Source organism: Flavobacterium sp. MFBS3-15, assembly GCF_026107645.2.
In the GTDB taxonomy this organism is placed as follows: Bacteria; Bacteroidota; Bacteroidia; order Flavobacteriales; family Flavobacteriaceae; genus Flavobacterium.
On the sequence record NZ_JAPCHV010000015.1, the window covers coordinates 1 to 57,671 of the forward strand.

General features: G+C 46.0%; 48 protein-coding genes and 1 tRNA gene (1 of these 49 running past the window's edge). 23 read left to right on the forward strand and 26 right to left on the reverse strand.

Going from position 1 to position 57,671, the window contains the following annotated elements:
- The coding region (locus OGH69_RS13280; RefSeq protein WP_265174971.1) for a choice-of-anchor L domain-containing protein at window positions 1–6,122 on the reverse strand (6,122 nt) is incomplete at its 3' end.
- A gap of 412 nt (window positions 6,123–6,534) precedes the next feature.
- Between OGH69_RS13280 and OGH69_RS13285 the strand changes: the two genes are divergently transcribed.
- The 3 genes from OGH69_RS13285 (at window position 6,535) to OGH69_RS13295 (ending at window position 9,277) form a co-directional block, all read left to right on the forward strand.
- Window positions 6,535–7,794, forward strand: coding sequence for a putative DNA modification/repair radical SAM protein (locus OGH69_RS13285; protein WP_265174972.1), 1,260 nt, complete (start codon window positions 6,535–6,537; stop codon window positions 7,792–7,794).
- 10 nt (window positions 7,795–7,804) lie between these two features.
- Window positions 7,805–8,581 carry a TIGR03915 family putative DNA repair protein gene (locus OGH69_RS13290; protein ID WP_265174973.1) on the forward strand — a complete coding sequence of 259 codons (777 nt, stop codon included), beginning with the start codon at window positions 7,805–7,807 and terminating at the stop codon, window positions 8,579–8,581.
- A 114-nt stretch (window positions 8,582–8,695) separates the two neighbouring features.
- Window positions 8,696–9,277: a MiaE family protein gene (locus OGH69_RS13295; protein WP_265174974.1), complete on the forward strand. Its 582-nt coding sequence runs from the start codon at window positions 8,696–8,698 to the stop codon at window positions 9,275–9,277.
- A gap of 68 nt (window positions 9,278–9,345) precedes the next feature.
- Here the strand turns inward: OGH69_RS13295 and OGH69_RS13300 are convergent, their stop codons facing one another.
- Window positions 9,346–11,802, reverse strand: a complete 2,457-nt coding sequence (locus tag OGH69_RS13300) for an AsmA family protein (protein ID WP_265174975.1) — start codon at window positions 11,800–11,802, stop codon at window positions 9,346–9,348.
- A 232-nt stretch (window positions 11,803–12,034) separates the two neighbouring features.
- On the opposite strand from OGH69_RS13300, the gene OGH69_RS13305 reads away from it, so the two are divergent.
- Window positions 12,035–12,376, forward strand: coding sequence for a hypothetical protein (locus OGH69_RS13305; RefSeq protein ID WP_265174976.1), 342 nt, complete (start codon window positions 12,035–12,037; stop codon window positions 12,374–12,376).
- A 127-nt stretch (window positions 12,377–12,503) separates the two neighbouring features.
- Here OGH69_RS13305 and OGH69_RS13310 read toward each other — a convergent pair whose 3' ends face one another.
- Both OGH69_RS13310 and OGH69_RS13315 read right to left on the reverse strand, forming a co-directional pair.
- Window positions 12,504–13,478 carry a cytochrome c gene (locus tag OGH69_RS13310; protein ID WP_265174977.1) on the reverse strand — a complete coding sequence of 325 codons (975 nt, stop codon included), beginning with the start codon at window positions 13,476–13,478 and terminating at the stop codon, window positions 12,504–12,506.
- A gap of 403 nt (window positions 13,479–13,881) precedes the next feature.
- Entirely contained in the window at window positions 13,882–14,727 is an 846-nt protein-coding gene (locus OGH69_RS13315) for a helix-turn-helix domain-containing protein (RefSeq protein WP_265174978.1), read from the reverse strand.
- A gap of 164 nt (window positions 14,728–14,891) precedes the next feature.
- On the opposite strand from OGH69_RS13315, the gene OGH69_RS13320 reads away from it, so the two are divergent.
- From OGH69_RS13320 to OGH69_RS13335, 4 genes are all read left to right on the forward strand, one after another.
- Window positions 14,892–15,446, forward strand: a complete 555-nt coding sequence (locus tag OGH69_RS13320) for a 2'-5' RNA ligase family protein (protein WP_265174979.1) — start codon at window positions 14,892–14,894, stop codon at window positions 15,444–15,446.
- 135 nt (window positions 15,447–15,581) lie between these two features.
- Window positions 15,582–16,196 carry a 2'-5' RNA ligase family protein gene (locus OGH69_RS13325; RefSeq protein WP_265174980.1) on the forward strand — a complete coding sequence of 205 codons (615 nt, stop codon included), beginning with the start codon at window positions 15,582–15,584 and terminating at the stop codon, window positions 16,194–16,196.
- A gap of 74 nt (window positions 16,197–16,270) precedes the next feature.
- Window positions 16,271–16,855, forward strand: coding sequence for a hypothetical protein (locus OGH69_RS13330; protein WP_265174981.1), 585 nt, complete (start codon window positions 16,271–16,273; stop codon window positions 16,853–16,855).
- 58 nt (window positions 16,856–16,913) lie between these two features.
- Window positions 16,914–16,987, forward strand: a tRNA-Ile gene (locus tag OGH69_RS13335).
- Between the two features lie 173 nt (window positions 16,988–17,160).
- Here the strand turns inward: OGH69_RS13335 and OGH69_RS13340 are convergent.
- Window positions 17,161–18,381: a hypothetical protein gene (locus OGH69_RS13340; protein WP_265174982.1), complete on the reverse strand. Its 1,221-nt coding sequence runs from the start codon at window positions 18,379–18,381 to the stop codon at window positions 17,161–17,163.
- A 138-nt stretch (window positions 18,382–18,519) separates the two neighbouring features.
- On the opposite strand from OGH69_RS13340, the gene mce reads away from it, so the two are divergent.
- The 4 genes from mce to OGH69_RS13360 all read left to right on the forward strand — a co-directional run bounded on the left by mce (window position 18,520) and on the right by OGH69_RS13360 (window position 22,242).
- The gene (gene mce, locus OGH69_RS13345; RefSeq protein WP_265174983.1) at window positions 18,520–18,921 is read left to right on the forward strand and encodes a methylmalonyl-CoA epimerase; all 402 of its coding nucleotides are present in this window, start codon (window positions 18,520–18,522) and stop codon (window positions 18,919–18,921) included.
- A gap of 113 nt (window positions 18,922–19,034) precedes the next feature.
- Complete coding sequence (rbfA, locus tag OGH69_RS13350) at window positions 19,035–19,427, forward strand: 30S ribosome-binding factor RbfA (protein WP_265174984.1); 393 nt, start codon at window positions 19,035–19,037, stop codon at window positions 19,425–19,427.
- A gap of 1 nt (window position 19,428) precedes the next feature.
- Window positions 19,429–20,634 (forward strand): ABC transporter permease, encoded by a 1,206-nt coding sequence (locus tag OGH69_RS13355; protein WP_265174985.1) that lies wholly within the window; start codon window positions 19,429–19,431, stop codon window positions 20,632–20,634.
- A 183-nt stretch (window positions 20,635–20,817) separates the two neighbouring features.
- A complete protein-coding gene (locus OGH69_RS13360) occupies window positions 20,818–22,242 on the forward strand; it encodes an MATE family efflux transporter (protein ID WP_265174986.1) in 1,425 nt (474 codons plus the stop codon).
- An 88-nt stretch (window positions 22,243–22,330) separates the two neighbouring features.
- Here OGH69_RS13360 and dusB read toward each other — a convergent pair whose 3' ends face one another.
- Window positions 22,331–23,329, reverse strand: coding sequence for a tRNA dihydrouridine synthase DusB (gene dusB / locus OGH69_RS13365; protein ID WP_265175076.1), 999 nt, complete (start codon window positions 23,327–23,329; stop codon window positions 22,331–22,333).
- Window positions 23,330–23,596: 267 nt separating this feature from the next.
- On the opposite strand from dusB, the gene OGH69_RS13370 reads away from it, so the two are divergent.
- Both OGH69_RS13370 and OGH69_RS13375 read left to right on the forward strand, forming a co-directional pair.
- Entirely contained in the window at window positions 23,597–25,615 is a 2,019-nt protein-coding gene (locus OGH69_RS13370) for a T9SS type A sorting domain-containing protein (protein WP_265174987.1), read from the forward strand.
- 6 nt (window positions 25,616–25,621) lie between these two features.
- On the forward strand, window positions 25,622–25,849 hold the full coding sequence (locus OGH69_RS13375; RefSeq protein WP_265174988.1) for a hypothetical protein: 228 nt from the start codon (window positions 25,622–25,624) through the stop codon (window positions 25,847–25,849).
- 63 nt (window positions 25,850–25,912) lie between these two features.
- On the opposite strand, the gene OGH69_RS13380 is transcribed toward OGH69_RS13375, so the two are convergent.
- The 5 genes from OGH69_RS13380 to OGH69_RS13400 all read right to left on the reverse strand — a co-directional run bounded on the left by OGH69_RS13380 (window position 25,913) and on the right by OGH69_RS13400 (window position 29,590).
- Window positions 25,913–26,647 (reverse strand): hypothetical protein, encoded by a 735-nt coding sequence (locus OGH69_RS13380; protein WP_265174989.1) that lies wholly within the window; start codon window positions 26,645–26,647, stop codon window positions 25,913–25,915.
- A gap of 129 nt (window positions 26,648–26,776) precedes the next feature.
- The gene (locus OGH69_RS13385) at window positions 26,777–27,169 is read right to left on the reverse strand and encodes a DUF5071 domain-containing protein (RefSeq protein WP_265174990.1); all 393 of its coding nucleotides are present in this window, start codon (window positions 27,167–27,169) and stop codon (window positions 26,777–26,779) included.
- Between the two features lie 41 nt (window positions 27,170–27,210).
- Window positions 27,211–28,755 (reverse strand): glycine--tRNA ligase, encoded by a 1,545-nt coding sequence (locus tag OGH69_RS13390; protein WP_265174991.1) that lies wholly within the window; start codon window positions 28,753–28,755, stop codon window positions 27,211–27,213.
- A gap of 95 nt (window positions 28,756–28,850) precedes the next feature.
- The gene (locus tag OGH69_RS13395; RefSeq protein ID WP_265174992.1) at window positions 28,851–29,441 is read right to left on the reverse strand and encodes a hypothetical protein; all 591 of its coding nucleotides are present in this window, start codon (window positions 29,439–29,441) and stop codon (window positions 28,851–28,853) included.
- Window positions 29,417–29,590 (reverse strand): hypothetical protein, encoded by a 174-nt coding sequence (locus OGH69_RS13400; protein WP_265174993.1) that lies wholly within the window; start codon window positions 29,588–29,590, stop codon window positions 29,417–29,419. The genes OGH69_RS13395 and OGH69_RS13400 overlap by 25 nt, the downstream gene beginning before the upstream one ends.
- A 122-nt stretch (window positions 29,591–29,712) precedes the next feature.
- Between OGH69_RS13400 and OGH69_RS13405 the strand changes: the two genes are divergently transcribed.
- Both OGH69_RS13405 and OGH69_RS13410 read left to right on the forward strand, forming a co-directional pair.
- Window positions 29,713–30,393: a ComF family protein gene (locus OGH69_RS13405; RefSeq protein ID WP_265174994.1), complete on the forward strand. Its 681-nt coding sequence runs from the start codon at window positions 29,713–29,715 to the stop codon at window positions 30,391–30,393.
- Between the two features lie 69 nt (window positions 30,394–30,462).
- A complete protein-coding gene (locus OGH69_RS13410; RefSeq protein ID WP_265174995.1) occupies window positions 30,463–32,094 on the forward strand; it encodes an Ig-like domain-containing domain in 1,632 nt (543 codons plus the stop codon).
- On the opposite strand, the gene OGH69_RS13415 is transcribed toward OGH69_RS13410, so the two are convergent.
- From OGH69_RS13415 to OGH69_RS13440, 6 genes are all read right to left on the reverse strand, one after another.
- Window positions 32,078–32,842, reverse strand: coding sequence for an amidohydrolase (locus OGH69_RS13415; protein ID WP_265174996.1), 765 nt, complete (start codon window positions 32,840–32,842; stop codon window positions 32,078–32,080). The two genes, OGH69_RS13410 and OGH69_RS13415, sit on opposite strands and share 17 nt — an antisense overlap.
- Window positions 32,843–32,904: 62 nt before the next feature.
- Complete coding sequence (locus tag OGH69_RS13420) at window positions 32,905–33,417, reverse strand: hypothetical protein (protein WP_265174997.1); 513 nt, start codon at window positions 33,415–33,417, stop codon at window positions 32,905–32,907.
- Window positions 33,418–33,474: 57 nt separating this feature from the next.
- Window positions 33,475–34,890 carry a glycoside hydrolase family 30 protein gene (locus tag OGH69_RS13425; protein WP_265174998.1) on the reverse strand — a complete coding sequence of 472 codons (1,416 nt, stop codon included), beginning with the start codon at window positions 34,888–34,890 and terminating at the stop codon, window positions 33,475–33,477.
- 276 nt (window positions 34,891–35,166) lie between these two features.
- Window positions 35,167–35,928 carry a succinate dehydrogenase/fumarate reductase iron-sulfur subunit gene (locus OGH69_RS13430; protein ID WP_265174999.1) on the reverse strand — a complete coding sequence of 254 codons (762 nt, stop codon included), beginning with the start codon at window positions 35,926–35,928 and terminating at the stop codon, window positions 35,167–35,169.
- Between the two features lie 11 nt (window positions 35,929–35,939).
- Window positions 35,940–37,946, reverse strand: a complete 2,007-nt coding sequence (locus tag OGH69_RS13435) for a fumarate reductase/succinate dehydrogenase flavoprotein subunit (RefSeq protein WP_265175000.1) — start codon at window positions 37,944–37,946, stop codon at window positions 35,940–35,942.
- Window positions 37,947–37,961: 15 nt separating this feature from the next.
- Complete coding sequence (locus OGH69_RS13440; protein WP_265175001.1) at window positions 37,962–38,822, reverse strand: succinate dehydrogenase cytochrome b subunit; 861 nt, start codon at window positions 38,820–38,822, stop codon at window positions 37,962–37,964.
- A gap of 284 nt (window positions 38,823–39,106) precedes the next feature.
- Here OGH69_RS13440 and OGH69_RS13445 point away from each other — a divergent pair, with 284 nt between their 5' ends.
- Window positions 39,107–39,931 carry a hypothetical protein gene (locus tag OGH69_RS13445; protein WP_265175002.1) on the forward strand — a complete coding sequence of 275 codons (825 nt, stop codon included), beginning with the start codon at window positions 39,107–39,109 and terminating at the stop codon, window positions 39,929–39,931.
- Complete coding sequence (locus tag OGH69_RS13450; protein ID WP_265175003.1) at window positions 39,928–40,410, forward strand: hypothetical protein; 483 nt, start codon at window positions 39,928–39,930, stop codon at window positions 40,408–40,410. The genes OGH69_RS13445 and OGH69_RS13450 overlap by 4 nt, the downstream gene beginning before the upstream one ends.
- A gap of 70 nt (window positions 40,411–40,480) precedes the next feature.
- Here OGH69_RS13450 and lepA read toward each other — a convergent pair whose 3' ends face one another.
- The 4 genes from lepA to OGH69_RS13470 all read right to left on the reverse strand — a co-directional run bounded on the left by lepA (window position 40,481) and on the right by OGH69_RS13470 (window position 45,171).
- Complete coding sequence (gene lepA, locus OGH69_RS13455) at window positions 40,481–42,277, reverse strand: translation elongation factor 4 (protein WP_265175004.1); 1,797 nt, start codon at window positions 42,275–42,277, stop codon at window positions 40,481–40,483.
- Window positions 42,278–42,684: 407 nt separating this feature from the next.
- Entirely contained in the window at window positions 42,685–43,737 is a 1,053-nt protein-coding gene (thiL, locus tag OGH69_RS13460; protein WP_265175005.1) for a thiamine-phosphate kinase, read from the reverse strand.
- A 130-nt stretch (window positions 43,738–43,867) separates the two neighbouring features.
- Entirely contained in the window at window positions 43,868–44,284 is a 417-nt protein-coding gene (locus tag OGH69_RS13465; protein ID WP_265175006.1) for a response regulator, read from the reverse strand.
- A gap of 35 nt (window positions 44,285–44,319) precedes the next feature.
- Window positions 44,320–45,171: a ChaN family lipoprotein gene (locus OGH69_RS13470; protein ID WP_265175007.1), complete on the reverse strand. Its 852-nt coding sequence runs from the start codon at window positions 45,169–45,171 to the stop codon at window positions 44,320–44,322.
- Between the two features lie 210 nt (window positions 45,172–45,381).
- On the opposite strand from OGH69_RS13470, the gene OGH69_RS13475 reads away from it, so the two are divergent.
- Window positions 45,382–46,743: a hydroxymethylglutaryl-CoA synthase family protein gene (locus tag OGH69_RS13475; RefSeq protein ID WP_265175008.1), complete on the forward strand. Its 1,362-nt coding sequence runs from the start codon at window positions 45,382–45,384 to the stop codon at window positions 46,741–46,743.
- Here the strand turns inward: OGH69_RS13475 and OGH69_RS13480 are convergent.
- Entirely contained in the window at window positions 46,661–47,113 is a 453-nt protein-coding gene (locus tag OGH69_RS13480) for a hypothetical protein (RefSeq protein WP_265175009.1), read from the reverse strand. The two genes, OGH69_RS13475 and OGH69_RS13480, sit on opposite strands and share 83 nt — an antisense overlap.
- Before the next feature lie 238 nt (window positions 47,114–47,351).
- Between OGH69_RS13480 and OGH69_RS13485 the strand changes: the two genes are divergently transcribed.
- The 4 genes from OGH69_RS13485 to OGH69_RS13500 all read left to right on the forward strand — a co-directional run bounded on the left by OGH69_RS13485 (window position 47,352) and on the right by OGH69_RS13500 (window position 50,942).
- The gene (locus OGH69_RS13485) at window positions 47,352–48,644 is read left to right on the forward strand and encodes an aminopeptidase P family protein (RefSeq protein ID WP_265175010.1); all 1,293 of its coding nucleotides are present in this window, start codon (window positions 47,352–47,354) and stop codon (window positions 48,642–48,644) included.
- A 281-nt stretch (window positions 48,645–48,925) separates the two neighbouring features.
- A complete protein-coding gene (locus tag OGH69_RS13490) occupies window positions 48,926–49,474 on the forward strand; it encodes a hypothetical protein (protein ID WP_265175011.1) in 549 nt (182 codons plus the stop codon).
- An 11-nt stretch (window positions 49,475–49,485) separates the two neighbouring features.
- Window positions 49,486–50,013 carry a hypothetical protein gene (locus OGH69_RS13495; protein ID WP_265175012.1) on the forward strand — a complete coding sequence of 176 codons (528 nt, stop codon included), beginning with the start codon at window positions 49,486–49,488 and terminating at the stop codon, window positions 50,011–50,013.
- 146 nt (window positions 50,014–50,159) lie between these two features.
- A complete protein-coding gene (locus OGH69_RS13500) occupies window positions 50,160–50,942 on the forward strand; it encodes an alpha/beta fold hydrolase (protein WP_265175013.1) in 783 nt (260 codons plus the stop codon).
- Window positions 50,943–51,083: 141 nt separating this feature from the next.
- Here OGH69_RS13500 and OGH69_RS13505 read toward each other — a convergent pair whose 3' ends face one another.
- From OGH69_RS13505 to OGH69_RS13520, 4 genes are all read right to left on the reverse strand, one after another.
- Window positions 51,084–53,855 (reverse strand): PD-(D/E)XK nuclease family protein, encoded by a 2,772-nt coding sequence (locus tag OGH69_RS13505; RefSeq protein ID WP_265175014.1) that lies wholly within the window; start codon window positions 53,853–53,855, stop codon window positions 51,084–51,086.
- A 66-nt stretch (window positions 53,856–53,921) separates the two neighbouring features.
- Window positions 53,922–55,307: an OmpA family protein gene (locus tag OGH69_RS13510; protein WP_265175015.1), complete on the reverse strand. Its 1,386-nt coding sequence runs from the start codon at window positions 55,305–55,307 to the stop codon at window positions 53,922–53,924.
- Window positions 55,308–55,416: 109 nt separating this feature from the next.
- Window positions 55,417–56,610 (reverse strand): glycine C-acetyltransferase, encoded by a 1,194-nt coding sequence (gene kbl, locus OGH69_RS13515; RefSeq protein ID WP_265175016.1) that lies wholly within the window; start codon window positions 56,608–56,610, stop codon window positions 55,417–55,419.
- A gap of 71 nt (window positions 56,611–56,681) precedes the next feature.
- Window positions 56,682–57,671 carry the 3' end of a UvrD-helicase domain-containing protein gene (locus tag OGH69_RS13520; RefSeq protein ID WP_265175017.1) on the reverse strand. Its footprint extends 2,154 nt past the window's final position, so the window shows 990 of its 3,144 coding nt (coding positions 2,155–3,144); its start codon lies beyond the right edge, outside the window — the gene reads right to left on this strand; the stop codon is at window positions 56,682–56,684.

Sequence of the window (57,671 nt, forward strand, 5' to 3'; positions counted from 1 at the left end):
TCCTTAAAGAAGGTCACCAAAAGCCCGTCCTGCGTGCCTATGATCTCGTCTATTTTCGTGTTAAGGTCAAATTCCTCCACCTCGTCGCCCGGGTTGTTCAAATCGCAAAGCGTATACGGTGCCGGAGGGGCAGCCTGCGGAAGCGGGTTCACGATCAGCTCCACATCCACCTCGTCATAACAGCCTGTAGCGGTGTTGGTCACCCTGCCGATGATCACCTGGCTGGCGCTGGCGTAGCTCGCAGGGGTGGGTATCAATCCGTCCGCATCGTAGAACGAAACGGCAAACTGTGCCGGGTTCAGCGTACCCAGTATCTCCGCCTCAAGGGTCGTAAGGTCAAATACCGCAATGCCGTCCGTATCGTTGCTGCCGTTGTCGCAAAGCGCATAAGCCTCCGGCTCGGTAGCGATAGGGCGCGGGTTGACGATGAGCTGCACTGTTCCTACATTATAACAGGCTGTGAGTGTCGACTCCAACCTTATATAAAGTGTTTGGTTGTAAGCGGTTACATTCCTATATTCACCAACATTAACTTCATCAGCAGGGTCGTCTGAAATTGGCTCATTATCAAACTGTGCATCCGCCAGTGTTTCGTGAATAGTCACGTTGGCAAACGGTTGTCCGCCCAGAGCCTGTTCCATTGCAGGAACAAGATTAAAAATACCGTGTCCAAAATCATCTATGCCACACACTACAAGCGGATCAGTAGGCATTGGCACCGGCGCTTCGATGATGTTTACTTCAAAACTTGATTCAGCATCACAAATAATTGTAGTACCTGCCTGCTTATAAATATAGATGGTATTAATTCCTACTGTATTGATCACATCACCAGGACTCAGCATAGTACCGGTACCATTAGGACCTGTGAAGTAATTGCCCTGCGAAGGTGCAAGGGCAGGAAGTATGTATTGGCCACATGCAACCTGATCCTGATATTCAGGTACCGTCACAATGTTCACATCTACAAAGAAGCTGTGCTCATCCGAACATAGGTTTGGATTTGTAACAGGGCCCACAGACGCATAAACATATATTGTCATCGGAGATGTTACAAGATAGCCCACAGGAAGTACGGTACCCGTACCACCCTGGCCTGTACGGTACGTTCCTACAGTCAGTGCAGGAAGCGCATAGGCTTCACATTGAGCCACATCAGCTGGCTCGTCAACTACAGGGGTTTCATATACATTAACCTGGAATGAATTTTCATCATTACAGTTGATCCTGTTACCTCCCGTTTGCGAATAAACAAACAGCGTTCCCTGATATGGAGCTGTTAGTACTGTACCGGCAGGAATTTCCGGGTTTGCCGAAGGGTCTGCAAGATTTGGCCCTCCTGAGTTCGCATAATATGACCCCTCAGTAAGCGCAGGAAGCGTATAGGTATCACACGCATTTACATCTGCAGGATCGTCGGCATTCGCATGGAACACTTCTACAAGGAAGCTGTTCTCGCCTACACAGTTCGGATTGGTATTCGACTGCGAGAAGATATAGATAGTCTGAGTAGTTGTAATTTCATCACCTTCAAACAATGGGGTACCCTGTCCGTTGGGCTCTGTAAAATAGTTACCCACAATAAGGTGGTCAAGTGTATAGCTTTCACAAGCCAACGCGTCAGAACGTGCATCGACCATTGGCGTGTTGTAAATTGTTACAGTAAACATCTCCTGGCTGATACACTCTCCATTAAATGCATAAACATAGACAGGTTGTGTAGAGGTGATAAAGCTGCCAGGCTGCAATACGTTTCCGGTTCCGTTAGGTGCGGTATAGTACGTCCCCACTGCCAATGCAGGCAATTCATAATTATCACAAATAAACACATCCTCAACAGGAGCAAGAACAGGATAAGGTGTAACAGTTACGGTAAAGAAATTGTTATCGGTACAGTTAGGTCCGGTTCCCAAATCCACATACACATAAATATCCTGTGTAGTAGTAATCATTTCACCCGGGAAAAGCTGGGTGCCCTGTCCTGCAGGCTGAGTGAAATAACCTCCTACTTCAAGTGGAGGAAGTTCATACTCACCACATACCGCCACATCATCAGGGGCTTCAGGATTAATTACCACAAGGAATGGATTTTCAGAAGTACAGTTTGGTGTACCGCCTGTAGCCGCAAAAATATACAACTGCGTAGTTTCTGTAATTACCTGCCCGGCAAAATACTGTGTTCCTGTACCACCAGGGCCTGAAAAATATCCTCCACCGATGAGGGCCGGAAGTGTATAAGGGCCACATGCACCTGCATTGCCCGGATTATCAATAACCGGTGCCGGCTTGATTACTACCTCAAATGATTCTTCATCACTACATGGAGGCGTGGTAGTCGTTTGCGCATATATATATATAGTCTGGTCAGAATCTATCAGCTCTCCTGCATTGAGCTGCTGGCCTGTACCGCCCGGACCGGTATAGTAATTTCCAACTGGCAACTCAGGCAATACATACCCGCCGCACACCAATTGATCCGGCATATCGTTAACATCTATTATCTCAATAGTTACATCAAAGCTATTTTGTGCAGTACAGTTTGCGGTATTTGGCACCGAATTGTATACATATAATGTCTGGCTGTCAGTTATTACAGTCCCTACAGGAAGCTGCGTTCCGGTACCGTTAGGCCCTGTAAAGTAATTACCGTTTGTGAGTGCCGGCAACTGATAAGGCGTACATGAAACTACATCGCTTGGGTTATCGGCAGTAATAAGAGGGTTAATTGTTACCGTAAAACTGTCATCACCTGTACAGTTAGGGCCGCTTGTTGTGGCCACATAAGTATATATGGTTTGGTTAGTATTTATTACAGTGCCAGCATTGATCTGGGAACCCCCACCATTAGGTGCCGTACGATAATTTCCAAGCGGTAATGCCGGTAGCGTATAAGGTCCACATGAAACTACGTTAGGAGGAGCTATCGAATTGTTTTGAATAATAGTAACAGAAAATAAGTTTTGCCTAAAACAATTTGGTGTACCACCAGTTTGTGCGTATGCAAATATATTCTGACTCGTATTTATTACTGTGCCCGCCGGCAACATTGTTCCAGTACCATTAGGGCCTGTATAATATCCGCCGGTACCTCCTGAAACTGTAAGTGCAGGCAAGGTATAGCTTCCGCAAGTGATTACCGGTTGTGGTTGTGGGAAATTGGGCCTCGGGGTAATGGTTACATCGAAACTCCCCTCCGTAATACATACGGGAGTCGTTTGTGTTACAACACGAACATAGATGGTTTGAGAAGTACTGATTACAGTTCCCGCACTTAATACTGTACCTCCGCCATTGGGTTGTGTCCTGTATTCACCCATGGCCAATGCAGGCAGGGTATAATTATAACAAACATTCTGATCAGCAGGAGTTATAGCCTCAACGCTTATAATTGTTACAGTAAACTGGCGCTGTCTTCTGCATCCAAATTCATTCGGATCACTTAATACATAAACTACCTGCGTATTAGTTATTACCGTGCCCTGTGCCAAAACAGAACCTGTCCCGTTAGGTCCGGAAAAATATTGTCCATTACTCGGTGGGGCAGGTAGAACATAGCTATTACATGCCGTAACATTCGGTTGGCTCTGCAAAAAAGGAAGAGGATGTATTGTTACAGTAAAGCTGTCCTCATCTGTACAGGCAGGGTTAGAAACACCTTGTTTGTACACATAAAGTGTCATTGAAGTATTTATACTTTGCCCTGGGTTATACTGTGTACCCGTACCGTTTGGCCCGCTATAAAAAAACAATCCCGGAAAATTTGGCAGGTTATAGCTGTTACAAGCTTCTACATCATCAACATTCGGAACAGTTACAATTTCAATGTTAACAATAAATTCACTCTGCGCTGTACATGCAGGGTTATTTGGATTGCTTGCATATATATAGATGGTCTGAGGAGTCGATATTGATGTACCTGCAGGTATTACCGTACCTGTATTGTTAGGGCCTGTCCTATAACGTTGCCCGTTTGGCAATACAGGAAGAATATAAGGTGTACATTGAGTAATATCAGGATGTTCAACTACTGTTGGCGCATTGGTAATTGTAACCACGAAACTATTGTTTGCTGTACAGGCAGCAGCAGCAGGAATATAAAAATAAACAGTTTGGGTAGCAGTAATTTCATGACCTGCCGGATAAGTTATCCCGCCACCGTTTGGAGCAGAATGGTATTCCTCACCCGGATTCAGAGCAGGAAGTATGTAGCTTAAACACGCCGTTACATTGCTCGGCGCTGTAGAAGCGGTAATAATGTTAATCACAAGTTCTGACTGGTTGGAACAGTTTGGCGAACCACCTGACTGCGCATACGCGTAAAGCGTTTGCGATGTAGTAATAACTGTACCTGCAGGTCGTTCCGTTCCTGTACCACCTATACCTGTAAAATAGCTACCCCCCGCTATTGCAGGAAGTGTATAACTATTACATGCATTAACCGTAGTTGGGGCAGGAAGCACCGGAAGCGGATTAACAACAAGGTTGAAACTGGTAACCGAAAAACACTGTGAATCAAATGCTTTTTCTATCCTTGCGTAAATTGTCTGGTTTGTACCTGTAAAACTTGCCGGTGTACTAATTGCCGGTGTTCCGGCGTTGGCAGCATCGGCAGAAGTATAATAACTTATAACGTTCTCTGCAATAGGCTGGGCACCAAGAATTACAGAGTCTTGCTGATTAAGATTAAATACTGCGCTATTTGAGCCTTGTGTTGTTTCACAAAGCACCAGGTCAGTTGGCTGTGTCGCCGTAGGAGGTGGCGATGTTAGCAACTGGAATGACCTTAACGTATAACAGCCATTATCAGGGTTTTCTACCCTTGCCCAAATTGTAGCACCTGTTGCGCTTAGGTAATTAAGAGGCAGTGGATTTGTATCATCGCTTGCATTATCCTGGTCGGCATGATACGTTATGATCGTATTGGGATTAAGACCCTGTTTTAGCACAGGAGTATTAATAGACAGATCATATGTATACAAGCCTGTTGGATTCTCACATTTAAACAGGTTATTTGCTTGTTGTGCCGGAATCTCGGGCGCATACTGAACTACTATAGATTGCGTTGTAACACATCCTAAAGAAGGACGGTTCAGGGTTACTGAATAGGTTCCGGGCTCATCTATTGTTAGCGCAGGGCCTGTTTCAGCTAAAACTGTTGAGCCCTGCATCCACTGAAAGTTATATATTGCCGGATCCAGTTCGGTATCAAGCACATATTCCTGCCCATAACAAAGTGGATTGCCATTGGCAAATGTAAAATCCTGCTCAAAAATCTGATGGCCAAGGTTAAGGCTACCTGCCGGTATAAATACTGCAGAGTCATAATCGCCATCTGTACCATCAGTGCCCGCATCGTCAGCTATGATGAATTTAATACGGTAATGAGCATTGGGAACAAGAGTACCACTTACATGCATAAGCTTGGTTTGTCCATTATAATTTATCGCTGCACCTGCTGCATTGGAGCCGCCATTAAATTGACCGAACCAGTTAGCATTGAGTGACGTACAATCTGAATTATAAAGTTGGTTTCTGATGTTAGCAACTGTTACCGGATCCGTAGTAGATGGTATAAGCGCAACATTTACTGGTGCAGTAGGGTCATCTAAATTATCAAGGAGTACTATAAAAGCATCATTTGTAGTACACTGGAATGCTCCATATTCCTCAGAGGCAAAAAGAAAATCAAAGCCGAAATTGGAAGAGTTAGGAATAAAGTCAAATTGGAACAATGTAGCATTTTTAGATTGCATCGTTATTCCTGCTGCTGCAAGTGTTGCCTGAAGTTCGGCATTACCCAGCCATGTTGCAGACGCTCCTCCATTACTTAATACAGAATTGTTTGGACCTGGTGACAGTGATGCCTGCCCTGTTGTAAGCAACAATCCCGAAGACGTAACAGGAAATGACGGGTTGGTATTTTGATAAGACCCAATACCATTTGATGACCCAAAGTTAGAACCTGTGCTGGTGACAATATTTGAAATTTGTACCAAACAGGAGTTATCAACCAATACGTTGTTCACCAATTGGGTTGGTGTTTGAGTAGTGTTGACCGTAATTACCTGTCCAAATCCCAGCAGGGATGATAACAGTGATCCAAAAAATAAAATTTTCTTCATAAACTTCCAGCTTAAGAGCATTTCGGGGTCATTATTCAGTTTTAATAACTTCGTATACAGAATCTTAATTCTGCGGGCAAATATAAACTTAATAATTGTTCAAACTTTACACGCATATAAGAATTTACAAGGTGTTTACCACTTTTTAATATTGTTCAAGATAAAATGAAAAATCCCTCAAGTTATGGCAAATACCATATCTTATTTGTTAAATTCCAAATAACGTATATTGCTTTCTTACTAAAGGGGTGTCTTACTGCCTCCAATGTTAGCAAAAATTTGGCAATCTGTTACTTATTCTTTTGTAATTTGTTATATTAATAACAGATATTGGTAATTAAACCCTAGCTATATCACAGTTAAATTTGGGTATAATACTTTTTTCTTGTATTTTTGATGAAAATATTCATCTATGCAAAATCGGATAAGGGAAAAGGTTGAAATTTTGGCTGATGCGGCAAAGTATGATGTTTCATGTGCTTCCAGCGGAGGAAATAGGAAAAATGATAATAAAGGCATAGGGAACAGCAGTAATGGAATATGTCACACCTATACCGAGGATGGCCGCTGTGTATCGTTGCTAAAAATCTTATTGACAAACCATTGCATTTTCGATTGCGCCTTTTGCGTATCCCGAAAAAGCAATGATGTAAAGCGCGCTGCTTTTACCGTAGATGAAGTAGTATCTTTAACAATGAGCTTTTACCGCCGCAATTATATCGAAGGCCTGTTCCTGAGTTCCGGGATATTTAAAAATGCCGACTATACAATGGAACGTCTCGTACGGATTGCAAAAAAACTACGAATTGAGGAACGTTTCAATGGATACATACATCTCAAAACTATTCCCGGGGCCAGCCCGGAATTACTAACTGAGGCAGGCCTTTATGCCGACCGCATGAGTATTAACCTCGAAATGCCGACCGAAGCCGGACTGAAACTTCTGGCGCCCGAAAAGTCACATGAAGAAGTAAAACGCCCACTTGGATTCATAAAAGATACCATCACCCAATTTAAGGACGAGAAAAAGACCGGACTGATCAAACATGTGCCAAAATTTGTCCCTGCAGGTCAAAGTACCCAAATGGTCATAGGGGCAACACCCGAAACAGATATGGAAATTATGTACAGTGCCGACCAATACTATAAGAATTTTAGCCTAAAGCGTGTGTATTATTCCGGTTACATTCCCATAAGCTATGATAACCGTATGCCTGTGATAGGCAGCCAGCCCCCGCTGCTCCGTGAAAACCGGCTCTACCAAACAGATTGGCTCATGCGGTTTTACGGGTTTGGCATAAAAGAATTGCTTAATCCGAAAAACCCGCACCTGGATACCGATATCGACCCAAAACTCAGCTGGGCACTGCGCAACCTGGAACAATTCCCGATTGATATCAATACTGCCGATTACCGGATGATATTGCGGGTGCCCGGCATTGGCGTCACATCAGCTCAAAAAATCGTGCAGGCGCGCAGGTTCGGCAAACTGCGGAGCGACCAGCTCCAAAAAATAGGTATTGCCTATAGCCGTGCAAAGCATTTTATCCGTTGTGCAGATAGTACGTATATCCTAAATGAACCCGATGCGCCACACCTGAAGAGCCTCATTCTGGCTGAAAGTTCCAGCAAGTACCTCAAGGTTCCGCAAAACCAGTTGAGTTTATTTTAAACCCATCAGCATGACCATCTATATCTTCGACGGCTCTTTTGAAGGACTCCTTTCATCAATCTTTGAATTTTATGACCGCAAGCCGGGAAAGGTACAGCTTGTATGGCAAAAATACTATGTCCCCGGCCTTATGCAGGATACGCTGGAAATTGTAACTGATGAAGCCCGTGCAAAACGGGTTTGGGCAGGGCTGCAAAAAAAGCTCCCGCCTGAATGGCAGAAGAGATTTTATTGGGCCTACCTATCCGAAAACCCTAAAACTTTTCAGGACCTTTTTGGCTTTGCTTGTTATATTTTTGACAATACACAGGGTGCGTACAGCAATTTTGGCAATGCATATGTAATGGCGGTCTCTAAAATGGAACGGAGCGTGAGCCGCGAGCGACACCGTATGAAAGCCTTTATCCGGTTCCAGCAGACAGCCGACGGTATCTATTATTGCCCTGTTGAACCCGACTTTAATGTACTGCCGCTCATCGCGAAATTTTTCCGTGAACGATATGCCGACCAGCGTTGGATCATTTATGATGTAAAAAGAAAATATGGCTTGTATTACGACCTGCAAACGGTTCAGGAAATTACTTATGAGTTTGTTGCTAATGTAGATACGCGCAAAGTACAGCTCCCTTCCGAACTCATCGATGAAAAGGAACAACTGGCCTCACTCCTTTGGAAAGACTACTTTAACAGCACCAACATACCCGCGCGCAAAAACATGAAATTGCACATACAACACGTGCCCAAACGATATTGGAAATACCTGAATGAGAAAGAGGGGAAAAATTGAATAAAACCAATGGTTTTTGATAATATACAGCAATGTTTTTACCAAATAACCCAATCCACAAATAAAAGCATTTCCGATAGAATTTGTAATTTCGCCCCCATAATATTCATTACTATGCTCGGACTTAAACTCCTTACCGACCCCCGCTGGGCCAATATTGCCGAATCGAACCTGGAAGAGATCCTCACCGATCATGCCTGGTGCGAGCAAAAAGCCGCGTCCAATGCCATATTCCTGATTACCAACAACTCAGAACATACCGACCTTGTAATCAAGATGGCCGAGATCGCCAGGGAAGAAATGGAACACTTCCAGCAAGTAGTGGAAATCATTGAGCAGCGCGGCTATACACTGGGACGCGAACGACGCGATGATTACGTTAACCAACTCATGAAGTTTGCGCGAAAAGATGGCAGCCGCAACACCTCATTCATTGACCGCCTGTTGTTTGCAGCAATGATCGAGGCCCGCAGCTGCGAGCGTTTCAGGGTGTTATCAAAGAATATCAAGGATCAGGAACTGGCAAAATTTTACCATGACCTGATGGTTTCCGAAGCTACCCACTATACCACATTTTTAGGTTTTGCCCGGAAATATGCCGTAGATGTTGATGTAGAAAAGCGATGGTCCGAATGGCTGGAATATGAGGGTAATCTTATACAAAGCTATGGTAATTCGGAGGCGATACATGGGTAATTTTGAGGATGGCCGATAGGATTTCAGGGAAATGCCATGATGATTTTTGAGTAGCGTTACTTTCCAAATCAATCTTTTTTGCCGCCCAGCTTCACTTTAACCTTTCCATCTTTGTCATCCACAGCTTTGAGGTGGAGCACTATGCCCCTGTTTCGGCGTTTGGCCAATTCTGCTTTATCGGTAATCCCCTCATCCCTTTTTGGGTTGCGGAGCGGCACATCTACATAGATCTCTGTGCCTTTGCCAAAAGAGTATACCCCCTCTACATCCATGTTGATGGCGCTCGAGCTGATTTTCATTGGGTGAATGCTTACCTTTTCGCCCTTTACATCAAACCGTCCCCCAAGATTATAAAATTCGATATTTTCCATGTTGCGGTACGGAAACGCAAACTTGCCTATGTTGCGCAGTGGCTCAAAATCCAGCAGCCTGCCTTTGTTGACCACAAAAGACAAATTGCCGTTCATCGATTTGGGCACAATGCCCCCTGCATCGGTTATGCTGCCGCTAATTTTGGCCTTAGAGGAAAAATAGCCCCTGAGGTTATTTGAACTGAGCGTTTCCATCCCGAAATTATGGAAAGCATAAAAGAATTTGCTGATATCTACATTGCTTATCACTGCATCCAGGTTATAGCGGTTCGTCTTTCCGCTTTGGGCAAGGTAACCGTTTACCACAATACTGCCCCCTCCGTGCCTGAGACCGGCATTTTTTATATGCACGCCCTCATCGGTAAGCAATATGTCAGCCCTGGCGTCTGAGGCGTGAAAACGGTTGTAATACAGTTCATCGACCCGCAATTTCATATCCACATTGCTTTTTTCGAAAAGGATATCCAGGTCTTCGGTCATATTGCCTTTACGATTCTTTACCGGCGCATGCTTTTTCCTGCTTCCTAAAAATCCTGCGAACTCGCCCAGGTTGAGCCTGGGGCTGTACACATCCCAGGTAATCACGATTTTTTCCGGATCGGTATAGTAAAGATTCAGGAAGTTTTTGATGCTGCCTTCCATGTTGACAATGCTTTTGCCCGTCTTCAGGACAATCTTACTGATGAACAGGTCTTCGCTGGTGAAATTAAGCGCTACCGATACGCCCCTGAAGTCGAGTTTCCTCGGCACATAGCTTACATCGGCATCCCTGACCTCAACAAGACCTTTTACGTAGGGCTTCGACAGGCGGAAGTCAACGATATCCGCACGGAAGCCGAGTTTTACGTTAGCTGTCCCTTTGGAGAATTTGAGTAAATCATCGTCTACGACCGACCTTAGTTTCTGCATTTCGAACGTAGAGGAAAAATCGCCCACGGCTACAGGCTTTTCGAGGTCGAGGATGAAAACCCTGTTCATGGAAATGAGCATCCCCGCATATTCACCCCTGAAATTGAAAAGCTTTATGGCCGAGTTGGCATCGGTATACCCACCCCCTTTACGGTATTCATTGGTAAATACACCAAAAAAACTGCATTTCTCCACTATTCCGCCGGGAGTGTGCAGCACATTGTCCTTCACCTCGGCATTTACACGGATCAGGGGGTCACCCTCGACATTGAAACCGCCTATAATGTCGCACTTTACCGCAATTGGCCTCTTCATGTCAAACATCTCAAGCTTACCCGTTATGTTGGGCGAAAGCAGGTTGCCGGCATCTTTCCACAAAATGCTCTTGTTCTCAATGTTTATGGCAAAATCAGCATCGGGGCTGGCTGTTTTTATCGAGGCTCCAATATAAAATTTTTCATCTCCTATGTCCAGGCGGTTCTTATCGAAAACAAGCACGCCTGTTTCTTCATTAAAGGTGATGTCAAAGTCGCCGGCTACCTCCTTCCCTTTCACAAAGCTCCCTCTTTGGGTATTAAAGGCCATGCTGTTCACAAGGGCATTGAGGCTTACCCCGGCTTTCCAGCCCACAGGCGTATCGTTGAGCGACCCTTTGAGCTTCCGTACGGAAAAGCTGTACAGCTTACCTTTTTTTTGATTGTCGATGGTAAAAGCCACATCTTCCAGGTCGAGGCCGCGAAGCTCGGGGAAGCTGCCACCGCCACCGCCCGAGCTTTTCCCTTTTTTAAACACCGACGAATTGCTGTACCCTGACGCATCGGTATACAGCTGTACCGAGGCATCCCTGATGGTGATCTTCTTTATTTCGATGGTACCCCGCATCAGTGCCAGCGCATTCACCGATATATCAAGGCTTCCGGCATTGAGGAGTGTTTTCCCATGGCGCCCGGAGAGGCTGTCTTTCAAAACCACCTGTTCAAGCCTGAGCGAAACACCGGGAAAACCGCCAAGAAAAGTGGTTTCCATGCCCTCTATCTCAAGGGAGCCTGTAATATCTTCGTTGAGCTTTTCTGTAACCGATGCCAGCACTTCGTCGCGATGCGAATTGATATACCATGCCAGTGATACGTAAGCTACAATCATGAAGAGGAAAATGGCGAGCACGCCACGAAATGCCCACCGTGCCCAGCGGGGCATTTTGAGGCTTGCAATGAATTTTCTGAATACCGTAATTTTTTCCTTCATACGTCCTTACGCACCATAACTATGGATAGCTAATAAAGATACGCATGAGAAATTTCCAAATAGCCTAAACTATGTTAAAATACAAATCGCTGCTAAACAACCATATAGATATTTATAAACATAGACAAATTATAGACAAACGGTATTTTACCCCCCTACTTACAGCTGCATAGAGTAATTTAGCAACGCCAACTAAATCTGGCCCTTCGGCCAAAAAACTACTAAAACACTTATGAATGCCTTACTTGACAAAGTATTGCTGCGCGCAAAAATTTTACGGCGGGCTTTAAGGATCCTGCCAAAAAAAAGAAAGAGAATACGACTGATCTATTTTAACCATGTGCCGGATACCGATAGCAGCGACACACTGATTATAAGGTACAGGTTTACCAATGCCATTTATTTTGATATCGATGGCAAAAAAACGTTCGAGAACAGGTATGTCTTTGCACGTCCTGATTCCAAAAAAGACATTTTGATCACGGTACACGGTTTCCTGAGAAAGGCCTATTATACCATAACGGTAGACAGGGACAATGTTTTTATCACCAAAAAACTGCATATACCTACCTAAACCTTATTTCTATTTCTATTTTTAAACCTGAAAGGGGCGCCCATGTGGTGCCCCTTTCTCCCTAAACTAAATGAATAACCAATAACCTAAAACCTATTATTCACTACTACTATCGTAAATGCTTCAATTATCTTTTTTGGTAGCGCTCTACCCTGTTCTTTATCGGCTTTAGCGATTTCAGGTAGGCATATATGGCCTCAAGGTCCTGCTCCTTCATACCCGCATACATTCCCCATGGCATGGGTGTGTTCAGGTCGCCTTTGCCCATTTGCGCAGGCACATATCCTGCCGCTGTATATATTTTAAACCTCGAAACGAAAGCCTCGCTTGTCCAGGCGCCAATGCCGGTCTCTGCATCAAAGGTGATGTTGGGCGAGCGCACTATGCCGGCTGGCTGTACAAACTCCATTCCGCCCCCAAATTCGGTCCCGGGAATGATGGCCCCCTTATCGGTCCTGCTGTGGCAATCGATACAGCCTGTAGCGTTTACCAGGTAAGCACCATACTTTACCTTGTCAGACGCATCGGGTATCTTTTGGTAATCGGCCTTCACCGGCATGGTATTGATGAGCAGGCTCACCGGAAAATCAGGCTCCGACGCTGCCACATCCTTTGCCACCGGGTCCAGCGTACGGATGTAGGCTATGATGCTGTATACATCTTCCCTGTCCATTTTGCCAAAACGGTGGTAGCCCATTACAGGGAAGAGTGCATTCCCTTCCTTATCTACCCCCGCCGTAATGGCACGCAGCAATTCGCCATCGGTCCATTTTCCCAGCGCATAGGGCGTTATGTTCGGGGCATAAAATTTGCCCGGGAAACCCATGTCCTGGTTAAACACCTCGCCTCCTGCCCCAATGCCTTCAGCTGCCATCGGGCCTGCATATTTATCCCATTCGCGCTTACTGTGGCAGTCCATGCATACCGCTACGTGATGGGCCAGGTATTTGCCGCGCTCAATGCGTTGCGGAGTGCGCTCTACAGTAATAACTTCCGGTTCGCCCACATCGGGCAATGCAATTTTAATGTATGCCGCAGCACCCAAAAGGAGCACTGTAATTACTCCCAGGACGATGCCGGCAACTTTGAAAAATTTTTTCATCCTGCTTTTGTTTTATCCGGTGCAAAGATGACGTTGAAAAATTAGATGCTATTGTATAAATGCGACAAAATGAAGTGATTGAAACTTTTTTATTAAGACAATTTAACAACGATTGATTTTAACCACATAGATACATATCTTTTAGATGACTACACAGTCAACAAAACTTCTATGGACCATACTTTGTGGTTAGAAAAAATTTCACCACAAAGTACACGAGGTTTTTCACCAGGAACACTAAGCAGAAATGATAAAATCTTTACGCTGAAAGGACACAAAGCTTTGTGAACTCCCGCCTTTGGCGGCGTTCACTGTGCACCTTGTGTAAATCTTCGTGCCCCTTGTGGTTAGAATAACATTTTTCCCCTTCCAAACAAGTGTGTTAGAAAAACCATGCCGGCAGTTAAACCGCTTCGTTAAAAAATATCTGGTCGGTCAGGGCAAGCGGTTTTTTCAGGAAGCATTCGGCATGGCGTATCACCCCGTTGGGCGCCTCTCCGGAAAACTCTTTAAACTCCCTTATAAAGTGCGCCTGGTCGGCATAGCCCAAAGCATAAGTAATGTCGGCCCACCGGTGCACGTCTTCCAATGCGGTAAGCGCATTCCGGAACCGGATGATGCGCAGGTAGCCCTTGGGGCTGGTGCCCATGCTTTCCTTAAAGCCGCGCTGAAGCTGCCGCATGCTCACGGCTATGGAATTGCTTACTTCCCCGATGCTAATGTTGCCCTTGCTCCGGCGGATCATGTCGGCAGCGCGGGTTATGTAGTGGTGCCTGAATTTCATCTGTTCCAGCCTTCCTGAGAGGAACAGGTTGCAATGCTCTACGATGCCCTCATTGTCCATGCCGTACAGCGGCAGGTGCAGGTCCTGAATCTCTTTGCCGAAAAACGCTTCGAGCGCTACAAAATTGCAATAGAAGGATGCGGCGGGCACATTGAACAGCATGGAAAACGTTTCGGGCTTGAAACGTATGCCAAAAATGCGCGCCTTTCCTTTCATCTTATAATATACGGGCTTGCTGTAAATGCCGTGAAAAAAAGCGCGCGGAAGCGGTTCCCAGGCATCGTCGAGAAGGATATCGCATATATTCGTGTCGGGGTGGATGAGCACTTCGAGCATGCCCAGGGGCACGCAACGCTGTACAGGCGACTCTTCTGCCGGTTCGCCGTCAAACTCCTGCACCCAGTAGCACTCTACATGGGGTGCCAGGTGGGGTGCCGGCGGAAATTCGTAATAATGGATGTTCATTGGTTGATGATTTGGATTGATGATTTCTTTATAGACGTATAAAATCTTAAAAGGTAACAGTGAGCCATTAAATTTTAACATAAAAAACCTTCCCAATATGTTTTAACAACTCATTACAACAGTGATGGTTATTGCCATTTGCACAGGATTATTATATTTGTAATATGCCACAGCAAAACCTGTATTTCATAGCGCTCCTGCCGCACGATGCCGTATCGGACGACATTACCGCATTCCGGGAAGACTTCGCCCAAAACTACGACAGCAGCCGTGCATTGCGCAACATGCCGCACATCACCCTCAAGGCACCTTTTAAGCTGGACAGCCGCGAACATGGCACCCTGCTCAGCTGGTTTGACGGCATCCGCCCGAATACCGGCGCATTTACGGTGGAGCTGGAAGATTTTGGGAGCTTCGACAACAAGAACAACCCGGTTATTTATGTAAAGCCTGTCATGACTCCCCAGCTGGAAGCATTGCAGCATTCGGTAATCAATGCCTTCGAGAACAATTATCCCGAAATTGGCATCCACTATGTTGAGCGCAGCTTCCACCCGCACATGACCATTGCCTACCGCGACCTGACACCCGAACAATATGAGCGCGCCATGGATGTGTACCGGCACAAAAAGTACAGCGCCTCCTTCAGGGCCGACCGCTTTTTCCTGCTGCAGCACAACGGGGAGCAGTGGAATGTTGTCAAAGAGAAAAGTTTATAGGCCCGGGTTTGGTACCCGGGGATGCTTACCTGCCTTTGGTTAAATTAATCACTTCAAAATTTACACATTATAAGCTAAAATGCATAGTGTCCCAATTCAGTTGAATATCTTATTTTTGCACATCAAGACCCCGGAATGGCCAAAAAGAATACCGCACAATTAAGCCTGTTTGCAGTGACCGTATATGAGTACCTCATATTGCTGTCGCCTTCTGACCCTATAAAGGAAGAGGTAGACCGCATGAAGGAGCTGCTGCACGACATGATAGGCCTGGAGCCGTATAACCTTAACTCGGTGGCGCACGTATCCTTATTCAAAACCGAAGCCGCCGAGAATGGCCCTGTGGTGCGCCAGGTGAAAAAGATAGCAGCGGGGGCCGTGCCTTTTACCATTACCCTTGCCGGGCATGAGGTACTGAAGCATGGTGGCGTATCGCGCACGCTGTGCCTGAAGATTGAAAACCCCGAACCCATAAATGCCCTGGTAGCGCTGCTGAACCCTGCACCCGAAACCAGGCGCAGCTACCGCCAGACCAGCATACTGGACAAGCGCACCCGTGCCAAAAAAGTAATACACCCACACGTAACCATAGCCCGCAACATTGCCACAGCCGATTTTGAACGCATTGAAGATTTTTCGGCTTTCGATTTCTCCGGCGAATGGCTGTGCGACCGCATTACTATCCTGCGGCGCATTGCAGGGACTACCGGGCATTTTTCGCCGGTAAGCGAGGTGGTTTTCGGGGGGTAACAAAAATCTTTTTTGGGGATTGAATAAAAACCGAAAAATTGTATTTTTATAGCACCAATAAAAAACAAACTGCAATGAAAATGAAACTCATAGCCCTGGCATGCCTGCTGTTTTGCGGCATTGCGGCACAGGCACAAACGCTGCTGGTAAACAATACCGACAGTGCTGCCGGTACCCGTATAATTAAAACCAACAACCACAAGGGTGGCGAACTTAGCCTGGATGACAGTGTTGTAAAAGGCGGTGCCGTGTTCTTTTCGGCAGGCTACCAGTCGGCCACCACATCCGGCAAGCTTGTGGAAACCTATTTCATCGACCTCAACATCGTGCACAACGACAACCGCCTGGGGTGCCTGCAGGAGCTTGACAGCCGCATAGTGCTGACCCTTGCCGACGGCACTAAAATAGAATGCTTCCAGATTTCGGAGTCCGATTGCGACAAAGTGGCGTACCACGCGACTTTTGCGCTGATGCCCAGAGGCGGGAAACTGGATACCATGAAGGAAAATTTTGAAAAACTATTGGGCGCCGACATTGCAGAAATAGCAATAATTACTACCGAAGGCAAGCTGGAGTACAAAATTAAAAAAAGCAGCAGGGACTACCTGAAACAGCATTTTGCGCTGATTGACAAGACCGTGAAGGCAGCAACGAAATAATCAGCAGAAATAATTTGGATGCAATGAAAAATAGTAGTAATATTGCAACCTCAAAACCGGTCCTATAGCTCAGTTGGTTAGAGCACCTGACTCATAATCAGGTGGTCCCTGGTTCGAGCCCAGGTGGGACCACTGGTTTTTACAAAAGCCTTCACTACGTAGTGAGGGCTTTTTTGTTAGCAATTTGTCTCATATAGCCCAACCTGTTGCAAACCATTAAGGTTTTGTATGCCATAAAAAAACAGCGGTAACTCTCATTACCGCTGTTCAGGATTTCTCCCTAACTAACCCAAGTAACACATATTTTAATTGTGGTTATATGTCCAGTGTGTCGATTCGCCACTGCTGAGTGAACCGGTTTTGGTCATCACCACATTATTGTTATTCATAACCCTTATGGTAAAGTTGGACGAGGTGCTGCCGCTGCCGCAATCGCCAAAATAATCTACCCAGAAGGTATAGGTGCCTGATGGCCCGTTTTCCCAAAATACATTCTCCTGACTGCAGTTGTCGCCGCAGGCGCAGTCTACATCCAGGGTACCGCCCTGAACCGAAGTATTGTTATAACTTATTATCTGCCCATTTGGTGTCTGCACATAGAGGTCAAGGTCTACATTGCCGCTGTTGGTAAACTGCAGGTTGAACCTTGGGTTGCCGTTTTCGCCTGAAAGCCCGCCGCCGCCTTCGCATGCCGGGCCATCTTTTTCAAGGCATACCGGGGTAACAAACCCTCCGTCAGGGGTAGTGACTGAGCCGGTCTCCGTCGTGCCGTCTTCCCAAACCACAGTGTAATCGTATTCCGTATTTTCTTCAAGTATGAACTGGATCACCGAACAGTCCGTAAATGTTTCATATTGCCCGTTAAGCATGAGTAGCGTAATGTCATGGCAGAAAATCTGCGATACCTTATCATCCAGGTTAAAACGGATCTGGTGGTGTGCAAAATAGTAGTCCGAGCAGCGACCCTCAGTTTGGTAGTACTTGTTCAGACCGCTGAAAGTAACGCCATTGATGGTAACCGAGGCAAGGCATGACTCATCATGCGTAAAGGTTACACCCGACTTAGTAAGGGCGTCCCAGCCGCCATCATACATGATGTTGGGATTTTGGGCTTCACCGCCAACAGTCATGGGAGAACCATCAGCATTTGTGCCGCTCAGGTATATCGTACGCGTATTCACATCGATAGACCCTGTGATGTCTTCAACGCCCTGAAAAGCGCCCGAAGCTTCATCTACCGTAATATTATAGCTGTCGCCTACCTTTACAGACGTACCGCTCATGCTGCCTGTCAACAGGTTCAGCTTTGTCTCACCATCATCTTCAATAGTAACGTACCCTTCCAGTTCGGATATCTGCCCGTTGTTGTTTAGCGTACCCGTAAAAATCCCTGCAAACTCATACTCGGTAAGCGGCTTACCTGATAATCCATCGCCGGATGAGTCATCCTTGCTGCACGCTACGATCACCAGCAGGCATACAACAGAAAGTGCCAGTAGTTTTTTAAGTGTTTTTGTTGGTCTCATTTTGTGTTAGGTATTTAATTATAATTGAGTTAGGGACAAAAATACCCTTTAACAAAACGCAAAAACATACCTATTAGGGGGTATTTTCTTACTTTGCCGGACGGAAAATGTTTTAAGAATATTGAATATCTTTGGGCTATGAGAAAAATAGAACACATCGGCATAGCGGTCAGGGACCTGCAGACATCCAACCTGCTTTTTGAAAAACTATTCGGCGCACCGGCCTATAAAGAAGAAGAAGTGGCCAGCGAGGGCGTAAAAACTTCCTTTTTCATGAATGGGCCCAACAAGATCGAGCTGCTGGAAGCAACAAACCCCGACAGCCCCATTGCCAAATTCCTTGAAAAGAAAGGCGAAGGCATACACCACATCGCTTTTGACGTGGAAGACATTGTTGCAGAAATAGAACGCCTCAAATCGGAAGGCTTTACCGTACTGAACGAAACACCCAAGCGTGGTGCCGACAACAAGCTGGTGGCCTTCCTGCACCCTAAAGGCACTAATGGGGTATTGGTAGAGCTGTGCCAGGAGATCGGTTAATTATTCAATTCCACAATTTACTAATGTAACAATTACCTTATTAACCGCATTGGGAAAATTGGTACATTAAATAATTGGTACATTGGCACATTAATAATTGCTACATTTGCACTATGGAAACAAACAGGCAAAAAAAGATAGGCGCACTCCTCCAGAACGATCTGGTGGACATATTACAGGGTGAGATAAGGAAAAACGGCATCTCCAACCTGGTTATTTCGGTATCCAAGGTTGTGGTAACTTCCGACCTGTCCATCGCAAAAGTGTACCTCAGCGTATTCCCTTCGGAAAAAGGGGGCGAGATACTGAACGCCATCAAATCGAACGCCCCGCTTATCAAGCACGACCTTTCGCAACGCGTAAAGCTGCAGCTGCGCAAAGTGCCCAACCTGGTATTTTACATAGACGACACACTGGACCAGATCGAAAAGATAGACCGCGAGCTAAGCGGCGAAAACAACCCGATTAAAAATCCTGAACTTTTAGAACGACGCAAGAGATCATAATTTGGGCTTCCCTTTTTACATAGCAAGGCGCTACACCATAAGCCGAAGCAAAAGCACTGCCGTAAACATCATTACCGCAATTGCCGCTTTGGGCATACTGGCCAGTACCGCTGCGCTGTTCATCATCATGTCGGCCTTTAGCGGGCTGCGCGATTTCAGCCTCTCGTTTACCGATGCTACAGACCCCGACCTCAAGCTTTCGCCGGAGTCGGGAAAAACACTCCTTTTATCACCACAGCAGGAGCAGCAGCTAAAAAACCTGAAAGGCATTGCCGTATACAGCAAAGTGGCCGAGGAACGTGTGCTCTTCTATTTTGACGGCAAGGAGCAGGTGGCCATGCTTAAGGGTGTCGACAGCCTTTTTTCGCAGGTAAGCACAATGCCCGAAAAGCTGGCCGGCGGACAATGGCCCCTTACCGAAACCACACAGGCAGTGGCAGGCGCCGGAATTTTCAATAAATTATCGCTGGGACTGTTCGACTACAACCGTGTGCTTGAGGTGTATGTGCCAACACCGGGCAAGGGCCCTATCGATAATCCCGAAGAAGCCTTCAATAAAGGCGGGTTATCTGTTGTAGGCGTATATAATATCAATGACGACATCGACAGCAAATACGTTTTCTGCAACCTCGACCTGGCACAGGACCTGCTTTCTTTTGAGCCCAACAGGGTTACTTCGCTCGAGCTGAAGATGGCTGCCGGCGCCAATGAAGGCCAGGTGCGCCAACAGCTGGAAGGCATTTTCAACAACAAGGTTATCATCAAAAACAGGGCACAGCTGAACGACTCGCTCTACAAAATGCTTAACGCCGAAAACCTGGTAACCTACCTTTTCTGCTCTCTGGTAGTGGTGCTCACGCTTTTCTGTCTTGCCGGTGCGCTCATCATGCTCATACTCGACAAAAAAGAGAACATCCGGACACTGTACTGCCTGGGGACGGAAGTGAAGAGCCTGCGCAAAATATTCCTGTACCAGGGCATTTTCATTACGGCTTTGGGTACGTTTTTTGGCATGGCCATAGCCTCCGCGCTCATACTAGTCCAGCAGCATTACCAACTGTTCATGATTACTGACCAAATGGCCTACCCGGTTGCTTTCCGGTTAGAAAATGTAGCGATCGTACTCGCAACCATTTTCATTCTTGGCATTCTCGCCTCATTCATCGCCGCAGGCAGAGTGAATAAGAAACTGCTTGAAAATTCGTAAAATTTTTAGCATTCCCATAAAAAATTACTTTTATATTTGCGCTTTACTTCAAATCATATGATAGTATTTGCATTTGTCCGCACACGCCAAGCGTAACGACATAACCACCTTATCGCAAATATTTTTTGGCATTCGCGCCTCGCAATGCCGCTATCCTATTATCAATCTTATTCATAAAATACCATGACACAAAAAGGTAACTCCTCAAGTGCATTATCCCGCTTTTTTGCATTACTGAAGCAATCCCTAAAAGGCGAAAACCTTGACTTTACACAAGGCAGCATTCGCCGCGCGGTGCTATTGCTTGCCATACCCATGATGCTGGAAATGGCCATGGAGTCGGTATTCGCGCTGGTCGACCTGTATTTTGTAGGCCATCTTGAAAACAGCAGCTTTGCCGTACAAACGGTGGGCCTTACCGAATCGGTGCTCGCCGTGGTCTATTCCATAGCCATAGGTATGAGCATGGCTGCCACTGCTGTCGTAGCCCGGCGCATTGGCGAAAAAGATCCCGTGGCTGCGGCCAAAGCAGGCATGCAGGCCATCATCATTGCCGTGGCCGTAAATGTTGTTATTGCTGTATTTGGGTTCATTTATGCTACCGACATACTGGTTATCATGGGTTCGTCTCAGGAGTCGGCCGAGTTCGGCACCAACTTCGTGCGCATCATGATGGGCGGCAGCTTTGTCATCATGCTGCTGTTCCTGTTCAACGGTATCTTCCGCGGGGCAGGCAATGCCGCAATAGCCATGAAAAGCCTTTGGATAGCAAACATCTGCAATATCGTCCTCTGCCCCCTATTCATCAACGGGTGGGGGCCTGTACCTGCATTCGGGCTTACCGGCGCGGCCATTGCCACTACCATAGGGCGTAGTGTGGGTGTACTGTACCAACTGTATAATCTGTTTAACGGAAAGGGAATGCTCAAGGTTGTGGTATCCTACTTCAAACCGAACTTTGACCAGATAAAAGAACTGGTTAAGATTGCCGCTCCGGGTGTACTGCAGTTCATCATTGCATCGTGCAGCTGGATCTTCCTGGCACGTGTGGTGGCCCAGACAGGAGGCGACGAAGGTTCGGCAGGGTACCAGAGCGCACTGCGCATCATGATGTTCTTCATGTTGCCGGCATGGGGGCTTAGCGGCGCGGCGGCAACGCTCGTGGGCCAGAACCTGGGAGCTAAAGACGTGGGTCGAGCAGAATGCTCGGTATTTGTTACTGCTAAGTTCAATGCCATCTACATGGCCGCCATCATGGTCATAACGCTATTGGCGGCCGAGCCGATGATCACCTTTTTTACGGTTGATAAAGAAGTACATGATATTGGCGTGGAGGCCATCCGCATACTAAGTGCCGGATATGTATTTTACGGCATCGGGATGGTGCTCATCAACGCCTTCAATGGTGCGGGTGATACCAAAACGCCTACGTGGGTCAACCTTTTTGGATTTTGGGTATTGCAAATACCTTTGGCCTACCTATTGGCAAAACATTTTAAAATGGGGCCAACAGGCGTGTTCCTTGCGATACCGATAGCAGAGACCGCGATGACCATAATCAGCGTGATCCTTTTCAAAAAAGGGAGGTGGAAGCAGGTGCAAGTGTAAAACAGTTTTCAGTCGCAGTTTTCAGTACTGCTGATACATACAAAAAATGCCCGGCAATGTTGTCTGGCATTTTATATTTTAATGAAAACTAAACTGAAAACTGCGACTGAGGACTAAACTTCTCCCTTACCTCATCGAGCACCGCATATACGTCGGCAGCGGCATCGTGGGTTACCATGCGTTGGCGGTATTCCTTAAAGTTCGGAATGCCTTTAAAATAATTAGTATAGTGTCTTCTCGTTTCAAATACCCCTACCCTTTCGCCTTTCCAGTCGATGGCCCACTGCAGGTGGTTGCGGGCGGCCTCTACCCTGTCCTCGAGAGTTGGTGCGGCCAGGTGTTCGCCTGTAGCCAGGTAATGCTTTATCTCGTTGAATATCCACGGATAGCCAATGGCGGCACGGCCTATCATGATACCGTCTATCCCATAGCGGTTCTTATATTCTAATGCTTTTTCGGGGCTGTCGATGTCTCCGTTGCCAAAGATGGGTATGTTGATGCGCGGGTTGTTCTTAACGCGGGCAATGTGGCTCCAGTCGGCTTCACCTTTATACATCTGTGCGCGGGTACGGCCATGGATGCTCAGCGCCTTAATGCCCACATCCTGCAAACGCTCGGCCACCTCATCGATGTTGATGGAATCTTCGTCCCATCCGAGGCGGGTTTTTACGGTAACAGGCAGGTGTGTGCTGTCTACCACGGCTTTGGTAAGGCGCACCATCAGGTCGATATCCTTAAGCACTGCGGCACCGGCACCTTTGCAAACCACCTTTTTTACGGGGCAGCCAAAGTTAATGTCAACGATATCCGGGTTCACGGTTTCGACAATCTTTGCCGAAAGCGCCATAGCCTCCTCATCGCCGCCAAATATCTGTATTCCTACGGGACGCTCATAATCGAATATGTCGAGCTTTTGCCTGCTTTTCATCGCATCGCGAATGAGCCCTTCCGACGAGATGAACTCACTGAACATAAGGTCGGCACCGTGCGTTTTGCACAGCCTGCGAAACGGCGGGTCGCTCACGTCCTCCATCGGCGCGAGCAAAAGTGGGAATTCCGGCAGCTCTATGTTTCCTATCTTAACCATCGTTTTCATTTTGTGCAAAATTACGTTTTTTTCATGGAATGAGTACACTTGGATAGCTTCAGCGCTACCTTCATATTCTGTAGTAAATTCTTAGTTAAACCTGATTAACATAATTTTTTTCACATTAAACCCCTTCTTAAATAGCCCAATTATTACAAGATTAACAATGTTGGGTTCTTTATTAACAAAGGGTAAAGACATTTTGCCTGTTTAAATAGCTTCATTTGTAGTTAGAATTTAACTAATCAATTACTTTAATCTTATTATATGGCTAAAATTTTTACCCTTACAAAATTATGCGTGCTATTTATCCTTATCGTGGGCGGGTTTTCCTCGAATGCCCAAAGTATATGGACAGGTGCCGTAAATTCCAACTGGAATACATCAGGCAACTGGCTTCCTTCGGCAATACCTAACTCTGCAACGAATGTTATAATTCCGGGAAATGTTACCACTTATCCTATTATAACCGGCTCCGGCGGAATTGCTGATTGCGCTGATATAACTATAGATGCAGGAGCAACCTTGTTAGTGAATAGCGATGGCAATGGTAAGCTTCGCATTTACGGCAATATAACAAACAATGGGATATTGGATATAACCGACGGCACGCTCATTATGGCCGGCACAATGCCGCAAACAATCCCCGGGGATGCTTTGATGGACAATACGATACGCAATCTCACGATATATCACACAGGAACTTTAGGCAGCACTACACTGGGTGGGCCACTTAATATTACCGGAATACTTGACATCAATGGCGGCAGTTTAAATACAGGCGGTTTCCTGACACTGAAAAGCACCCCCGGAGCCACTGCAATGGTGGGCGAAGTAGACGGTATGCTTGCGGCAATCAATGGTGAAGTAACCGTTGAGAGATACCTGCCCGGCAAAAGGGCCTTCCGCCTTATCAGCCCTTCTACAACAGGAGGTACTATAAACAGCAACTGGCAGGAAGGCGGGTCTGCCGATCCGGGTTTCGGGACACACATAACAGGAACGGGAGGCGCTGCCAATGGCTTTGATACTACCGCTACAAACAATGCTTCATTGTTTACCCACACTAATGCCAATGCCACATGGCAAGCCGTTACAAACACTACCTCAGGAACCCTGACAGCAGGCACTCCCTACAGGCTGCTTGTGCGTGGTGACAGGACGGTAAATCTTGCCTCAAACACTTCTCCCGCTACGCCAACCATACTGCGCACCACCGGAACACTGGCAACAGGAGATGTTGTACTTACAGATTTTGGACCTGAAGGCGGTGATTTCAGCATGATTGGCAATCCGTACCAGGCCGTAGTGGATATGGGGGCCGTACTGGAAGATGCCAATAACCTGAACGCCGATTTTTATTATGTATGGGATCCAACCCTTAATACCCGGGGTGCCTATACAACAGTCACTATTGCACTGAATTCTAACACTACACCCGGTTCTGAAGCCAATCGCTACCTGCAGCCCAACCAGGCTGTGTTTGTACAAACCGATATGTCCTTAATGCCAACGTCACTGACATTTACCGAAGCGCACAAATTCGTCTTTTCTAACGCATCCCCAAATCTGTACCGTGAAGCAACAGACACACCCGAACCGAAAATAAGGCTGGCAATGTATGCCGGCGGAGCTGCCGTAGAGGCTGCCCTGGACGGTTTGCTCATCCGGTTTGATGATGCCTACAGCAACCAGCCAGACAATAAGGATGCAGTAAAGCCAACCAATCAGGATGAGGGCGTGGGAATTATGAATTCGGGAAAAATCCTTAGTGTGGAAAGCAGGCAAATGCCAACACCTGAAGATGTATTGCCGCTTGTTAACACTGCGTACAGAGGAACGGCATATACCTATAAGGTTACCGTGAACGACTTAGAGAACGTAACCGCCTACCTACAGGATAATTATATGGGTATTGCAACAGAGCTCCCCAACAATACTGAAACAGCGTATGATTTCGATGTCGATCCGGCAGTGGAAGCGAGCACGGCCCAAAACCGTTTCAGCATCATTTTCGCAGAAACCCTCGGTACAGGAAGCACTAACGGCACCGGGTTCAGCATGTATCCCAATCCCGTTTCATCAGGGACATTTACCATACAGCTGGCAACTGCAGGAAGTCCTTCGGTGGAAATCTACAACCAGCTTGGGCAAAAGGTCGCCTGCAACGTAACAGCACAGGGAACTGTTATTAACGTTACAGTGCCGGAGGCGGCAACAGGAATCTATATGGTGCGGGTAACCAATAGCGGGAAAACTACTGTACAAAAACTAATCGTAAAATAAATTACTATGAAATATACGCGTATTAAAGATCTGATGACAATAATCTTACTCAACTTTGTTTTTATATGCCCTGCTTTGGCACAAACCGGATTCGATGAGGACGTGGAAGATGTGCCCGACGAAGTTGAAGAACCGGAGGCCCCGATAAACAGCTACACAGGCCTGCTCCTTGTTGCAGGATGCACCATGGGCTATGTCCTGTTGAGGCGGGATGCAAAAAAAATAGAAGCATAGATCAAAAAAAAATGGGGCCGAATCGTACGATTCGGCCCTATGTTTTTTGGTTCTTTACAGCAATTAATCCCTGTATGTGTATGTAGCGGCATAAATATAAGTACCATCTTCACCGGTCTCGGTAAATGTAGCCGTTACAGGATAGTTTTCAGCATATACATAGTCGGCAACTACCTGTTTTACCACTTCGTTAGCCTCATTTTTAATAACCACTTTCTTAGGGTTGTTTACAGGAAGCAGCATCTTGGCCTTAATAAGCTCTTCTGCCTGTGGCGTAGCGCTGAAGTTAAGGTCTACATCGGCAAGTACATCGATGATGCCTGCTGCCTCAAGCGTAGCGTAGAATGGGTTCGGCTTTTGGTCGTAGGTAACGGTCGCCGTGTACTCGGCAATGATCATGCCGTCCCAGTCCCTTTCAAAAAGGCGTATTTCTACCGGATTGCCGTTGCTGTCATAATCCAGCACTTCGCCAAACTCATAGCCATCATATGGATCTACCATAAGATCGCTTACAGCAAGCACATTGTCGTCGCCGCTTATGTTGGCAAGATCTCCGTTTTGGTAAGCAAAAATACTGGTGTCCTCACCGTCAGAAGCGCTGGTTACCCTTCCGTTGGCATCATAGGTTACAGTAAGGTGCTCGTCATCCATGTCATCGTCTGCCCCCATAAGGGTAACGTGCGTGATGTACTTTTTGTCGCTGTCGCCAGGGCCGTTAGTGCTGTCTGAATCGTCGCTGCAGCTTGTAAAGGCAAGCATTGAAGCCACGGCAAGCATAGATAAGAATTTGTTTTTCATTGATTAAATTAGTTATTGTTTTGCTGGCGCTAATTAATGACAATATTTTGACACAAAAAAGGATTTTTACGCAATGTTTTTATGAAATTTTGCAGGGATTTTTAGTAGGATTTTGGTTCAAAAGATCTATTAAACATTTTTGCTATTCAATTGATCAATTATTTCTAAAGCTGTTTCGTGTAATCCTTCAACAATTTCTATTTCAGTAGGATTTTTGGCTATACGATGAATTTCTGACATTACACTTCCACCAGAAAACGAACCAGAAGCATTAATCATCAGTAAAACCCAATATTTCCATATAACATCATTACTTGTCAATATATTCATGAGCTCAATTTCAATTTCATTGAGATAATGCATAAAATATTCTGAAATATTATATGCAACGGGCCAATTTCCATCCTGCAACCATTCGAGCAAATATGGAATTTCTTCTTTTATTTCTTCAATTTTGTATTGCTTAAGATTGTCAGTTGCTTCAAAATCAAATTTATGCTTCGGAATGATTTGGGTTTTCATATTAATGCTAAAAAAACGCCCCCTTACGGAGGCGTTGTATATTACTTCATCTTCATCAGCCAGTTCCTTACCGAAACCTCTTCGTTGATGATGCTTCTCAATTCTGATATCTTTACCCTGTCCTGTGCCATGGTATCGCGGTGGCGTATGGTCACGGTTTGGTCTTCCAGGGTCTGGTGGTCTACCGTGATGCAGAAAGGCGTACCCAACGCATCCTGTCTCCTGTACCTCCTTCCAACAGCATCCTTCTCATCGTATGCTACATTGAAGTCCCACTTCAGGTCTTCGATGATCTCCCTTGCCACTTCCGGAAGTCCGTCTTTTTTTACCAATGGAAGTACGGCGGCTTTGGTCGGTGCCAGTACGGCCGGAAGGCTCAATACCGTACGTGTAGAGCCGTCTTCCAATGTTTCTTCTTTCAGGGCTGTTGAGAATACCGCCAGGAACATCCTGTCAAGGCCGACAGACGTTTCCACTACATACGGTACGTAGTTCTCGTTAAGTTCGTTGTCAAAATACTGCAACTTCTTACCTGAATGCTGCTCATGCGCCTTGAGGTCGAAGTCAGTACGCGAGTGGATACCTTCCAGCTCCTTGAAGCCGAACGGGAAATTGAACTCGATATCGGCAGCGGCATTGGCATAGTGCGCCAGCTTTTCATGGTCGTGGAAGCGGTAGTTTTCCTTACCAAGACCCAATGACAAGTGCCATTTCAGCCTGGTTTCCTTCCAGTACTCATAGTATTTCATCTCCTCGCCGGGGCGGACGAAAAACTGCATTTCCATTTGTTCGAATTCGCGCATACGGAAGATGAACTGCCTTGCCACAATCTCGTTACGAAAAGCCTTACCTGTTTGTGCGATACCGAAGGGCACTTTCATGCGGCCGGTCTTCTGCACATTCAGGAAGTTCACGAAAATACCCTGCGCCGTTTCCGGGCGAAGGTACAGGTCCATCGCGTTGGCAGCCTCTGCGCCCAGCTTGGTACCAAACATCAGGTTGAACTGCCTTACTTCCGTCCAGTTTTTAGAGCCGGTTTCCGGGTCGGCAATTTCCAGCTCCTCAATAAGGGCTTTTACATCGGCCAGGTTTTCGCTGCCCAATGATGCTGCCATGCGCTCCAGTATCTGGCGCTGTTTGGCTTTATATTCTACCACACGGGCATTAGTGGTAACGAACTCCTCCTCATTGAAGGCCTCGCCATAGCGTGCGCGTGCTTTTTCTATTTCCTTTTGGGCCTTCTGGTTCAGCTTCTCGGCATAGTCCTCGATAAGCACATCGGCCCTGTATCGTTTTTTGGAATCCTTATTGTCGATGAGCGGGTCGTTGAACGCATCCACGTGCCCCGAAGCCTTCCATGTGGTAGGGTGCATGAATATCGCGGCATCAATGCCCACGATGTTTTCATGCATCTGTACCATCGATTTCCACCAGTATTCCCTGATGTTTTTCTTTAATTCTGCCCCGTTCTGGCCGTAGTCATATACAGCGCTTAACCCGTCGTATATCTCGCTGGACTGGAAAATAAACCCATACTCCTTTGCGTGCGAGATAACATTCTTAAATTGATCGTCTTGTTTTGCCATAGTGGTGCAAAAATAGGAAAGTACCGTTTAAATATGTTGAAAAATTAAAAGATTTAAGGCTAAAAATATGCTTTTGGATGAAGTGGCAGGACAAGTCAATTTTCAACCCGCTGAAGCGGTAAAAAATATCCCTTAATACAGTTGATATCCCTTACACAGATTTGGATATGGTCTTTTTCTAAAAATCCGGCGTTTGGATAAAATTCTTTACCTTCCCAAAATACGCCTCTTGAGGTTGAAAAGGGTAACTGTCCTGCCTGTTCCAGAATTTCATGGAGGGTTTCTATAACTGCACAATCAAGTTCCCTGCGTAACAGGTCTGTTTTATTGCCTTTATTCTGTGGCATGGGTGTGTTCGCCATTTCAAAACGGTCTTTCAGAAACTCATAGCCTCGTTTGACTAATGCCAAATTTTTATAGTCCAGCAAATCCAGACAATATCCCAAATCTATTATCGCGCCAATAACTGCCGGATTTTTAATGTCACTGTTGGGGCGTTTGCTAAGTTCTTCCGCCCACGATAACGCCCTGCTTGGACTGTTATCCCAAAAATAAACCCCATAACCAAGCCAGTCATAGGGATTGTTTTTTGGTATCAGATCCTGTTTACCTTTCAGTACAGCATCGACAACCGATTGATCGGTACCGTGAAAGCCTAATATCAAACCTGTCCTTGAGGTATACATAGATCCTTAAAGTTCTCTTCCAATTCTCCGTTTTGTTTTACAATACCGGCTTTGCGCAAAAATTCCCTCGAACTTTTGCCGTCAATTAAATTCTCTTTCTCAAACTTATCAATCAGATTGATTAGTTCATCTACTTTCCTGTCTTCCATGATAATCTCATTAGCCGTAATTGCAATGTCGCAATTATTACACCAAAAATACTACAAAAAACAATTGGAATCACTTCTGTATCAGTCATTGAAAAAAACTATATTTACCCAAATCAAAATACATGCTTCGTGCCCTCTTCAACCTCCTCTTCCCTAAAACCTGCAACGGCTGCGACGGCCTTTTGCTGGAAAGCGAGGACGTAGTATGCACTGCCTGCCGCCACGACATGCCCTTTACCCTGCACCACCTGAACCCGGAGAATGAGGCGTACAAAAAGTTCTATGGCAGGCTGCCGGTGGAGCACGTTTCGGCATTTGTCTATTTCCATAAAGAAGGCATTGTACAGCAGATGATCCATAACCTGAAATATCGAAAACAGCAGGAAGTAGCACGTTTTTTAGGCGAATGGTATGTACATGACCTGAAAACTTTGGAGACATTACAATCGGTCACCGACATCATTCCCGTACCCATGCACCCGAAGAAACTGCGGCAGCGGGGCTACAACCAGGTCACTCAATTCGGCAAGGCGCTGGCAACCGGTTTAGGCAAGAACTACAACGAAGGCATTTTGGTAAAGACCGTGCATACCAAAACACAAACGAAGAAAAACCTTGCGGCAAGGGCTGCAATAGCCACGGCATTTGGGGTAAATTATACGGAAGCCGACCACAACAAACACTTTTTGCTCATCGACGACGTTATAACCACGGGTTCAACCCTGGAGGCCTGCGGAAGGGAACTGCTGAAGGTACCCGGAGCACGGGTAAGCATCGTAACAATGGCCTACGCGCATTCATAAAGATTTTCCAAAAAAACATTTTAATTACACTGAATATAATCGTTATTTTGTGCAGTCAAAGAATACAACATGCTGAAAAGTAGATTTTTCCTCTATATATTCCTTATTTCGATAGCGTTAACCGGATGCGCCAAGCGGGGCAGCATCACCGGCGGGCCAAAAGACACCATCCCTCCCATATTGGTGGGCAGTTCCCCACGCAACATGAGCACCGAATTTAAGGGTAAAGAAATACGCATTGACTTCAATGAATACATTAAGGTGAAGGACATCAACAAGCAGCTCATCATTTCGCCGCCGATGAAGTACCAGCCCGAGATCATCCCCATGGGCAGCGCCAGCAAATTCATCAGCATTAAGATAAAAGATACCCTGCAGGAAAATACCACCTACAGCTTTAACTTTGGGCAGAGCATTACCGACAACAACGAGGGCAACCCCTATTCGCAATTCAAGTTCATTTTTTCAACAGGCCCTTATATCGACTCGCTTTCCCTCAGGGGAAGCATTAAAGATGCTTTTTCCCGTGAGACGGACAATTTCGTCACCGTGATGCTGTATGAGGCCAACGAGACTTTCAACGACTCGACCATCTACAAGGAAAAGCCCAGGTATGTGACCAACACGCTCGACAGCATGGTGAACTTTTCGCTGGAAAACCTCAAAGAAGGGAAATACCACCTCATTGCGCTAAAAGACAAAAACAACAACTACAAATTCGATCCAAAAGCCGACAAGATCGCTTTCCTGAACGAAACGGTTAATGTTCCCGACAGCGTTATCACCGGCTACCAGCTGGAGCTTTTCAAAGAGGTTCCGGTATTTAAACCGGTCAAGCCATCTCAGGTATCAGCCAACAGGCTTTACGCGGGCTACGAGGGCGACCCGAAAGAGATGAAGGTAAGCGTACGCAACGCCGCTAGTACCGAAGAAATAGCTTCGGTACTGACCAAAGTGCGCGATAAGGATTCCCTGAACGTGTGGCTTCCGCGCGGCCTTGTTACTGACTCGCTGAAAGTACAGGTGAGCCACCGCGACTCGATAAAGAATTTTACGGTAAAGTTCAAGGAGATGAAGACAGCCGATTCACTCAGTGTGGAGGCTGTACAGCGTGGAGGGCTCCATTTCAGGGAGAAGTTCATGATAAGGCCTTCTACGCCATTGGTCACAATAGACAGCACCAAAATAAACCTTGTCAATAAAGATTCGGTGGCGGTACGCTTTACCTATGCCTATGATGCCTTCAAACAGGAAATGGAGTTTGATTTTCCGAAAGAAGAAAGCGAAAAATATACCTTCCGGCTTTATCCCGGTGCGCTTACCGATTTTTACGGAAACACCAATGACACCCTGAAGTTTAACCTGTCGACCAGGACATACGGCGAGTATGGCAATTTGAGGCTGCGCCTGGAAAATGTCAATCGCTTCCCGCTGATACTGCAGCTTACCAATAATAAGGGCGAAGTAAAAGCTTCTTACTATTCCGAAGGGGAAACACAAATCAACTTTGATGCTATATTGCCCGACAAATACCAAGTACGGGTTATCTATGATGACAATAAGAACCGCGAGTGGGATACCGGCAGCTATCTCGAAAAACGCCAGCCGGAGGAAGTCATCTGGTACAAAAACGGCACCGATGACCTTATTGACGTACGGGAAAACTGGGACGTAGAGCAGCCCATCAATCTTGGAGGGTAAAGCGGTCGCGGTCGTTCAGGAAACCGAAACGCTTACGCGTTTCCAACATTTTTTCACGGTCCAATTCCACCGAAAAAGCGCCTTCATTGCCCAAAGCATCAGCAACCATTGCCCCAAGGCAGTCCAGCACCTGCGAATGCCCCGGATACGGATGGCCGTTGGCATCTTCTCCTATGCGGTTCACACCGGCGACATAACACATATTTTCAATGGCGCGGGCTTTCAATAAAGTGTCCCAGGCAAAAATGCGTGGCGATGGCCAGTTGGCAACGTACAGCAGCAGGTCGTATTCCTCAACATTGCGGGCGAATACAGGGAAGCGCAGGTCGTAGCATACCTGTGGGCATATCTTCCAGCCTTTGTATTCCACGATCAGTTTTTCAGTTCCGGCGGTATAGGCCTTCTCCTCGCCTGCTAATGAAAACAGGTGCCTCTTATTATACGTTTTGATCTCCCCATCCGGAAACACAAACAGCAGGCGGTTGTAATAGTTGCCATTCTCTTCAATGACAAGGCTGCCGGTTATGGCGCTGTCTTTTGCAGCGGCTATCTCCTTCATCCAGGCAACGGTAGCGCCCCCCATGGTTTCAGCCGCAGCCTCAGGTTTCATGGTAAAGCCTGTCGCAAACATCTCCGGCAGGATAATGAGGTCGGTTGCCCCAATGCCGTTGATGAGCTTTTCGAAGTTGGCACGGTTGGCCTGCGGGTCTTCCCAGGTCAGGGCGGTTTGTATGAGGGAGATTTTCATTGTTTTGCCATAACTGAATTTAACATAAGTGCCACAACTTAGCCTTACATGCAACTTGTAAATTATTGCCCTTTGCTGTACCCTGCATTTTTAATGATTGAAATTGCTAATAGTTCTTTATTTAAAATAGATGCATACCAAATTCCTTTGCCATAATTACTTTTACCAACATAAGTGTCGGGAAATTTAAAACTTAATAAACTTGATGTCCTGCTTTTTAAACGTGCTATCTTTTGATTTAGCTCATTCGCATTTGTGTAGACCAAAAGCTCAATTTTTGACTCATCTATTTTGATCATTTTAATGTCTAATTCATTTATAATCCTGTCCGCATCTTTTTTACACAACCTTTCGATTTCTTCTTTTAAATACAGGGTTGCTTGTTCCGTAAGGCGTACTTTACCAGGCTGCGGAGAGGCCAAAATATATTCTTCGGGAAGATCTTTAGAGCAAACATATCCTATTTGCTGTGCTATAAGTTGATTATTGGTTTCTTTTAATTGCTGAAAGCTTCCTCTCTTATCATATACAGGATATTCATTAAAGGTCGTCCAGATTACATGGAATAATTGCATTTTATTTATTGAAATGATTTAAACTTTTCCCTGTAAAGTTTCTGACTTCAACGGGGCTTACTCCATCACCAGCGTCCCCACCATTCCGGCTTTTAGGGTTACGGTGGCTTTTTTGTTTCCGGCGCTTACATCGACTGTTTTTTCTTCTTTGGAGGTATTCTGCAACAGCACCGCGATCTTGCCATCAGGCGTCTTGTAGGCCACATTAGGCAATCCCTCAGCAGTATTCGAGTCCACCCTAACCGAACCCGGCCTGATGAACTTCGACGATTGCGCAATGATGTAATAAGCAGGCTCACGGGTTACCTTATTGCCCGATATGGTTACAGCGCCAAGGCAGCGGTCACAGCCACCCCTGTCGGTATGCGGGTCTTGTTTTTCGTCGGCGGCAAGGTTCCATTCCAGTACGGTTTTGCACCAGTTGCGTGGCGCGCCTATGCTCAGGTTCTCGATATGCCAGTTGAGTTCTTTGGCAAAATCACCCGGAGCGCCCACCCACTGCTCAGTGAAGTACAGGTTCTTGTCAGGGTGTGCGTCGTGTACTTTTGATATGGCATCAACTGTACCGCCATACAGGTGGAACGCTGAGCCGTCTATGTATTTCGCGGCTTCCTTGTCGTCCAGGATAGAAATCGGATAGTCAGGCCTGTCGGCATTATGGTCATAAAGGATGATCTTAGTCTTGATGCTGTTCTTTTTGAAAGCCGGCCCCAGGTGGTCACGCACAAATACTTTTTGGTCTGCGGCCTCCATTAATAAGCTGGGGTTGTTGCCCGGGTGGAGCGGCTCATTCTGTACCGTAATAGCATCTATGGTAATGCCGTTCTTCTTCATTTCCTGTACATACTTTACCAGATATTTGGCATATGCCGGATAATACTCGGGCTTCAGGCTTCCCCCGCGGGTATCGCCGTTGGTTTTCATCCACACCGGCGGCGACCATGGCGAGCCCAGTATCTTTATCTTGGGGTTGATCTTCAGTATTTCCTGCAACACAGGGATAAGATATTTTTTGTCATAACCGAGATCGAATTTCCTCATATCGACATCCGTCTGGCCTTTCGGGAGGTCATTGTAGGAGAACAGCAGTTCATCAAGGTCGGATGCACCGATGCTCACACGGATGTAGCTCATCCCGATGCTCTTGTCGCCGGTGCCATAAATCTCTTTCAAAAGGTCGGCGCGCGATGCTGCAACCATTTTGCTCAACAGCATGGCACTGCCGCCTGTCAGCGTACAGCCAAAGCCATCCATCTCCTGGTATTTTACGTTAGGGTTAACGGTAAGCTTGATGTGGTTGGAGGAAGTAGTGGTAGATACCGGCTGTTTTTCCAACAGCATCGATTTGTCAGGCATAGTCGCCCACAGCCCCGCACCCGGTGACTTTTTATTTGCGGCAGAACCGCAGCCCGTTAATAATCCCGCTATCATTAATGCCGACAATCCAGTCGCTATGTGTTTTGTTTTGAGCATGGTAGAAATTTAGTATGTTTGATGTTTTCGGAAATCCAAATTACGACATTTTTTCTTTGCCACCAATTTGTGCAGCTATGCCACAAAGAAGCACTGAGCAGACACAGAGTTTCACGGAGAAATTTTAAGTTTGCGCTTTTTGCCTGGTTCACAGAGAAGGTTTATGAGCGCTCCGAAGGTGCCTTCTGAAGAAAACAGTATAACTTTGTGGTGTTAAAACCAAAAAGGCATCCCGAAAGATGCCTTATGCCTTATATATCTGGATGATGTAATTTCTTATTTAACGCTGGCGAAAAGGTACTCCCTGTTCATCCTTGCGATGTTCTCAAGTGAAATTCCTTTAGGGCACTCCACCTGGCATGCGCCGGTGTTGGTACAGTTACCGAACCCTTCTTCATCCATCTGCCTTACCATGTTAAGTACCCTCTGGGTAGCCTCAACCTTACCTTGCGGAAGCAATGCATACTGCGATACCTTGGCACCTACGAAAAGCATGGCCGATCCGTTCTTGCAGCTCGCCACACACGCTCCGCAACCGATGCACGCCGCAGCCTCGAACGCCCTGTCGGCATCGTGCTTAGGCACCGGGGTAGCGTTGGCATCAATGGTACGCCCGGAAGTATTTACCGATACGAAACCACCAGCCTGTTGTATCCTGTCGAATGCGCTGCGGTCTACCACAAGGTCTTTTATAACCGGGAAGGCCTTAGACCTCCATGGTTCCACATAAATCGTGTCGCCATCCTTGAATGAACGCATGTGCAGCTGGCACGTAGTGATCGCAGTATCCGGCCCGTGTGCACGCCCGTTGATGTACAGCGAGCACATCCCGCAGATACCTTCGCGGCAGTCGTGGTCGAATGCCACAGGCTCCTGGCGGTTGTTCACCAGCTGTTCGTTCAACTGGTCGAGCATCTCAAGGAAAGAGCTGTCTGTTGACACATTGTCAAGCTTGTATGTTTCTATTTTACCTTTGGTTTTGGCATCCTTCTGGCGCCATATTTTCAGGTTGATGTTTATATTTTTATTAGAAGCCATCTCTGTGTATTTTATTTGTAGTTCCTTGCGGCAATCTTAATGTATTCATAGTTCAGCACCTCTTTGTGGAGTCTTTCGGCATTGATGTCGCTTCCGCCATATTCCCATGCACCCACAAAGTTGAAGTTTTCGTCATCACGAAGCGTTTCGCCTTCCGCATCCTGGTACTCCTCACGGAAGTGACCGCCTGCCGACTCCCTACGCTGTAGCGCGTCCATTGCCATAAGCTGTCCCAGTTCCATGAAGTCGGCCACACGAAGCGCCTTTTCCAGTTCAGGATTAAGCTCGTTGGCACTGCCCGGCACATATACATCGCGGTAGAATTCTTCCCTAAGCTCAGCGATTTCGCGAACAGCTTCGGTAAGTCCTATTTCGTTACGTGCCATACCTACTTTGTTCCACATGATGTGGCCTAATTTTTTATGGAAATGGTCAACCGTCTTCGAGCCCTTATTGTTCAGGAATTTCTCTATCGAGCTCCTTACGCTGTTTTCAGCCTCTTCAAATTCAGCAGTATCAGTTGGTATCTTGCCTGTACGGATGTCCGCGGCAAGGTAATCAGAAACCGTGTATGGCAATACGAAATAACCGTCCGCAAGGCCCTGCATCAGTGCCGATGCCCCAAGGCGGTTCGCACCGTGGTCGGAGAAGTTGGCCTCACCTGCCACAAAGCAGCCTTCTATGGTGCTTTGCAGGTTGTAGTCTACCCAAACGCCACCCATGGTATAGTGTACCGCAGGGTATATCTTCATTGGGGTTTCATACGGGTTCTCGTCGGTGATCTTTTGGTACATCTGGAAAAGGTTGCCGTATTTTTCTTCAACCCAGGCCTTGCCCAGTTTAATTACTTCATCCTCAGACGGGTTGTGGTTACCGGAAGCATACGCCGCCTGTTTGCCTTTGCTGATGATTTCCGAAGAGAAATCAAGGTAAACACCCTCTTTAGTATCGTTATTCTCAATACCGAAACCGGCATCACAACGCTCTTTTGCGGCTCTCGATGCCACGTCGCGCGGCACGAGGTTACCAAAGGCAGGGTACCTTCTTTCCAGGAAGTAATCCCTGTCTTCTTCTTTTATCTGTGTAGGCTTCAGCCTTCCTTCGCGGATGGCCTCAGCATCTTCTTTCTTTTTAGGGACCCAGATACGGCCTGAGTTACGAAGCGACTCCGACATCAGCGTCAGTTTCGACTGGTTGGTGCCGTGTACCGGGATACAGGTAGGGTGGATCTGCACGAAGCACGGGTTGGCAAAGTAAGCACCCTTTTTGTGGATCTTCCAGGCGGCAGTAACGTTCGAGCCCATCGCATTGGTCGAAAGGAAGTATACGTTTCCGTAGCCTCCCGAAGCGATGATTACCGCGTGTGCCGAATGCCTCTCCAGTTCGCCGGTAATGAGGTTACGGGCGATGATGCCGCGTGCCTTGCCTCCTACTTTTACGATGTCAAGCATTTCGTGGCGGTTGTACATCTGTACGTTGCCCTGCCCTATCTGCCTTGACAATGCCGAGTAGGCACCCAAAAGCAGCTGCTGCCCGGTTTGTCCGGCGGCATAGAACGTACGCTGTACCTGTGTACCACCAAAAGATCGGTTGTCCAGCATACCGCCGTAATCGCGTGCGAATGGAACACCCTGCGCCACACACTGGTCGATGATGTTGCCTGAAACCTCTGCAAGGCGGTGTACGTTCGCTTCACGCGCACGGTAGTCGCCCCCTTTTATCGTATCATAAAAAAGCCTGTAGATACTGTCGCCGTCGTTCTGGTAGTTCTTCGCAGCGTTGATACCACCCTGTGCGGCAATGGAGTGCGCACGGCGTGGCGAATCCTGGAAGCAGAACGCCTTTACGTTGTAGCCCATTTCACCAAGCGATGCGGCAGCCGAAGCGCCTGCAAGGCCGGTTCCCACCACGATGATGTCGATCTTCGGCCTGTTGTTTGGCGCAACAAGCTTAAGGTGGTCTTTATATTTTGTCCATTTCTGGGAAATTTCCCCGGCAGGTATTTTAGAATCTAACATAATTACTGATGTTGATTATTTTAGTAAGAAGTGAATGTAAAGCGGGATGGCGGCAAACAGCGCCGGCACGATGATGGCGAACGCATAGCCGAAGCCTTTGATGCCCTTATTGTATTTCGGGTTGTTGGCGCCCAGCGACTGGAACGCGCTGCCGAAGCCGTGGTACAGGTGGAACCCAAGCACAATCATCGAGAATACATATAGCAGTGTGGCGATAAGGCCGTATTCTTTATGCTTGAAGAAATCCACCGTGATCTTGTGAAGGTCTTTGGTGCCTTTGAAAACTTCCTCGCCTTTTTCGTCTACAATCGTGGTTACATGCACCTGCTTAAGGTTGTACTGCTTTAAAAGCGCAGGATCCAGCGTGCCATCTTCCCTAACCGGGACCATTGGGGTAGGCGAACCCAGTACGCCAACAGCTACCTTTTGCGTGCCGCCCATGTTGGTGACCTCCTTGCTGGCAAGCGGCATGTTCTCGTCAAAGTGCATCCTTGCCCAGAAGTTTACCATGTGCGTTACGATGAAAATAAGGATTACTGTTCCTAAAACCGCCATGTTCCTCGAAGCCCACATTGAGTTTTTCGAAGGCTTGTTCATGGCATATTTTACCGGCCTTGCCTTTTGGTTCTGTACCGTAAGCACGATACCGTCGATGGCGTGGAAAATGATCGAGGCGTAAGTGAGGTACGACAGGATTTTTACGGCGGGGTTGGTGGTCATGAATACAGCGTAATCATTGAATGCCTTTGCGTCGGCAAAAATGAGCTGTAAGTTACCGATTAAGTGCCCGACCAGGAACAGGCAGAGAAATAAACCTGTTAAAGCCATCCAGTATTTTTTTGCGATGGACGACTTCAAAAATGCAGATTTTGCCATAGTGTTTGTTTAAAAAAGGTAAAGTTTTGAAAAATCAAACAAATTTACGGCAGAAACTCAAAAGCTACAACCTTTTCGGGCTAATTTATAATGAATATAAAGTGGGAAATATTTAAGGTTTATTCCCTTTAAAATTATATTCTGTATTTTTTTACGGTTAAATACTTAAAATAATTCAAAGTTTTTTAAGTATTGGGATTTCATTTGGTTTGTGGGCGGGTTTTGAAAACCGATCATGTTGAATTTTTGTGGTGATAGAGATGGTCCATTTGGTAAACATATGGTTGGAATTATTCTCAGATTATGCAGCAAATGAAACGTATTTTATTATTTTTGTGATTGTGGAAGAACAAGGTTACATAGAGTTAAGGATTGATAATTTTTCAAAAACTTTATCTCCTAAAGATGTGGATATTAATGAAATTAAAAGCATTATATCTGACATCGAGGTTTTCCTATATCCAACCCGTGATGAGAGAAGATTGCGACCACAAATATCATACGACATCGAATCTGGCTCAGCAAAGCATCGTTTTTTTCTACCAATTTCAGCGGTAATTTTATTTAATGGTTTAACTTCAGAAATTGAAAAAAGGGAAACTCTAGATTTTTTAGACTACAAAAGACAAGCTGTTATTGATAAATTTCAACAGAAAGCGAATAGAGAAGGATATATAATTGAATTTAATAGTTCCTTATCAGAACGACCTACTTTAGTTATAGACACGAGTTCTAATTTCCATATAGTTTCACCACAATTCTATGAAAGTGAGTTTTATTTATATGGAGAAATCTATCAGGAAGGCGGTAAGAATCCTAATATACATATTACTACTTCGAAGCAAGGGAATTTAGCAATTTCTGCGACAAAAGAGCAAATTTTAGATGGCGAGAAGAAAACTTACAAGCCTTATGGAATAAAAGTTAGAGGAAAAAAAAACTTGGAAGATGGCAAGTTATATGATTTAAAGTTAATTGACTTTATTGAATATAAACCTATTTTTGACAGATCCTTGCTCGATAAGGTAATTAAGAAAGCGTCAGTAAATCTAAGCAAGATTAATAACCTAGATAAATGGATTGAGGATTTAAAAACTGATGGAATATGAGGAGCATTACAAATATTCTATTAGATAATTCTTTTGTTACACGTTTATTAAAGAGTGACGACCAATACCATCAAAATGTAGTTGAATATTATGAACATTTTTTACAGAATGGCATAATAATGTATCTATCTACAATTGTTGTGAGCGAGTATGCAGTTGCTGATAATCCTGACAATTTGTTAGCTTTAAAGTCATTTCAACTTTTAGAGTTTGACTACGGAGATGCTAAATTATCTGGCGAATATTTCGCATTCTTAAAAGATGATAATTCGCTTAGAGAAATTGAAGAGCGAAAAGTAATTATTAATGACTTGAAATTATTTTCTCAAATTCAAAATAGGAGTATTGATGCTTTTATAACAAAAGATCGAAAAGCTTTATCAAAAATGATTGAACCTTTAGCGGCTAATAAAGGGCTATCTTTTAAATATTTTGATCTCACTACACCTTTAAATGAAGTTTTAGGCAGATTGTTTTAAATAAAAAAACCCGTAACACTTCTGCTACGGGTCTCTCATCTATTATCTCTTATCTCAACGTCTAAAAAGACTAATCATTCAACTTCAGTACTGCCATAAAGGCCTCCTGCGGTATCTCTACGTTGCCCACCTGGCGCATGCGCTTCTTACCTTTTTTCTGCTTTTCGAGGAGCTTACGCTTACGCGAGATGTCCCCGCCGTAACACTTGGCGGTAACGTCCTTGCGGAGTGCTTTTATCGTTTCGCGAGAAATTACTTTTACACCAATCGCCGCCTGGATCGGGATGTCGAACTGCTGCCTCGGGATCAGCTCCCTCAGCTTTTCGCACATCTTCTTGCCGATGTTGTAAGCGTTGTCGGCATGGATCAGGGCTGATAGTGCATCTACCATCTGGCCGTTCAATAGTATGTCGACTTTCACAAGGTTCGACGTGCGCATCCCGATAGGATGGTAGTCAAACGACGCGTAGCCTTTAGACACCGTTTTCAGTCGGTCGTAGAAGTCAAATACGATCTCTGCCAGCGGCATGTCGAAGTTCAGCTCCACGCGCTCGGTAGTCAGGTACGTCTGGTTCGTGATGATGCCGCGCTTCTCGATGCACAGGCTCATTACGTTGCCCACGAAATCCGACTTGGTGATGATGGTCGCCTTGATGTATGGCTCCTCCACGTGGTCCAGCTTAGACGGTTCCGGAAGATCCGACGGGTTGTTTACGACCAATGCCTTTTCAGGCTCTTTTTTGGTATAAGCGAGGTACGACACGTTGGGCACCGTTGTGATCACCGTCATGTTGAACTCGCGCTCCAGGCGCTCCTGAATGATCTCCATGTGCAGCATGCCCAGGAACCCGCATCGGAACCCGAAGCCCAGTGCCGCAGAGCTTTCTGCCGCGAATACCAGTGAGGCATCGTTTAGCTGCAGTTTTTCCATTGAGTTGCGGAGCTCTTCGTAATCCTCAGTGTCCACAGGGTAAATACCCGCAAATACCATCGGCTTTACGTTCTCGAAGCCCTCGATCATGTTTGTAGTTGGGTTCTTGGCATCGGTAACGGTGTCGCCCACCTTTACCTCACGCGCTTCTTTTATACCGGAAATCAGGTAGCCTACGTCGCCGGCGCTAACCGATTGCTTCGGTACCTGGTTCAGTTTAAGTGTGCCGATCTCGTCGGCAAAATATTCCTTGCCTGTAGCCATGAATTTGATCTTCTGGCCTTTGGTGATCGATCCGTTGATAACCCTGAATATAACCTCGATCCCACGGAAAGGGTTGTACACCGAGTCAAATATCAATGCCTGCAATGGCTCCTCCGGGTTGCCTTTCGGTGCCGGAATGCGCTCTACGATGGCTTCCAATATCTTGTCTACGCCGAGGCCTGTCTTGCCACTTGCCGGGATGATGTCCTCAAGCTTACAGCCCAACAGGTCTACAATGTCGTCGCTCACCTCTTCAGGGTTGGCACTTGGCAGGTCGATCTTATTCAGTACAGGGATTATCTCAAGGTCGTTCTCCAGTGCCAGGTACAGGTTGGATATGGTTTGTGCCTGTATGCTCTGGGCGGCATCCACGATAAGCAGCGCGCCTTCGCAGGCGGCTATCGAACGGGATACCTCATAGGAGAAGTCCACGTGCCCGGGAGTGTCGATAAGGTTGAGGATGTACTGCTCGCCCTTGTACATGTACTCCATCTGGATGGCGTGGCTTTTTATGGTAATGCCGCGCTCGCGCTCCAGGTCCATGTTGTCGAGCAGCTGTGCCTGCGACTCGCGGGCGGTTACCGTTTGTGTGGCATCAAGCAGGCGGTCGGCCAGGGTGCTTTTTCCGTGGTCAATGTGCGCAATGATGCAAAAATTCCTGATATTCTTCATCTTCGTCAGTTATCATGTTATGCAGGTACGGCAAAATTTGGCGCGTTCCGTGCGGGCCTCCATAAAGGTAGCTAATTAATCGGCAAATATAGTTAAAGTTAGCAAGTAGTAAACAGGTAGGCCATAAAATAAAAGCAGTGCATAAAGGGGGCCTTATGCACTGCTTGCAGCATCAGTATTTTTAAAATTTATATTATAAATATGAGTTAGCCTGAGGGCATGGTTAACTAATATCAAACATTTTCTTAAAAATTCCTTTGCAAAGGAACACAATCTTTCTTAGAACAAAAACATCGACAATTGTTAAATTTTACAAAAAAAGTGTATTTTATGAACTACAACGTTTTAGTAATGCAAAAAGTTGATACCTAAAATTTTATGTGGTAATTGCAGGACGCAGAATGCCTTTATTGTTCTGCCTCAAGGGCGTTCCATCCCCTCGCTTTCAACGGTATTTTTGTATTGGCACGGGTAATTAAATGCATGCCTTCGGTTTCCTGCACCATGTGTCCAATGATGGTAAAGTTTGGGTTGCCTTTTATCTTTTCAAAATCTTCCATTTTGATGGTAAACAAAAGCTCATAATCTTCGCCTCCGTTTAGCGCCACGGTAGTTATGTCGATGTTGAATTCCTCACAGGTATTGATCAGCTGCGGATCTACCGGAATCTTTTCTTCATACAGGTTGCAGCCTACGCCGCTGTTTTTGCACAGGTGGATGATCTCCGACGAAAGCCCGTCCGAAATATCGATCATCGATGTTGGCTGGACCTCAAGGGCTTTGAGTATGTCATTAATATCCCTCCGTGCTTCGGGCTTGAGCTGTCGTTCTATGAGATAGCTGTAGGCATCCAGGTCGGGCTGGTTGTTCGGGTTCACCTGGAACACCTGTTTTTCGCGCTCCAGTACCTGAAGCCCCATATAGGCCGAGCCTACATCACCGGTCACAACAAGCAGGTCGGTGGTGCCTGCGCCCTTACGATAGATAATGTCGTTTTCCTCTGCTTCCCCTATTGCGGTAATGCTGAGTATCATACCTTTTGTCGACGATGTTGTGTCGCCGCCAACGATATCCACCCCATAGATCTTAGCCGCCAGCTTGATACCGTCGTACAACTCATCCAGAGCTTCGATGGGGAAACGGTTGGATACCGCAATGGAAACGGTAATTTGCGTGGGCCTGGCATTCATCGCGCAGATGTCGGAAAGGTTAACCACTACAGCTTTATAGCCCAGGTGCTTCAGTGGCATGTAAGCCAGGTCGAAATGCACCCCTTCAATGAGCAGGTCGGTAGAAACTACAGCTTTCTTGTCCTTAAAATCAAGTACGGCGGCGTCATCGCCAATGCCGGCTATAGTTGTAGGCTGGGTTATTTCAATATTTCGGGTAAGGTGTTCTATCAATCCGAATTCGCCCATTGCCGAAAGGCTGGTGCGCTGCTGGTTTTTGTCTTCGATCATTTATTTGAGGTGCTGAGGAGCTTAATGCCTTAGCTGCTGAGGTGCAAAGGTACGAAGATTGTGGCATAGGACAAAAGCAAAGAAGACTTCGGCAATCCGTATCGATGTGAGTAAAAATATATAGGGAATTCTACTCAGGCACTTTGGCTGCTTTCCAGTATTCAATAATTTTTTTGACAACGTCCTTATACGTATCGTAATCGTTAATCTTTGTAAAAAAGCCCTGTGCCGCTTTTTTATAGGCAGTGGTTATAGTTTCCGGATCGCTTGCGGTACTGAAAAAGATATACGGAACGGTCTTGTCGTGCAGGTCGGGGTCGGCCAGCACAAGGTCGCGCAATTCGTAGCCGCTCATCTTGGGCATATTGATATCTGAAAAGATAAGAAACGGAGCACTCTCAGGCCTTTTAAGGTATTCCATGACAAGCGTGCTGTCCGGCAGTATCACCACTTCATTGTTATAGCCCAAGTCATCAATTACTTCTTTCAGTATGTCGCCGTCTTCCTTGTCGTCTTCAATTATTATTATCTGCCCGTCTTTCTTCATAAAAAAATATATTTGGTAAATATACGCATTTACTGCTAAAAAGTTTTCGTCATGTCATCATCTACCACAATAATAAAATCGGCAAGGTTCAGGTAATCCTTTTCAAGCTTTGACACATCCTTTTGCGAAACGGCAGCAATGGTAACAACCTTAACGCCCGGTTTTGCTTTTTTCAGGTACCAGTTGATGCCCTCGAAATTATCACTGTGGTAGGTGCCGTTGTAGTGGATGAAAATTGTTCCCGGCTTCAGGTTTTGCGCTATGAACCAACCCATAGTGGCATCCTTTACCGCCTGTGCTTTGGGGAGGTTGTCACCTCCGTGGCCACCTGCCATTTCCAGCATTTTTACATAACCCGGCAGTGCAGCGTCATAGGCAATTGGCAACGGGGCGATCCAGCTTTTCTCTTCGGCAGTCAGGCCGTCCAGTGCTTCAAAACCGCCTTTATATACTTTGCTGGCATAGCGGCGCGGTATGTTGGTCGCAATAAACGGATAGTTCTTTTCCTTTGCAAAATCTACCAGTGGCTTGTAGTCGGTTTTGTGGTTGTTCCAAAGTCGCGCCACGGTGTCGAATGCTTTCTGGTCAATTTGCCCTTTAAGGTATTGGTCCAGCTGCTTTTGGTTGTCGCGCTCTATCATCTCGGCGCCAAGCACAAGGGGCCTGATTTCAGAAAGGTCTTTCGTAAGTTCCAGCTGCAGCCAGTGGATAAGGGAATTGTCGTGGTGTTCACCGAAAAGCACCACTTCGGTTTCGCCGGCAGCTTTCAGCAGTTTTTTATAGGTGGTTTTTTTACCGTCTTTATTGTAAAGCTGGTAGGGCTGCTTGTCCTGGGCCAGGGTTAATGCAGACATGAAAAATGCAGCAAGGAGTATGCGGAGTTTCATGGTGGAGTTATTTTGTAGTGCAAAAATAGGGAATATTGTCGACAACCGTAATGTAGAGACGCAGTGCCTGCGTCTCTACACCGAAAACCTGAGGAATATAAAATTTTAATCATTGTTTTTTTTATAATTCCTAAAAACATTGGTGGCATGCAAGTTCTTTGGTACTTTCCCGTTCATCCTTCATATTTTTACCTTTCAAAACAAACAGACATGACCTTTGGAATTGATGCCGTCGCCTTCGACGTGGCCCAACTGCACCTCCCGATAAAAACACTTGCCGAAGCCCGGGGCATCGAGCCTGAAAAGCTCGAAAAAGGGCTCGGCCTGCTTAAAATGACTTTACCCGACGTGCACCAGGATACCGTGGTATTTGCGGCTAATGCACTGACGAAGCTCATCACGCAAAACAATATCGACCTTAAAGAGATCGACCGCATATACGTTGGTACCGAGAGCGGGATAGACAGTTCCAAGCCCATTGGTTCGTTTCTCGTCTCGCTCATGGAGCAGAAATTCGGCGAGGGGGTGTTATCCCACTGCGACACGCTCGATATTACGTTTGCCTGCATCGGCGGGGTAGACGCCCTGCACACCTGCCTCGACTTCATACGCCTTAATCCGACAAAAAAAGCGATAGTGGTCACGACAGACATTGCCAAATACGACCTTGGATCCACCGGAGAGTACACGCAGGGAGCGGGTGCTTTGGCGATGCTCATTACCGCTGACCCGCGCATCATTGCATTTTCGGCCGAGGTTGCCGTAAGCACCAAAGGCGTATTCGACTTCTTCAAGCCCTACCGCACGGTTGCCAAGGGAGATATTACCGGAAATGGCGCTAACGAGCCGTGGTTTGATGTGCTGGAAGCCGAAATCGAGATACACAAGGACCAACCTGTATTCGACGGGCAGTATTCCAACCAATGCTATACCGACAGGACCAAAGAAGCTTATTTCCGTTTTAAGGAAATTACAAATACAACAGGCTCACTTTATGAAAGGTGGGAAGCGATCCTGATGCACCTCCCCTACGCTTTCCAGGGACGCAGGATGTTCCCCGAAATTTACGGGCTCGATGCTGAATCTACGCTGCTTACCGGAAGTGAGGAACCAACAGAATATCAATTAAAAATAAAGGAAATCGCCAAATCGGATGCGTACAGGAAGTTCGTAGCCGAACGCCTGCAATTTGCCGAGACTGCATCTTCGCTCATCGGGAACCTGTACACGGGATCGGTTTTCATGGGGCTGCTTTCAGCGTTAAGCCACTATGCGCAAAACGGCACTGAAATCTCAGGGAAGAAATTTGGGTTCCTGGCCTATGGCAGCGGCTCGAAATCGAAGGTGTTTGAAGGCACGGTACAGCCCGGCTGGAAGGATGCCATTGCCCAAACGCAGCTATTCCAGACATTAGCCGAAAGCCACGAAATCGGTTTTGAGACTTACCTGCAACTACATAAAAAAGAATTGAAAAACAGTTTACTTACCCCTAAAAACGAATGGTCGCTTCATCGCATTGAAAAGCAAGACCCGAATTTACTGGGTGCAAGATATTATGAGTGGGCGGAGTAAAGCCTAATTCTTCCTTAATTGACCTGACAGCTTCGTTAAGGTCATTGGTTGTTTTGATGTACATGCCGTTATTAGTCCCTTTAAAATAAGGCATGCCGTTTTTGGCGGTAACCAGCATCACCCGATCTACGTCAGCAGGCTGGCGGCCTTCGGCAAATTCGAGCAGCAGCACATTACCTTCGAGGTAATAGCGGCCACAGTAGTAGGAAGCATTAACTCCGAGAAAGTTCTCCCGAAATACAAACGTCCCGTTTTTCCTGAGCTTAAGCTTGTACAGCGCCATTTTATCCGATCGCTCCGCCACAAGCACGGTGCGTGAAAAACGGTTGAGAACATCGCCACTGCGAGCCATTCGGTCTTCCCGTGGCATCAGGGCGCAACTTGTGAGGGATAAGGTGATGAGAAAGAGAATGGCTATCTGTTTCATGACTAAGGTGTTGATGGGTAAATATATGCAAAATAATATTTGATGAATGTTATCTTTTTAGCATCAAATATTTCTGGCAAATTATACCCGGAACAAAGCCTTTTTTCTGCGCAATCTTCCTAACTCAATAAAATTTCGCAATAATCTCCTTATTTTTGATGTCCAAACAAAAAGCTACATCATGAAATACCACCAGATAGACAGCAGCCTTTTCATTAAGAACCGTAAAAAGTTCATGGCCGAAATGAAGCCGAAAAGCGTTGCTGTATTCAACTCTAACGACATTTACCCGATAAGTGCCGACAGCACCATGCCGTTCCAGCAGCACCGCGACATCTTTTACCTGAGCGGCGCCGACCAGGAGGAGAGCATCCTGCTGCTTTGCCCCGATGCACCATACGAGCACCTGCGCGAGATATTGTTCCTGCGTGAGACCAACGAGCATATTGCCGTTTGGGAAGGCGAAAAACTAACCAAGGCACGCGCCACCGAAGTATCGGGCATCAAAAACATCCAGTGGCTGAAAGATTTTGAAAAAACGCTTTTCGAGGTGATGACCTATTGCGATACCATCTACATCAATACTAACGAGCATTACCGCTCTGCCGTGGAAACACAGACGCGCGAGGACCGTTTCATCAAATGGTGGAAGGAAAAATACCCGGCGCACCAGGTCGCCAAAAGCAACCCGATATTACAGCGACTGCGCTCGGTTAAAGAGCAGGAGGAGCTGGACCTGATGCAGAATGCCTGCAACATTACCGAGAAAGGCTTCCGCCGCCTGCTTGGCTTTGTAAAGCCGGGCGTTTGGGAATACGAGATTGAGGCTGAGCTGATCCACGAATTCGTGCGCAACCGTTCCAAAGGGTTTGCCTACACGCCTATCATAGCTTCGGGTAATAACGCCAACGTACTGCACTACATCGAGAACAACCAGCAATGTAAGGACGGCGACCTTATCCTGCTCGACGTAGCCGCCGAATATGCCAACTATTCGTCCGACCTTAGCCGAACCATCCCGGTGTCGGGACGCTATACGCAAAGGCAGAAGGATGTGTACAACGCTGTACTCCGCGTAAAGAACGAAGCCACCAAAATGCTCGTTCCGGGCACATTATGGAAGCAGTACCATGTAGAAGTGGGTAAGGTGATGACATCAGAACTGCTTGGACTCGGCCTTATCGATAAAGCCGACGTGCAGAACGAAGACCCTGCATGGCCGGCGTATAAAAAATACTTTATGCACGGCACCTCGCACCACCTGGGACTCGACACGCACGACTATGGCCTGCTTGCCGAGCCGATGCAAGCCAATATGGTGTTTACCGTAGAGCCGGGCATCTATATCCCTGCCGAAGGTTTCGGCATACGCCTTGAAGATAACGTGGTGGTACAAGCCAGTGGTGAGCCATTCAACCTGATGAAAAATATTCCTATCGAGGTAGAGGAGATTGAGAGTTTGATGAATTCTTAGTTCGAAAGTTTCAAGTTTAAGGTTTAAAGTTGCTTACTCCTGCCGAATAATTTAGGCAGCCTATTTTTTAATGTAACATGAATGCAATCGTAACAAACTCAAAACCAACAACTACAACGTTTTATCCATTCACCAAATTAATAAGTCATTTTATCGAAAATAAATCATAAATCATAATTTACATAACATAATTTTATAAGTTTAATACATCAAACATTGGCCAATTGTTTTTTCGTAAAGCCGAAAACGATAAGTAGGCTCAACCAATAATTTATTATATTATGAAAAAGCTATTAATAAGCATTTTTGCATTTGGTGTACTTTCTTTACTACTCTACAATTGCTCAGACAGTTCAGACGAATCTTCAACTTCATCCATTGAAGCTTCTAAATTCAGAAAAGCTGGCGATCCAATTATTATTGGATATGTTGATTCAGGCTCTAACTATGTTGTTTATACAGACAGTGTGCGATATATAAAACAGCAATGGGAAACAAATTACAATACCACAATTACAGATTTCTCAATTGAGAAAACTAAAACTGTAGCAAGTCCTGAAGATCCAAACGACCAAGGTGGTAATGATGTATTCCTGATTGTTGCAAAAACTTCAGGCGGCTACAGAATAGCAATGGCAATTTCTAAACCATCGAATAACTTTCTTGCTCCTGCGGACCCAACATTTAGTGTTGCGTGCAGCGGCTGTCCTCAAGGTTGCAATATAGAACCTTATGGGGGAAACGGAAGACTAAAATACAGGTGTGCTGACCCGTGTTCAACTTGCACGAAAACTGAGACGCTAACTAATGCTCCTACGCCAACTAATTAAAACTTTCTATAATGTCATTAAATCTGCTAATATTTATTCTCTTATCACAATCTTGTTTTTACGGACCCAAAGGCTTAACATTGACTCAGTTGGAACAAGGACATAAAATAGGTTTTGTGAAAAATAAAGAAAATATTATATCAATCGACTCAATCAAGTTCAAGGAGCAGTGGGAAAAAATATTGCCTTTGCCGGATGTGAAGTTGGATAAAATTGAAATTCGCAGGGGATTTACCAAGGGTGAAAGAGAAGAGGAGTTTTATATGCTAATGGCTTATGATTATGAAAGTAAGCTAAAAACTGCAAGATGGCTAATAAAAAAAGATGGTAGTTTCTATTTTTATAAAAGCCCTGTTGACGAAAGCAATCTTAACCATCCTTTTTTTCGAACATATTTTACTTGCTATGGAGATTCAGGGGATTGCAATCCACATGTATTTATAATAGATAATCGCTACTATTGGACATCTACAGAAAAATTTTATTGTGACCCCAATAGTCCGTGTAAAAGCTCTTCAATATTTTTTCCTGACGAATAAAGTTTTAAATCAATCTAAACAGCCTGCACATTGCAGGCTGTTTTTTGTTTATTATAACACACAAAATCTCCAATAACTTTTATTTTTGTCACGATGATAATGTTTTTCCACAATAGCGAGCAACCCTGAACCCCAAACCCCGAACTATGAACCAAATAAACTATAAAAATATCGACATCGCTTACTCGGATACCGGCAAAGGTACTGCCATTGTATTGCTGCACGGCTTTTTGGAGAACAGCACCATGTGGCACTATTTTGCGGGAGAGTTTGCTAAGAAGTACCGGGTAATTACTGTCGACCTGCTGGGGCACGGGCAAACCGGGTGTTTAGGCTACATCCACACCATGGAGGATATGGCCGATGCCATTCATGCCGTGCTGCACGAGCTGCGCATCCGTAAGGCGGTATTCATGGGGCATTCGATGGGCGGGTATGTGGCTTTGGCCTTCGCCGAATTATACCCCGACATGGTTAAGGGCATCGTATTGCAAAACTCCACCTCCCTGGCCGATAGCGATGAGCGTAAAAAGAATCGTGACCGTGCCATAAAAGCGGTAAAGCAAAACTACACAGCCTTTATAAGGATGTCTATTACCAACCTTTTCAGTGAGGATAACCGCGAACAATTTGCCGCCGAAATCGAAACGTTACGCACAGAAGCCCTCAAAACACCTTTGCAGGGCATTGTTGCCGCGCTTGAGGGTATGAAAGTCCGCAAGGATCGTGAGGTCATATTGCACTTTGCCCCCTATCCTATCCTGCTGGTATTGGGTAAACAGGACCAAAGCCTGGTGTATGATGAGCATGCCGGCCAGGCAGAGGGTACTGATGTAAAGTTCGTGACGTATCCGCACGGTCACATGAGCCACATTGAAAGCCGGGATGAACTGCTGAAAGAAGTTTTGGAGTTTTTTAAAAATTGCTAGTTATTTTCCGTTCAGCGTCATTGCGATCGCAGTTTACGGAGCGTGGCAATCTATATTCGCTTGTAATTAGTATGATATATTGAAAGATCGCTTCGTCGTTCCTCCTCGCGATGACAGGGCCGGAAACTGTGACCGAAAAATCTAAACCTTCTCCACAAAATCAATTTCCTGATCTAAAATTTCATTAATCAACCCGACCAACTGCGTTTTGAATTCCTCCAGCAGCTCACTATCCACCACATCCCTTTCCGGCGCCGACCTGTCATAACCGTCTTTGAATCCAAAGCTCATGAAACCGTTTTTCATATTTTTAAACGATATGATGCCTGCTTCGGTTTCGAGCCCGCCTGCAAGCTCTTCGTACATAAAAACGTATGTGAGCAACTGGATAACCTTTTCATTCTTTATATCTCCTGTGAGGCCTTCCCAGGCTTTTAGTGTAAGGTCACGCTTCTCTACTTTGCCCGTTTTATAATCCACAATGCGCAGCCTGCCGTTGCGCTGTTCTATACGGTCAATGTTACCGGAAATAAGGACAGGATAAGGCAGCCGGTCATCGTTCAGCCAGCGTTCGTATCGATGTTCCAATGCCAATACCTTTACAGCATCGCCATTGATTAATCCGTTCTTTTCCTGCTTCAGGAAATTGTGCACGTTGCGCTTGGCCACCTCAAAAGCCAGCAGGTTGCGCCCCTTGCGTATCTCACCTTCCTTATACACTTTCCTGAACTGCACCATCACCTCATCATCGGCAAGGGCTGCCATGTTATCTACATCATTTACCGAAAGGAATTTATTGAGGTAAGGCTTGTACAATTCTTCCAAAGCCCCATGGATAATGGTGCCCAGGGTATTCAGGGCAATGCTCTCCTCTACTTCTTCCGTTTCGCGGATGCGCAGTATTCGTTGGTAGTAGAACTGTATCGGGTTGCGGATATACCCGGTCAGCGCAGATGGCGAAAAGCCTTTGTCCGTGGCTATTTCTTTTAGCCTGTCCATTACCTTTTGGGTCTTGGGCACCGTCATGGGCGTGTAGGCCTTATCGGGCAGGTAAGCGTTATAGATTACGCTCTCAAGGTTGTGCGCAGGCTGCTTCTCTATTTCGAGCTGGGTCAGGAAACGGCTGCGCTCACCGGCATCAAGCCCCTCGCTTTCGGTATTGTAAAGCAGGTAAATGTTCTTGGCCCGCAGCAGCAGGTGGTAAAAGTGGTAGCTGTATATGGCATCCTTTTCCTTGTAGGTGGGCAGGCCCAACTCGCGCTTTACATCATAAGGAATAAAAGAATTCTGCACCTTGCCGGTTGGAAATTTGCCCTCATTGACCGATGTGATGATCACGTTGTCAAAATCGAGCACGCGGCTTTCCAGCACCCCCATGATCTGTAGTCCCGAAAGCGGCTCCCCCTCAAACGAAACCTCAGCCAGCTCTATAACCTGCTTGTATATGGAATGCAGCACCGCAATGTTGTCCATCCCGGGGTGTGCCTCATAATAATTGATAAGCTTATTGATAACCTTGAAAATCGAGTAAAGAAACGCCTTAGTGATTTTATCCTCTTCTTCATCGGTGCCAAGGAACGATTTTATCATCAGCAAAAGCTGTGACAGCCTTTCCAGTATCTGCCCGGCATTGTTTTCCCACCGCTCAAAAAGCAAGCTGAAGAATGGTGTGTGCTCACCCTGTATCTCGAACAGTTTTGCAAGCGAAAAGAAAGTAAAGTTATTGCGGTTTATAATGTCGACAAGCTTGTCAGCGCCTACATACGGTTCGACCAACGGGTGCGTGAGTATGTCAAGCACTTCGCGGTAGTACAGCGTGTAACTCTTCTCGCTCCTGCCAAGGGAATTGGTGTGCAGCTTGAAGAGCTTTTGGATCAATATCTGTGCAGGGTTGTTGCGGCTGCTATAGCCCATAGTGATGTTCAGGCTGCCCACACTTGCAGGGAGGCTGTACAAAACAGGTATCAACAAATTTTCCTCGCCTAATACCAAAGCCGTTTTGTCGAGGGTTTGGCCGCCGCGCTGTATCTGCTCGATGATTTCGCCCGCAATTTTGGCCTGCCCCACAGTTTTAGGCGTACCGATGATCTTTATGTTCTTGGATTGGCTGAATTCGTCCACGATCCACTCAAACGGATGTGTAGTGTACTGTTTCCATTCCTTTTGGAAACGGCGAATAAATAGTCCTGCATCGTGATAAGGGTCATTAAGGAATGCATGATCGATATCCCAATATACCCTTGCCTGCTCTACAGAAAGCAGGTGCTGTATGATTTTTTCCTCTGCGGCATTCAACGCGTTGAACCCTGCAAACACCAACTGCTCCTTTTTGAACGCATTCGAAAAATGGTTGATATTGCCCACTGCCTCACGATAGATGAGCCCTTGGTAGCCCACACCCTTTTCGAGCAGATGCTTATACAGCGCATCGTAATACAAAGGGAGCTGTTTCCAAAATTCCAGGTAGTTAGCGATCATCGTGGTGCGCTTGTTCACATCTACGGCCCAGTGTTCTATTTCCTGTATGTTCTCAAGATATGTTAACACATATTTGGGGTCTAGCAGGTAGCGGTCAATCTCATTGAAATCCTGAAGCAGGGTCTTAGCCCAGTTGGCATAGGTTTCAAAAGGCTGTTGCTTGTCTTTAGGGGTGAGTCCGAGGTAAATATTATAAAACTCAAAAAGCAGTTCTATGGCATCAATAGAGCGTATGCCTGCAACGTCCTGTATAAAATCTTCAATACTTACGATCTCAGGGGCAAAAATGGTTCCGTCCAATTTGCGCTTCAGGGCCTCGATAAGGAAAACCTTTGCCCTTTTATTGGGCAAGACAATAACAATATTAGATAGCGAACCGCCGTAATTGGCTGTGAGTTCGGTGCTGAGCTTATCAAGAAAGGTTGCATCTGCCATGCTATAAAAATAAAAAAACGTCCCGATAGTATCGGGACGCCTTTCATTTATTTTGGTTATATAAACTTATTCTTTGATAAGCTTTATTTCAACCCTCCTGTTTTGGGCTTTGCCCGCAGCAGTTTTGTTAGTTGCAATTGGCTTAGTTTCGCCATAACCTGTAGACATTAGCCTGTCTGAAGCGATACCGCCTTCGATAAGGAAGTTCCTTACAGCAGCAGCCCTGTTTTCAGAAAGCGTTTGGTTAAGTGCGTTGCTGCCATCGCTGTCAGTGTGCCCTTCTACGCTGAATTTAGCTTGTGGATACTCTTTGAAGATAGCAAGCATAGAGTTAAGAACCGGCATAGTTTCTTCTTTGAAAGTAGCTTTACCACTGTTGAACAGGATAGTCCTTGCAAATTCGTTCAGACGCTTGATTACTTCTTCAGTAACTTCAGGACAACCACGGTTTGCAGCAGTACCTTTCACGTTAGGACATAGATCATCTTTGTCAAGTACACCGTCGCCATCTGTATCTGGCCATGGGCATCCGCCATTTTCTTTAGGACCGGCAACTTCAGGACATTTGTCATCTTTATCGGCAATGCCATCGCTATCGCCATCAGGACATCCCTGGAATTGAGACAGACCTGCTACATCCGGACAAGCGTCATCTTTGTCAGCTATACCGTCACCATCGCGGTCAGGACATCCCTGGAATTCAGGAAGGCCGGCTTCTTGCGGACAAGCATCGTCTTTATCAGGAATACCATCGCCATCAGTATCAGGACATCCCTGGAATTTCTCAAGGCCTGGTTCTTCCGGACAAGCATCGTCTTTATCATAAATACCGTCACCATCAGTATCTTTACCGCCAAATTTGAAGGTAAGACCTGCAAAGTGCTGTATATGCCTTGGCACGTTAGCTTCAGCCTGGTCTTCAAACGTGTGCTTGTAAGTAGACTGTAGTGTAAGGGCAACGTTTTCTGAGAACCAGAAGTTAATACCAACACCACCGTTTACAGTACCATTACCCATGTCATCAATCCATGTGTAACCACCACCTACGTGAACGAATGGATTAAACCAGCTTTTTTGCAGGAAACCATACTTGATCATACCGTCAACACCATAATAAGTAAGGTTGTCAACGTCAGTCCTGATATAGTCCTGCGTACCCGGGGTACGTGTAACTATCTTGTCGATTTTGTTTACAGATCCTGTAAGTCCAAATGAGAAGCCATCACCAACGTGCCTTGACACGTTAATGTAAGATATTGACGGAAGGATGTTCCAGTCATCAAATTGGAAATACTGGCTGAACTGGTCGCCGAATTCTGACGCAGCACCAAAGCGGGTATTTACCGCGTTGACACCGAATGAGATTGCCCAAGGGTTGTCTTCGTCCTGCGCCTGGGCATTAAGTCCCAGAACCATTAGTGCAGCGACAAATAGTTTGTTAAGATGTCTCATACTTTTTTGTTTTAATTACGAAAGGTTATATGTGACAAAATTACAGTGTTAAAACAACACAGCAAAACGTTTTATTAATAATTATCCTACCTTTTTGCCCAAATTGTAGTTAAATCAGTGTTAAAGCTTTGCCAACTTCAGTAAATGCATTAATGGCCTTATCCAAATGTTCCTGCGTATGTGCTGCCGAAAGCTGTACCCTTATCCTCGCTTTGCCCTTGGGAACCACCGGAAAGAAAAATCCTATCACATAGATTCCCTTCTCCAATAGCGCATCAGCCATTTGCTGCGAAAGCTTAGCATCATACAGCATTACCGGAACTATGGCCGAATCGCCGTCAATGATATCGAAGCCTGCTTTTTTCATACCGTCCTTAAAATAGTTGGTATTCCATTCCAGTTTATCGCGGAGGGCAGTGTCTTTTTTAAGAAGCTCGAACACTTTAATTGAAGCGCCCACGATTGAAGGCGCGAGTGAATTCGAGAAAAGATATGGTCGGGAGCGCTGCCTTAGTATTTCAATGATTTCTTTTTTACCGGTTGTATAGCCGCCCATGGCACCTCCAAGCGCTTTGCCCAGTGTACCGGTTATGATGTCTACCCTGCCCATAACCCTCTTAGCCTCCAGTGTACCTTTGCCCGTTTCGCCAATAAAGCCGGCTGCATGGCATTCATCCACCATAACAAGGGCATCGTATTTATCGGCCAGGTCGCATATTTTGTCCAATGGGGCAACAAGGCCATCCATGGAGAATACACCATCGGTCACAATGATCTTGAAGCGCCTGCCTTCTGCATTGGCTTTTATCAGCTGCTCCTCCAGTTCCTGCATGTTGCTGTTCTCATAGCGATAGCGTGCGGCCTTGCACAGGCGAACCCCATCAATGATTGATGCATGGTTCAGGCTGTCAGAAATGATTGCATCCTCTTCACCAAGCAAAGGCTCGAACACACCTCCATTAGCATCAAAAGCAGCCGCATATAAAATGGTATCCTCTGTACCGTAAAAATCAGCAATCGCCTTTTCCAGGTTTTTATGGATATCCTGGGTACCGCAGATAAAGCGCACCGATGACATACCAAAGCCATGAGTGTCAAGTGCATCTTTTGCCGCCTGTATCACCTCCGGATGCGATGAGAGCCCCAGGTAGTTGTTCGCACAAAAGTTAAGCACTTTCTGGCCGTTGTCAAGTGTAATTTCCGCTCCTTGCGGCGACGCAATAATACGTTCTTTTTTATACAACCCGTTCTCCTTTATTGATTCGAGCTCGGCTGCTAAATGTTGTTTGATTTTTCCGTACATTTTTAGTCTGTTGTTTATTAAACCTGCAAGCACAAGGTTATTGCAAATATATTATAATTTACTATTTTCTATTACGGAATTTCCATAATTGTGACCCCGTTTCCAATATAAACTAATGATTTTTTAACCACAATCAATCCCATTGCCTCAAGAGCTTTTTGGTAATCGGACAATTGCCTCTCATATTTTGGCAAATGTGTACCGGTTTTATAATCCAGGAGCCATGCTTTACCATCCTTTACCGCTACCCTGTCCGGTTTAATGGTAGCCAGGCCATTGGCAATAATGCTTTGCTCGCCAAATATGGCCATGCCTTCTGCAAAGAAATCTGCAAGTTGCGGGTGGCTAATGACTTCTTTAAGGATTGCCTCAACATCCTCCGATTGCGAATGTACAATCAGGCCGTTCTCAATCGCCTTCATGATTGCAAGGGGGATATCATGGGCCGTTTTTACGAATGATAATATTTCGTGCATCACGTTACCAAACTCGATTGCCTTTAACTGCTTTGTCCCCCACATAAGCGATTCGCGTTGTGCTATCTTTACGGCACGCGGGTTAAACCGTTCCTTCACTACCTGAATGGTTTGCTGCGGCCTGTTGTGGCTTTCCCTGTCCGATAATTTTCCCGGATGGCCGAATTCATATTCCGCTTTTTGGTTTTCAAATAAGCCTTTTTCCATCAGGTACCTTATAAAGTAAGACGACATATTGTTGGTCAGTTCTCCTTTTGCCGTAAAATTCCTGTTGGAAATGATATAAAGTTGCTCCTCCGCACGGGTGAGCGCCACATATAATATGTTGATATTGTCAAGCAGTTCCTCCTGCGATTTCATAAAATACATTTCTGCCGCCTTTTCACCATATTCGGCGACGGCCCTGCTGCTGTCAATGAGCGCTTTTTGGAATTCAAAAGTTTCATCATCCAGTTCGAGCCACAACTTGTCGCGGCGGGAACGCGCATAATCTTCCTCGGCAAATGGAAAAATGACCACGGGAAATTCCAGCCCTTTCGATTTATGTATTGTCATGATGCGAACTGCATCATTGCCTTCCGGCGA

Bases quoted from the DNA above. Each gene is read 5' to 3' on its own strand.
- OGH69_RS13285 (WP_265174972.1), top strand. From the start codon at position 6,535: ATGCAAAATCGGATAAGGGAAAAGGTTGAAATTTTGGCTGATGCGGCA.
- OGH69_RS13290 (WP_265174973.1), top strand. From the start codon at position 7,805: ATGACCATCTATATCTTCGACGGCTCTTTTGAAGGACTCCTTTCATCA.
- OGH69_RS13295 (WP_265174974.1), top strand. From the start codon at position 8,696: ATGCTCGGACTTAAACTCCTTACCGACCCCCGCTGGGCCAATATTGCC.
- OGH69_RS13300 (WP_265174975.1), bottom strand. From the start codon at position 11,802: ATGAAGGAAAAAATTACGGTATTCAGAAAATTCATTGCAAGCCTCAAA.
- OGH69_RS13305 (WP_265174976.1), top strand. From the start codon at position 12,035: ATGAATGCCTTACTTGACAAAGTATTGCTGCGCGCAAAAATTTTACGG.
- OGH69_RS13310 (WP_265174977.1), bottom strand. From the start codon at position 13,478: ATGAAAAAATTTTTCAAAGTTGCCGGCATCGTCCTGGGAGTAATTACA.
- OGH69_RS13315 (WP_265174978.1), bottom strand. From the start codon at position 14,727: ATGAACATCCATTATTACGAATTTCCGCCGGCACCCCACCTGGCACCC.
- OGH69_RS13320 (WP_265174979.1), top strand. From the start codon at position 14,892: ATGCCACAGCAAAACCTGTATTTCATAGCGCTCCTGCCGCACGATGCC.
- OGH69_RS13325 (WP_265174980.1), top strand. From the start codon at position 15,582: ATGGCCAAAAAGAATACCGCACAATTAAGCCTGTTTGCAGTGACCGTA.
- OGH69_RS13330 (WP_265174981.1), top strand. From the start codon at position 16,271: ATGAAAATGAAACTCATAGCCCTGGCATGCCTGCTGTTTTGCGGCATT.
- OGH69_RS13340 (WP_265174982.1), bottom strand. From the start codon at position 18,381: ATGAGACCAACAAAAACACTTAAAAAACTACTGGCACTTTCTGTTGTA.
- mce (WP_265174983.1), top strand. From the start codon at position 18,520: ATGAGAAAAATAGAACACATCGGCATAGCGGTCAGGGACCTGCAGACA.
- rbfA (WP_265174984.1), top strand. From the start codon at position 19,035: ATGGAAACAAACAGGCAAAAAAAGATAGGCGCACTCCTCCAGAACGAT.
- OGH69_RS13360 (WP_265174986.1), top strand. From the start codon at position 20,818: ATGACACAAAAAGGTAACTCCTCAAGTGCATTATCCCGCTTTTTTGCA.
- dusB (WP_265175076.1), bottom strand. From the start codon at position 23,329: ATGGTTAAGATAGGAAACATAGAGCTGCCGGAATTCCCACTTTTGCTC.
- OGH69_RS13370 (WP_265174987.1), top strand. From the start codon at position 23,597: ATGGCTAAAATTTTTACCCTTACAAAATTATGCGTGCTATTTATCCTT.
- OGH69_RS13375 (WP_265174988.1), top strand. From the start codon at position 25,622: ATGAAATATACGCGTATTAAAGATCTGATGACAATAATCTTACTCAAC.
- OGH69_RS13380 (WP_265174989.1), bottom strand. From the start codon at position 26,647: ATGAAAAACAAATTCTTATCTATGCTTGCCGTGGCTTCAATGCTTGCC.
- OGH69_RS13385 (WP_265174990.1), bottom strand. From the start codon at position 27,169: ATGAAAACCCAAATCATTCCGAAGCATAAATTTGATTTTGAAGCAACT.
- OGH69_RS13390 (WP_265174991.1), bottom strand. From the start codon at position 28,755: ATGGCAAAACAAGACGATCAATTTAAGAATGTTATCTCGCACGCAAAG.
- OGH69_RS13395 (WP_265174992.1), bottom strand. From the start codon at position 29,441: ATGTATACCTCAAGGACAGGTTTGATATTAGGCTTTCACGGTACCGAT.
- OGH69_RS13400 (WP_265174993.1), bottom strand. From the start codon at position 29,590: ATGGAAGACAGGAAAGTAGATGAACTAATCAATCTGATTGATAAGTTT.
- OGH69_RS13405 (WP_265174994.1), top strand. From the start codon at position 29,713: ATGCTTCGTGCCCTCTTCAACCTCCTCTTCCCTAAAACCTGCAACGGC.
- OGH69_RS13410 (WP_265174995.1), top strand. From the start codon at position 30,463: ATGCTGAAAAGTAGATTTTTCCTCTATATATTCCTTATTTCGATAGCG.
- OGH69_RS13415 (WP_265174996.1), bottom strand. From the start codon at position 32,842: ATGAAAATCTCCCTCATACAAACCGCCCTGACCTGGGAAGACCCGCAG.
- OGH69_RS13420 (WP_265174997.1), bottom strand. From the start codon at position 33,417: ATGCAATTATTCCATGTAATCTGGACGACCTTTAATGAATATCCTGTA.
- OGH69_RS13425 (WP_265174998.1), bottom strand. From the start codon at position 34,890: ATGCTCAAAACAAAACACATAGCGACTGGATTGTCGGCATTAATGATA.
- OGH69_RS13430 (WP_265174999.1), bottom strand. From the start codon at position 35,928: ATGGCTTCTAATAAAAATATAAACATCAACCTGAAAATATGGCGCCAG.
- OGH69_RS13435 (WP_265175000.1), bottom strand. From the start codon at position 37,946: ATGTTAGATTCTAAAATACCTGCCGGGGAAATTTCCCAGAAATGGACA.
- OGH69_RS13440 (WP_265175001.1), bottom strand. From the start codon at position 38,822: ATGGCAAAATCTGCATTTTTGAAGTCGTCCATCGCAAAAAAATACTGG.
- OGH69_RS13450 (WP_265175003.1), top strand. From the start codon at position 39,928: ATGAGGAGCATTACAAATATTCTATTAGATAATTCTTTTGTTACACGT.
- lepA (WP_265175004.1), bottom strand. From the start codon at position 42,277: ATGAAGAATATCAGGAATTTTTGCATCATTGCGCACATTGACCACGGA.
- thiL (WP_265175005.1), bottom strand. From the start codon at position 43,737: ATGATCGAAGACAAAAACCAGCAGCGCACCAGCCTTTCGGCAATGGGC.
- OGH69_RS13465 (WP_265175006.1), bottom strand. From the start codon at position 44,284: ATGAAGAAAGACGGGCAGATAATAATAATTGAAGACGACAAGGAAGAC.
- OGH69_RS13470 (WP_265175007.1), bottom strand. From the start codon at position 45,171: ATGAAACTCCGCATACTCCTTGCTGCATTTTTCATGTCTGCATTAACC.
- OGH69_RS13475 (WP_265175008.1), top strand. From the start codon at position 45,382: ATGACCTTTGGAATTGATGCCGTCGCCTTCGACGTGGCCCAACTGCAC.
- OGH69_RS13480 (WP_265175009.1), bottom strand. From the start codon at position 47,113: ATGCCACGGGAAGACCGAATGGCTCGCAGTGGCGATGTTCTCAACCGT.
- OGH69_RS13485 (WP_265175010.1), top strand. From the start codon at position 47,352: ATGAAATACCACCAGATAGACAGCAGCCTTTTCATTAAGAACCGTAAA.
- OGH69_RS13490 (WP_265175011.1), top strand. From the start codon at position 48,926: ATGAAAAAGCTATTAATAAGCATTTTTGCATTTGGTGTACTTTCTTTA.
- OGH69_RS13495 (WP_265175012.1), top strand. From the start codon at position 49,486: ATGTCATTAAATCTGCTAATATTTATTCTCTTATCACAATCTTGTTTT.
- OGH69_RS13500 (WP_265175013.1), top strand. From the start codon at position 50,160: ATGAACCAAATAAACTATAAAAATATCGACATCGCTTACTCGGATACC.
- OGH69_RS13505 (WP_265175014.1), bottom strand. From the start codon at position 53,855: ATGGCAGATGCAACCTTTCTTGATAAGCTCAGCACCGAACTCACAGCC.
- OGH69_RS13510 (WP_265175015.1), bottom strand. From the start codon at position 55,307: ATGAGACATCTTAACAAACTATTTGTCGCTGCACTAATGGTTCTGGGA.
- kbl (WP_265175016.1), bottom strand. From the start codon at position 56,610: ATGTACGGAAAAATCAAACAACATTTAGCAGCCGAGCTCGAATCAATA.